Origin of the sequence: Noviherbaspirillum sp. (genome assembly GCF_035254685.1) — a bacterium.
GTDB lineage: Bacteria > Pseudomonadota > Gammaproteobacteria > Burkholderiales > Burkholderiaceae_D > Noviherbaspirillum.
In genome coordinates this window covers 224,876-282,546 of sequence record NZ_DATFAI010000041.1, presented here as the reverse complement: position 1 = coordinate 282,546, position 57,671 = coordinate 224,876, and the positions used below count along the sequence as shown (strand labels likewise).

Genomic DNA, 57,671 nt, shown 5'->3' with positions numbered 1-57,671 from the left:
CGTTCGAGCTGATGGACCTGATCGGCCACGACGTCAATTTCGCCGTGACGCAGTCGGTGTTCCAGGCCTACTTCAACGACCCACGCTTTACGCCTTCGCTGGTGCAGCAGGAGCTGGTCAATGGCGGATACCTCGGCCGCAAGTCGGGGCGCGGCTTCTATCGCTACGGTGAGGGCGTCGTGCCGCCCGCACCGCAGACGGAAGAGGCGTTCGACAAGCCGCAGCAGGTCACCATCACCGGTTCGGGTTTCGTTGCCGAGGCGATCGCATCGCGCGCAGCGGCAGCAGGCGTGGCGGTATCGCGCGCCCATGCTTCGCAGGAAGACGATGCATTGCTGGAATGCGGCGGTGCGGTGCTCTATCTCACCGACGGCCGCAGTGCAACGCAGCGCGCCGCCGATAACGGCATCGCGAATACCGTGCTGCTCGACCTCGCACTCGATTTCAGCAAGGCCACGCGCGCGGCGCTCTGCCCCGCCGACCAGTGTGCTCCGCAGGCGTATCAGGCGGTGGCCGGCCTCCTGCAGGCCTGCGGCTTCAAGGTGTCGCGGCTCGGCGACGTACCCGGCATGGCCGTGATGCGCACGGTGGCGATGCTCGCGAACGAGGCAGCGGATGCGGTGAACCAGGGCGTGTGCGACGCCAACGCCGCCGACACCGCGATGCTCAAGGGCGTGAATTATCCGCGCGGTCCGTTGGCCTGGGCCGACGCAATCGGATTGCATTACCTGATGCGCGTGCTGGGCAACCTCGGCACGAGCTACGGCGAAGACCGCTACCGCATTTCGCCGCTGATCCAGCGCAAGGTGTGGAACGGCGGCAGGTTTCATGACGATGCCTGACACATTCGAGCAGCTTTGCAGGGTGGTTAGAGCGCAGCGAGACTATCCGGTGGACCTGTGTCGCTGGAACAACCGATTCATCACACGAGAGAGAACGACATGACTGAAGCCTTCATTTGCGACGCCATCCGCACGCCGTTCGGCCGCTACGGCGGCAGCCTGGCCCAGGTGCGCGCCGACGACCTGGCCGCCATTCCGATCAGGGCGCTTATGGAACGCAACCCCGGCGTAGACTGGGCAGCGCTGGACGACGTGGCCTACGGCTGCGCCAACCAGGCGGGCGAGGACAACCGCAACGTCGGCCGCATGGCGGTGCTGCTGGCCGGCTTGCCCGAGACCGTGTCGGCGAACACCATCAACCGCCTTTGCGGCTCCAGCCTGGATGCGGTTGGCAGCGCGGCGCGTGCCATCAAGTCCGGCGAGGTTGGCCTGATGATCGCCGGCGGCGTGGAGAGCATGACGCGTGCGCCTTTCGTCATGGGCAAGGCCGACAGCGCCTTCTCGCGCGGCGCGAAGATCGAGGACACCACTATCGGCTGGCGCTTCGTCAATCCGCTGATGAAAGCGAAATATGGCATCGACTCGATGCCGGAGACAGCGGAGAACGTCGCGCGCGAATTCGGCATCGCGCGCGCCGACCAGGATGGTGTCGCCTTGCGCAGCCAGCAACGCTGGGCTGCAGCCAATGCCGCCGGCTTCTTCCAGCGCGAGATCGTGCCGGTCACCATCCCGCAGAAGAAGGGCGACCCGAAGATCTTCGCGGCCGATGAGCATCCGCGCCCCGAAACCACACTGGAAGCGCTGGCCAGGCTCAAGGGCGTGGTCACGCCCGACGGCAGCGTCACCGCCGGCAATGCCTCCGGCGTGAATGACGGTTCCTGCGCGCTGCTGCTCGCCTCGGAAGCCGCTGCGCACCGCCACGGCCTGACGCCGCGCGCCCGCATCCTCGGCATGGCGACTGCCGGCGTTGCACCGCGCATCATGGGCTTCGGCCCGTCGCCGGCATCGAAAAAGGTACTGGCACTGACCGGCCTGCGCATCGACCAGATGGACGTCATCGAGCTCAATGAGGCCTTCGCCGCACAGGCGCTCGCCGTCACGCGCGATCTCGGCCTGCCGGATGACGCTGCCCAGGTGAATCCGAACGGCGGCGCCATCGCCATCGGCCATCCGCTGGGCGCGTCCGGTGCCCGCCTGGTCACCACGGCGCTCAACCAGCTGGAGCAGGCGCACGGACGTTATGCGCTCTGCACCATGTGCATCGGCGTAGGGCAGGGCATCGCGCTTGTCATTGAACGGGTGTGAGTCGGCACCAAACTGAGATGTGAACGAGTAGCGCCCCGCTGCACCGCTGTTCCCGGGGCAGCCGGATTTTGTATCCGGTGCATCCAGGCCATGCACGGCTCCACGCGGGCCTGATCTGCATCATCCCGCCGCGCATCCGTGCTGGCGCGGCGCAAAAGCGGCCCTACAATGCCGGAAGGGATACCGCACAAGGCGTCACGCATGATGCCGGAACTCACCTGGATTCTCTTACTGCTGCTGGCCTGCATGCCGTGCCTTGCCTTGACGGCATGGCGCCGGCGCGCGCCTGTCCGAGGCGAAGGCCGGCGAATCATGGCACCCGGCAAGACAATGAGCGTGATCGCCGCATTGCTGGCCTCCTTCTTTCCCGGCACACGGCCGGGCACCAGCGAATGGTCCGTGCCATGGATGCAGGCCGCGCAGGCCGCGCAATCCACCACTGGCCCGGTGGACGCGGTGATCCGCTACCACGAATTCTCTTCCGTCTCGCGCAGCGGTGTGTTCGGGCGTGCGCCGGGCGTTGATTGGGGTGCACCGCCGCCGGCGTTCAAGTCCTATCCCGATGCGTCGCATGTGACACTTGCCCATGTATCCCTCGACGGCCGCACGCTCGGCACCGCACTGCGCACGCCTGCGCCGCGAACAAAGCGCCTGCGGCTCGACGAACTGGGCGAGATGCTTTACCTCGCCGCTGGCGTCACGGAGCGCCACGGCGGCCATGCGCTGCGCTCATCGCCGTCGGCCGGCGGACTGTTTCCTTCCGAGCTCTATGTGGTAGTACGCGCCATCGATGGATTGCCTGCCGGTCTGTATCACTACGACGCCGAACACCACCGCGTCGATGCGCTCGGCGCCGTGCCCGCTACCTTCGGCGCTCCCGATGCGGACGGCGCCGATGCAGTCGTGCTCGTCAGCGCGATGTTCCGCCGCACTGGCTACAAGTATCGCGACCGCACCTATCGACTTACCGTGGCGGACGCCGGGCACTTGCTGGAAAATCTGCGCGTGGCCGCCCATGCGCTCGGTATGCAGGCAACACCGCTTGCGCAATTCGACGAAGCGCGCGCGGCAAAGGCAATCGGCGTGGATGGCGTCGAGGAAGGCGTGCTCGCAGTCATGGACCTGCGCCGTGCGACAGGCGATGCGACGCCGCCAGGACGGCCCTCGCGCGAACACTTCGCCGCCGCACAAGCGCCCGAGAACACATCGATCGGCGTGACCGGTGTGGTGCAGCGTGCGACTTCCCTGCACCTCGTGCCGGAGGATGTGCCATCCGGTGCCATTCCCTTGCCGCCGTCGGAAGCGGCGTCGCGCGATGCACAGGACACCATCGTCCATCGGCGCAGCATGCGGCGCTATTCCACTGAACCGGTGCCGCTGGCCGCCTTGTCATCGATGCTGGCCGACATGGCCCTGCCGCCCCAACTATCGAATGCGATCCGCATCCACCTTGTCATCAACCGCGTTGCAGGACTGCGTCCGGGCGTCTATCGCTACGTGACGGGGCACAGGCTGGTGCGCGTGCGTGACGGCGATGTCGCCGCAACAGCACAGTCGGCCGCTCTCTCGCAGGACGTGATTGGCGCCGCCGCTGTGGTGCTGGTGCTGTCCGTCGACCGCGAACGCATGCTGGAGCAGGGTGCGCGCGGCTACCGTCACGCCTATCTCGAAGCGGGCATGATGAGCGAACGCTGGCTGCTCGGCGCGGTGGCGCGCGGACTGGCAGCCTGCCCGGTCGGCGCCTTCTACGACGACGAAGCAGCCGCACTCATCGGCGCCGACACCCACCACGAATGGGTGCTGCACTTCGCCGCGCTAGGCATCGCAGCTCGCTAGCGCAGAGGCGCTGATTGCTGGCGTTATTTTTTGTCCACGGAAAACACGGAAAGCACGGAAGCATTCGTGAAACCTTTCGTGTTTTTCGTGGACAGATTAGCGGTGCTTGTACTTCACAATTCTCAGTCAAGAGAGTCCACGAAAAACACGAAATATTTTTCCGTGTATACCGTGTTTTCCGTGGACAAAATCATTTCTCCCACTCCACGAACAGATTACTGTGTCATGACCGCAGCCGTGCCGCGTGCAGTCTGCACGGTCTGCACCCCTTGCACCATGTGCGGAAGGGCCGGCGCTCCCGGACGGTGCGGGTTGATGAACAGTTCGTCGAGGTTGCTGTCGGAGGATTTGCTGAGCAGGGACGCGCCGCCGCCGTCGATGCGACCGGCCAGCCAGGCATCGGCCACTTCGCGGCCGAGCGCTTTCATGTGCTGCAGGAAGGAGAGCGCGGTGTTGCTCTTGCTCGCGACGCCGTAGCCCGCCATCTCCGCATGCGGCGGAATGTAGTGCATGAAAATTTCTTCCTTGCCGTGCAGCTTCCCGCCGGGCTGTTTCGCGAGCGCCTGCGCCGGTACCTGCCGCAACAGTTCGTTCACTTCATGGATGCGCTTGATCTCCGCAATCAGCGAGGCATTGAAGGTGATCTCGTTCATGCGGTCAATGATTTCCCACGCGGTGTCGGGCGGCACCTCCGATTCCTGCATCACTATCGGATTGACGCCGACGATCACCAGGTCGCGCGTCGCCTGCTTGTGATGCGTGATCAGCGGCGCCAGTGCGGGATCTGCGACATAGCCGCCGTCCCAGTAATACTCGCCGTCGATCAGTACCGCGCGGTCCACCACCGGCAGGCAGGCCGAGGCAAGCAGGTGGGGAATGCCGATTTCCTCTTTCGTGAAGGACTTCGGCTGGCTGGTGCGCACATTGGTCGCACACACATACAGCGCTGGTCCGATCGGGCTGTGGTTGAGCACTTCCAGGTCGATGCTGTCGCCGATCGCCATCGCCACCGGGTTCTGGCGCGGGCCGAACAGGGACTGATAGGGCGAGATCACGAGCGATAGCGCGTTGAGCGTAACCGGCACCGGCAGACCGTCGATGTTCCAGGAGGTGTGCAGCGGGTTGGCGGTGAAGCGGTAGGGATTCCAGAACAGGTTGCCGAGCGCGGCCACGTCGGTCCAGAACTTGTCGAGCAATTCTCTCGTCTTCGCGCGTCGTGCCGCTACATCGAGTGGATGGCCCTGTGCATCGCGTTCCATGCTCAGACCGTAGGCCAGCACGGCGGCGATCATCGCGCCGCCGCTGGTACCGCTCACCGCAACGATGTCGAGCCGCTCTTCCTGCAACAGGCGATCCACCACGCCCCACACATAAGCGGTGTGCGCACCGCCGCCCTGCAATGCCAGCATGATCCTGTTGTTCCGCCCACGCTTGTTGTCGTTCGCCATATCGGGAGCCTTTCGGGTTACTACGGAAATGCGTCGCAGGTCGTGCAGGGGCGGCGCGGGATGCAGACAATGTAATGATGTGGACGCGCCGGCGCAAATCCGGATGCAAGTTTCCCGACATGCATCAAAGGTGCGGCTTTTCGCTTCTTGAAGTGCAATGGAACAAGGTGTTTGTGGGAAGTACGGGCGGCACGGAATGCCGCTCATTGAAACTGCGTCAACACAGCAGCCGGCTGTGCTTCGGCAATTGCGCGGCGAGGTAATCATGCTGGTCGGCTAGCACGTTCCTGCCGCTGAGCAGGTAGTGTTCGGCGCGGCATGGCACATAAGGCACATACAGCAGCGGCCGGAAATGCTCGACCAGCTTGTCGCCCTTTTCCTGGTTGCAGCGACGGCATGCGGTCACGCAGTTCATCCAGGTGTCCTTGCCGCCGCGCACCCGGGGCAGGATATGGTCGCGCGACAGTTCCCTGTAGCCGAAGTGGTTGCCGCAATAGGCGCAGGTGTAGCGATCGCGCTTGAACAAGAGATAATTCTGGTTGCCGAGCGGGAGTTCCCTGCGCAGCTTGCGCGTCATGTGCTCGCTGCCGACGATGGCAATGATCGGCTTGACGGTGATCCTCGATTGCAGTCCCGAGCGCTGGTACCCGCCGCGGAACACCATGCTGATTCCGCCCAGCTCCCATGCCACCTTGCCGGTTGCATAATAGATCACGGCATCCTGCGCGGCTATCCAGCCGAACGGGTTTCCCGCGATATCGAGTGCCAGGACATGGGCAATCATTGCATCACCTGTGTTGCATCGTCTGAACACCGGTTGTGTGCCGGATGCAGCCGCGAACCGCAAACCGGACCGCGAGGCCACAGACAGATCATAGAACTAAATGTTGACGCCGTGAATGATTCACGGCCAATTCACGGCCATTCCGCGTCCGTGCGCCGCATTATGTGCTGGCCGCGCAACGACGGACCCTGGTGGAACTTCCCTTCTTCGGCAAGGGCGAAGCGCACTGGCTGGGCATGCCCATCGGCGCAGCAGGCCCGTCCGCTTCAACATGTATGGACGGCTCCATCAGATATGACCCCGGATCGGGCAATTAATTGCCGCGACGCCGCCATTGATGCGACGCAGGCGATCGTTATTTTTTCGCCCTACAATTGCTCCGTCGCATGATCACGACAGGGAGCGAGGACATGAACGATTTTCCGCAGGATATTTACACCGAACCGTCAAACATCGATGTCGACACGCTGGCCAATCTCGGCCCCCTGCGTCCGATGGCGGGTGTCTGGCGCGGCGCGCGCGGGCTGGACGTGAAACCGAAGGCCGATGGTCCGCGCAAGCAGGCCTATGTCGAGCGCATGGAGCTGCAGCCGATCGATCCGGTGACCAACGGGCCGCAGCTGTTTTACGGGCTCCGTTATTACATCCACATCACCAAGCCCGACAATGTAAAGACGTATCACGAACAGGTCGGCTACTGGCTGTGGGAGCCGGCTACCGGCACCGTCATCCACACGCTGGCCATCCCGCGCGGACAGATCGCGATGGCGATGGGCAGCGTGAGCGTGGACGCGAGGGAATTCGAGCTGGTCGCGCGCAAGGAGTCGGAGAACTACGGCATCCGCTCCAATCCCTTCCTCGACTATGCCTTCAACACCGTCGAATTCCGCATCCGCGTCAGCATCCACGACGACGGCAGTTGGTCCTACGAGGAAGACACCATCATGCTGATCCGCGGGAAGGACGAACCCTTCCACCACACCGACCGCAACACGCTGGTCCGGAGCGGCGAGCCCACGCCGAACCCGCTGGTGCGCTGAGGTGTAGCCGATTCGCTTACGTGCAGCCGGCCCGGCGAGGCTGCCCCTACTTCCTGTTGCCGCCCGCGGGTACGTTATCTTCCGGCCGTCCGTTGGTGTAGGTCGCCGCCTGCCTGCGCTCGCCCGGCGCGGGCCTGCCCTCCAGCGGCGGCAGGTCCTTCGCCTTCGACAGGTCGATGCCCGCAGCCTGGGCCACGCGCCGCCCGTAGTCATGGTCGCAATGCCACAGGTGCCATACCATGCGCAGCTGGATCGGCTCCGGGCATTGCTTCAGGTCGCCGCCGATGTTGGCGATCAGGTCTTCGCGCTCCCAGTCCTCGAAGCTGCGGTAGCGCTCGCCGGCCTGTCGGTAATCGTCGGCGGTGCGCGAAGTCTGATAGCGCCCGAGGTGGCCTTCCACCCACTGGTGGTATTCCTTCTCCGGCTTCGGCGCTTCGCGCAGCCCGCCCAGCGAGCTCGGCTCGTAGTTGATGTGCCGGTTCGCGCCGCTGTCGTCGACGTAATGCGCCATCTGTCCGTCGCGCTGGTTGGTGTGCGCGCGGGCCTTTTCCTGCGGTGCATTGACCGGCAACTGGAGGTAGTTGGGGCCGACGCGGTAGCGCTGCGTGTCCGAATACGACAGCGTGCGCCCCTGCAGCATCTTGTCATCTGAAAAATCGATGCCGTCCACCAGCACGCCGGTGCCGAACGCCGCCTGCTCCGTCTCCGCGAACACATTGTCCGGATTGCGGTCGAGCACCATGCGCCCCACCGGCAGCAGCGGGAATTTTTCTTCCGGCCAGAGCTTGGTGTCGTCGAGCGGATCGAAGTCCAGCTCGTCATGCGCGTCGTCCGTCATCAGCTGCACGCAGAATTCCCACTCCGGAAACTCGCTGCGCTCGATGGCGTCGTGCAGGTCCTTCGTTGCATGGCCCGTATCCTGCGCCTGGATGGCCGCCGCCTGCGCGGAAGTCAGGTTGCGCACACCCTGCTTCGGCCGCCAGTGGAACTTGACGAGGTGCGCCACACCTTCATCATTAACCAGCTTGTAGGTATTGACGCCGGCCCCTTCCATCTCGCGGTAGTTGGCCGGAATGCCCCACGGGCTTTTCACCCAGGTCAGCATGTGCAGGGCCTCGGGCGACTGCGAGATGAAATCGTAGAAGCGCCATGCCTCCTGGCGATTGGTCACGGGATCCGGCTTGAAGGCATGGATCATGTCGGGAAACTTGATCGCATCACGGATGAAGAACACCTTCAGGTTGTTGCCGACCAGGTCCCAGTTTCCGTCCACCGTCTTGAACTTGACCGCGAAGCCGCGCGGGTCGCGTGCCGTTTCCGGCGAATCCTTGCCGCCGATCACAGTGGAAAAGCGCACGAACACCGGCGTGCGCACGCCCGTTTCGTTGAGCACTTTTGCCCGTGTGTACTTCGATGCGGCTTCGTTGCCGATCTTGCCGTAGGCTTCGAACCAGCCGTGCGCGCCGGTCCCGCGCGCATGCACCACGCGCTCGGGAATCCGCTCGCGGTCGAAGTGCGTGATCTTTTCGATGAACTGATAGTTCTCCAATGTCGCCGGTCCGCGCTCTCCGACCGAGCGCAGCGACTGGTTGTCGCTGACCGGGTGGCCTTGGCGGGTAGTAAGGGCGGGGCGTTCGTCGCTCATGGCGTTCCTTTCGTGTGCGGGGAGGAAGTCAGATTGACAATGCGCCCTGCATTTCTATCCCGGTATCAGCAGCGTTGCAGGAAGGAACGTGGATGAGGGGCAGGTCTTGCGCTGTCTCAACGGATCGTTGTACGACGTCGGGTACCGTAGGGCGGCAGCGCTCGCTGCCATCGATCCACCTCGCAAGGAACAATGCCATGGCCGACCTGCCATTCCTGAGACGGATTGCCGCTCTCGCCGCTATCACCACCGCGCTGCTGCTCGCCGCCTGTTCGCCCTCGGGCAAGGAGCAGGCAGCGCCGGCAGCTCCGCCCCCGGCGGTACAGGCACCCGCACCTGCGCCGACCGCCCCGGCACGCGGCATCGAGTTGCCCAGCTTCGTCAAGCTCGTCAAGCAGGCCGGCCCGACGGTGGTGAACATCGGCGCGATCCAGAAAGGCAAGGCTTCGGGGCTGCGCCGAGGCGATCCGCTGTACGAATTCTTCCGCCGCTTCGGCGGTGTTCCCGATACCGGCGAAAGCCCGACGCTCAGCCTCGGTTCCGGTTTCATCATCAGCCAGGACGGCTACATCCTGACCAATGCGCATGTCATCGACCAGGCCGATGAAGTGATCGTCAAGCTCACCGACAAGCGCGAGTTCAAGGCCAAGGTGATCGGCGCCGACGTCTACACCGATGTGGCGCTCATCAAGATCAATGCGAACGCATTGCCGGTAGTGAAGATCGGCGATCCGTCGAAGGTCGATCCGGGCGAATGGGTGGCCGCCATCGGCGCTCCCTTCGGCTTCGAGAACAGCGTGACCGTCGGTGTTGTCAGCGCGAAAGGGCGGCTGCTTCCGAACGGCAGCTTCGTGCCTTTCATCCAGACCGACGTCGCCGTCAATCCCGGCAACTCGGGCGGCCCGCTGTTCAGCACGAACGGTGAAGTCATCGGCATCAATTCGCAGATCTACAGCGAGACCGGCGGTTACATGGGCATCTCCTTCGCCATTCCGATCGACATCGCGGTGGGCATCGCCAAGCAGTTGCGCGAAACCGGCAAGGTGGTGCGCGGCTACCTCGGCGTGCAGTTGCAGGAGCTGACGCAGGACATTGCCTCGTCGCTCGGACTGAAGGACACGAACGGCGCGCTGATCTCGGCCGTGCAGCGCGGTGGTCCGGCGGACAAGGCAGGCATCAAGCCGGGCGACGTCGTCGTGGCGTTCAACGGACAGCCGGTGCAGACTACTGCCGACTTCGCACGCCTGGTCGGTGAGACCAAGCCGGGCACGAGCGTCAGCATGGACGTGCTGCGAGGCGGCAAGAAGGAAACGGTGAAGGTCACACCGGGCGTGCTCAAGGGATAGGGCGATGGCGTCCTGATCCGGTCAGGCCGGCTCCTCCCCGGCGCCGGCGGGCGGGAGATGGTCGAAGCAGCCGCAGCCGGCTTCCGTTGCGATGATCCGGTGCAGATCGGCGAAGCGCGCCATCGCCTTGTCGACGAACAGCGGATCGGGCGGCGCCTGCGACAGCAGCATGCCGATGGCTTGCGCATCCGCATCGCCAAGTCGCGTGACCGCCAGCGGGAACAGCGCCAGTTCTTCCACCACCATGTTGTGCCGCAGGCGTTCCGCATACAGGCGGATCTCGATCGGCAGTTGCACCCACGACACCGTCTCCTCGCGCGCCGCCGATTCCAGGTCGCGCATCAGGTCCTGCCCCTGTTGCGCCAGCACCCGGTGCTGCCGCTCGATTTCCTCGCTCAGGCCGTTGTCGAGCGCGCCCTTGTTGCGCAAGGCCTCGACGATGCGGTCCTCCACCGGATGGTGGTGAACATCGGGAAACTGCGTCAGGTAAGACAGCACATCCACCAGCAGCTGGATTTCAGCCTGATCGGGCGGCAGTTCGGACAGCGAAGGTCGGAACCGCGACAGCAATCCGGCCAGTTTGTCGAGATTGCGGTGTTCCAGCTCAAGTTGTGTGACAAGCGCTTTCATGCGTGGCACCTTCAGGCAGCGGTCAGCACCGCTGGCCGCATAATGGCTTTCTGACTGGAACACCATTTGACCCCATATCAGCGGCGCGGTTCATGCTTTCGGTGTACCCTTTCGAAATGGAAAGAATGTCATCGACAACAACAAAGGAGCAAGCAATGGCAGGCCAATTCGAGATCAGCAACATGGCACTGTTCTGCGACTTCGAGAACATCGCCCTCGGCGTGCGCGACGCACGTTACGCGCACTTCGACATCCGCCGCGTGCTCGAGCGCCTGCTGCTGAAAGGCAGCATCGTCGTCAAGAAAGCCTACTGCGACTGGGACCGCTACAAGGACTTCAAGGCACCCATGCACGAAGCCGCGTTCGAGCTGATCGAAATCCCGCACGTGCGCCAGTCCGGCAAGAACTCCGCCGACATCCGCATGGTGGTCGACGCGCTCGATCTCTGCTACACCAAGTCGCATGTTGACTGCTTCGTCATCATCAGCGGCGACTCCGATTTCTCTCCGCTGGTCTCCAAACTCCGCGAGAACAACAAGTACGTGATCGGCATCGGCGTGAAGGACTCCACGTCTGACCTGCTCGCCGCCAACTGCGACGAATTCATTTTCTACGACGACCTCGTGCGCGAGCAGAAACCCAAGCGCAAGCCCGCCGAAAAGAAAGCGCCGGCGAAGAAGGCCGGGAATGGCGCCGCCAAAGCACCTGCACCAAAGAGCGAAGAAGACAAGCGCCAGGACGTGCTCGACTTCGCCGTCGAAACGGTGGAAGCCCTTGTGGCCGAGCGCGGCGATGACAAGATCTGGGGCTCGATGGTCAAGCAGACCATGAAGCGGCGGCGGCCCGGCTTCAACGAATCGGCCTACGGCTATCGCTCCTTCAAGGAGCTGATCGAGGACGCGCAGCGGCATGGGATGCTGCAGGTGGTGCGCGATGAGAAGACGGGGCAGTACACGGTGAGGCTCGGGGCAGGAGAGGAGTGAGGGCAGAGCTGGCCGGCGGATACGGGTCGCCGATGCGCGGAATCTGGTAGGCTGGGATGCATCCCAGCACACTTCAATCAGCTTTAGGATAGCCGGGATTGCATCCCAGCCTACCGGGCTCATTGAAATTCCCCGTTGTGTGAAGAGGTATTGAACGGGGACAGGCGATAGCGGGCGGCGGCGCGAACGTATTGAAGGAAATTGCCCTCACGGCCCTGGCATCGACGGGGAGCCGCAAAATGGTAGCGCCTTCCCCCGTGCGCGCCGCAGGAGAAGGCGGGGCCAAACCAGGCGCTTAGATCACGCCCTGGGAGAGCATTGCGTCGGCGACCTTGACGAAGCCGGCGATGTTGGCACCATCCACATAGCTCATCCGGCCATCCGCGCGCTTGCCGTATTCGAGACAGGCGGCATGGATGCCCTGCATGATCTGCAGCAGGCGCGCATCCACTTCCTCGCGCGGCCAGGACATGCGCACGGCATTCTGGCTCATTTCCAGTCCGGACGTGGCCACGCCGCCGGCATTACTGGCCTTGCCCGGGGCATACAGCACGCCAGCCGCTTCGAACGCCTTCGCCGCTTCGATGGTGGAGGGCATGTTGGCGCCTTCGGCGACGCACTGCACACCGTTCGCAATGAGCGTGGCGGCGTCCTTTTCATCGAGTTCATTCTGCGTTGCGCAGGGCAGAGCGATATCGACCGGGACGTGCCATGGGCGCACGCCGGCTTCGAAGCGCGTACCGGTGCGTTCGGCATAGTCGCTGACGCGGCCATAAAGGTGGTTCTTCACTTCCATCAGGACGGCGAGCTTTTCGGGGGTGAAGCCGTCTTCGTCGATGATCGTGCCGCTGGAGTCGGACACGGTGATCACCTTTGCGCCCAGCGCCATTGCCTTCTCGACCGCGTATTGCGCGACATTGCCCGAGCCCGACACGCTTACGCGCATTCCGTCAAAGGAACGGCCGCGCGTCTTGAGCATTTCGTCCGCGAAGTACACGGTGCCGTAGCCGGTCGCCTCCGGCCGGATCAGCGAGCCGCCAAAGCTCAATCCCTTGCCGGTGAAGACGCAGTCCGCGCGGTTGCTCAGCTTCTTCATCATTCCCGCCATGAAGCCGACTTCGCGGCCGCCCACGCCGATGTCGCCGGCAGGAACGTCGGTGTCCGAGCCGACATGACGGAACAGTTCGCTGACAAAGGCCTGGCAGAAACGCATTACTTCAGCAGGGCTCTTGCCCTTCGGATCGAAGTCGGAGCCGCCCTTGCCACCGCCCATCGGCAGGGTGGTGAGCGCGTTCTTGAAAGTCTGCTCGAACGCCAGGAACTTCAAGACTGACAAGGTCACCGACGGATGGAAACGGATGCCGCCCTTGTAGGGGCCGATCGCCATGCTGTGCTGGATGCGGTAGCCGCGGTTGACTTGCACCTGGCCGTGGTCATCGACCCAGGACACGCGGAACATGACAACGCGTTCGGGTTCGACGAGGCGGTCAAGCAGGCCTTGCTCGGCGTAGCGCGGATGCTTCTCGATGTAGGGCCACAGGCTTTCCATCACTTCCGTGACGGCTTGCAGAAATTCGGATTGGCCGGGATTGCGATCGGCCACATGTTGCACGAACTGGTGGACAGATTGGTATTTCATGGCGGCTTCGACAGGGGTGGTGAATAATTCCGGGACGCACCATTTTCGCACAGAAAACGGGATGAATTGGTGCGCGCCAGATCAAAGTGGTGCATGGCCGGGCGGGAGTTGCACCTTGTTTGTGCATAATACGGCTGCGTTGGCAGCCGTTGGCGGGAAGAGGAGAGAGGGGGGCCGCGGCAAACCGGATTTTGCCGGCGACCACATGGCTGGCTTCCGGCCGTGCGGGCTCTTCTCGAGCGTTGGGGCTTCAGTTCATGCCCGGCTTGTCAATGACAGTCCGGCACATCCTGATCCAGGTACACCTCGAACGCGATGTTTTGCACCGCTTTCTTCGTCAGCTGGTCGAGGTAGCCGCTGGCCATCCAGTCCTGCACGACTTGCGTGAGGAAGGTGGTGGTGTTGGTGTCGACCTTCGGCACGATCAGCGCAAGCGGCGCGCGCTGTGTCGAGTTGAGCGTGGCGGAAAACTTTTTCCACTCCGGCAGCTTGATCAGCTCTTCCAGGATGGTGTTGTCGTGCACGGCGGCATCGCATGCGCCGGTGCGCAGCGCGATGAGCGCGTCGGCTGGCGCCTTGAAAACCATTTCGACGGCGCCGTATTTCGCCGCCGGCATGCCGACGTAATGGCCGCTCTCCGACAGGCACACCTTGCGACCCTTCAGGTCGTCCCAGGACTTGATGGTGGTATCGCTGCGCATGATGGCCATCGGACCCGCGGCATAGCCGGTGGGGATGATGGTGGCCGAGCGCGGCAGGCGTGCCCTTTCCGTCAGCATCATGAGGGCGATGTCCGCCTTGGTTTCCACGCGCACCGTGGTGAGCGGGAGATTCAGGCGATGCGCGATGTCTTCCGCGAGCGCGGTATCGATGACCTCCGGCGTACGGAACTTGGTGCCGGCCTTGTATGCCGGGACGACGTAGCTGACGCCGGCAATGAGTTTCTTGCGGCGTTTGGCATGGTCGAGCGCCGGTGCGGCGAGGATGCCGGCGCACACTGCCACCAGCACAATCCCGAGCGCCGCCTTCTTCAGGCCCTTGCGCGTACCTGAAGAGGCGATCGTGCCGTGTCGGCGGAGGTGCGGATCAGACATACTGGTAGCGCAACACGCGATGCTTCAGTCTTTCGAGCAGGAGTTGGTCGATCAGCGGCGCGAGGATCGCGATCGCCAGGATATTGGTCATCACGCCGACCATGTCGGCGGTCTCACCTGCGTAGGACAGCGAGCGGCCCAAACCTTTCCCGAAGCCGACCAGCATCTCGCAGGAAATCAGCGCGCGCCAGGCATTGCCGAAGGCGAGCTGCGCGCCGGTGATGAGTTCCGGCATGACGGCCGGCAGATAGACGCGCTTGAGCATTTCCCAGCGCGATGCGCCCATCACGCGCGCGGCGGAGACGTGCACGTGCTGCACGCTCTCCGTCGCATTCATCACCGACAGTGCGGCGGGGAAGAAGGCAGCGACAGCGACCACGACGATGATCGGCGTGTTGCCGAAGCCCATGAGAATCAGGAACAGGGGTACCCAGGCGATCGAAGGAATTGATTGCAGGATGATGATCGCGGACTTGAGCACTTCCCGGAAGAAAAACAGGACCGCACCGATCAGGCCGAAGCCGACGCCGAGCAGCATGGCGATACCGTAGCCGACGGCGAGGCGCCCGAGGCTGCCCCCGAGCGCGGCGCGGAAATTGTCGGTCTGGATGTCCTGCCACAGGCGGGCAATGACGGTGGGCACGTCCGGCATCAGGAAAGCGGGAAGCGACCAGGCGGCGATCTGCCAGCCGAGGAGGATGAAGACAACCGCCAGTGCAAACGCGAGATACTTGCGGTGGCCGGAGATGCGGGTTCTGGTGCTCATATTCGTTCTGCTATAAATGCGATGGCCGGCGCGGGCCGGCCATCTTGTGCTCTTGTGCTTCGCCAAGTCTAGCAGAGGAAACGGATTCTTTCCCCCGCAACGGCGGCTGCCGCGGATCTTAGAGCTTCCGGTCTTTCTGCCAGCTCAGGTCGAGGATGTTCTTCACATCATACGGCTTGCCGTCGCGCGTCTTGAGCGATCCCTGCTCCTGCAGGATGCCGGCGATTTCCTGCATGCGCGCCTCGTCCTTCGCGGCGATCACCGGGCTGAATGTCTGGCTCTTGATGGCGTCCGTAATCACGGCTTCGCGCGGCACTTCGCCCTTCTTCAGGGTTTTGAGCGTCGGTTCGGAGATGAAATAGCCCGCGATCAGCTTGGCGGTATCGGACGGCTTCTTCTGCAGCATGGTGATGGCGTCGCGCTGTGCATCAAGCGACTTCCAGACGGCATCCTTGCGCTTCTTCAGCGTGTCGCCGGAGGTGATGACGACCATGCAGGGGAAAGGCCAGACTTCGCCGATCTCGTAGATCTGCTTCACCGGCGCGATCAGCTGCGCGATGGAAGCTTGCGGTTCGAACAGGAAGGCCGCATCGACGCGCTTGCCGACCAGCGATTGCACCGCCACCTGCGGGCTTACGCCCATGATGTTGACCTCATCCGGCTTCAGGTGCGCCTGCTTGAGCACCACGCCTTTCAGCACGGTGTCGGCGGTGCTGCCTTCGGCCTGCGACGCGAGCGTCTTGCCTTTCAGGTCGGCGACGGTCTTGATGCCGGAATCGTCACGCGCGATGAGGGCATGGTAGCCCTGCTGCGCGCCGCCCACCACTTTCAGGTCCGCGCCCTTGGAGGCCCAGGCCAGCGCATTGGTGAAGCCGAGCACGCCGGAGTCGAGCTGGCCGCCGACGATGGCCTTGATCAGGTCGGTGCCGGACTTGAATTCGACCAGTTCCACATCGAGGCCGTGCTTCTTGTAGAGGCCTGCTTCCTGCGCGACGATGGCTTGCGCGTCGTCCATCACGCGCAGGTAACCGACCTTGAATTTTTCATTGGCGAGGGCGTGGCCGTTGAACGCAACCACTGCCAGCGCCGCGACGAGAAATTTCGACAACTTCATATTCCTGCTCCTTCCAGTAATGCTGTGTTTTCTTCGTGCTCGGCATGGATGCCGAGCAATCCCAAAATCTCGCGGCGCACCGGCGCGAAATCCGACAGGTCGTGCGTCTTTTCATAGTGCGCGAGGTTGAATTCCTTCAGCACCGTCGCGGGCCGCTTGCTGAACACGAGGATGCGGTCGGCGAGGAACAGGGCCTCATCGACATCGTGCGTCACCAGCAGCACGGTCGGGCGCGCTTCGCGGATCAGGTCGCGCAGCGCATCCTGCAGCGTCATGCGCGTGAGGGCGTCGAGGGCGCCGAAAGGCTCGTCGAGCAGCAGCACCTTCGGATGCGTGATGAAGGCGCGCGCCAGCGCCGCGCGCTGCCGCATGCCGCCGGAAACCTGGTGCGGGTAGTAATCCTCGAAGCCCTTCAGATTGACCTTCTCCAGCCACGCGGCGGCCTGCGCGCGTGCCTGCTTCTTGTCCACCTTCTGCAGTTCGAGCGCCATCGCGACGTTCTGCGCCAGCGTCATCCACGGATAAAGCGCGTTTTCCTGGAACATCAGCATGCGTTCCGGATTCGGCCCCTGTACCGGCTTGCCGTCGACAAGGAGCTGGCCAGCGCTCGGCTTTTCCAGGCCGGCGGCGATGTGCAGCAGGGTCGACTTGCCGCAGCCGGACGGGCCGACGAGGGCAATCAGTTCGCCTTCCTCGACCTCGCGGCTGAAGGTTTTGATGACCTGCAGGTCGCCGAAACGCTTCTCGATATTGTTAAACGCTAGGTTCATTCAAATCATTTCTTGCCGCCGGGACGGCGCACGATGGAAACGCTGGGAGTCGTTGCGGATGTGCGTACATTGGAAATGTTCGCGCGATTCTTAATTACTTTTCGCAATATCGAACTTTAATGATGGATGTTGGCAAGGACAACAATTTTTCCGAACTATGCTTATTCGGAAATCGCATAAGAGCCTGACGCATCGCAAAGCCGTCCGCACCGGATTGGCAAGCATGAGTGAAGTGTTGATGAAACGGTAATGGCAATTACCATTTCGTTAACATCACGCGCTGGGTAGCGGCTCAATGCCTTTTTGACAGCAGCGTGGCCGAATAGATGCGCGATGGAGGAAGGCATGGTGTATGAACTGTATTACTGGCCGGAGATCCAGGGGCGCGGTGAGTTCATCCGCCTCGCGCTGGAAGAAGCGGGCGCTGACTACGTCGATGTGGCGCGCCGTTCCGAGCGCAGCGGCATGGGCACGGCGGCAATGTTCCGCTTCATGGACGACGAGGCTGTGCCGTGTCCGCCATTCGCGCCGCCCTTCCTGAAAGCCGGCGACCAGATCATCGCGCAGACCGCGAACATCCTGCTGTTCCTCGGCCCGCGCCTCGGGCTAGTGCCGGAGGATGAAGGCGGGCGGCTCTGGGTACATCAGCTGCAGCTCACGATCGCGGACATGCTGGTCGAAGTGCACGACACGCATCATCCGATCGCCGCAAGTCTTTACTACGATGAGCAAAAGCCGGAAGCCCTGCGCCGTGCCACCGAGTTCACGGTTTCGCGCCTCCCGAAGTTCCTTGGCTATTTTGAAAGTGTGCTGGCGCGCAATCCTGCGGGGAATGGCTGGATGGTGGGCGACGCATTGACTTACGCCGACTTGTCGATGTTTCAAATGATGGCCGGCCTGCGCTACGCCTTTCCGCGCAACATGCAGCGCATCGAACCGGGCTATCCCTTGCTCGTCGCCTTGCATGACCGCGTCGCCGAGCGCAAGCGGATCAAGGCCTATCTGAAATCAAAACGAAGGATTCCGTTCAACAACGACGGCATTTTCCGACAGTACAAGGAACTGGACGCATAGGCAGACTGCTCACCGGAGCGTCGGCGTTATGGCGGCATGTGCGGAGTATCCACGGAAGATACCAATTCGTTGTTGAAGTTCGTGTCGCTTGCGAGCATTTATTACGCTTCGGTCGCCACATAAAAACCCTTGTCCACGGAAAACACGGAAAACACGAAAGATATTTTTAGTTTTTTTTCCGTGTTTTCGGTGTTTTCCGTGGACAAGGGTTTTTGCAACAGCTGCGCAGCCGCCTAAGCTCGCAAATACAAGAGCATCCTGATTTTTCGTGTCATCCGTACGCGGGAATCCTTTTAGTGGATGAGCAACTCCACTGTACCCAGGCGATCTACTCGCGCGCGGTGCGCTTGCGGCGCTCGATCGGAGATGAAGGAAGTTCCACCGGCGGCACCGGCGTTCCATTGGCCTGGACGAACGCTTCCAGCGCGCTGAACAGCGCGTTGATGGTCGGCTTGCCGAAGGTTTTTTCGATTTCCTCGTATTGCGCATCGATCAGCGGTGCGATTTCGCTGATCAGGCGGTCACCCTTCGGCGCCAGGCGCACCATCACCCGACGCTGGTCCTCCGGCAGTCGCGCGCGGCGCACCAGTCCCATGTCCTCCATGCGCGCCAGCACGCCTGCCATGCTGGGGCTCTGGATCTGGCACAGGTCGCACAACTCGCGCGGTTCGAGCTGGCCGTGTTCATCCAGCACGCGCAGGATGCGCCACTGCTGCTCCGTCACGCCGAAGTGGTTGAGGATAGGCCGGAAATGCGACATCAGGCTCTCGCGCGCTTTCAGGAAAAGCTGCGGCAGGTTGCGATAGGTAATGCGATGCTTCATCGGTCCTCCGGGAGGCGCTTTTGCAACGAGGGTCAGGAAAATGCATTATACCCATTGACTCGCTAATATATTAGTGATTTAATCGCTCACATATTAGTAAACTGCTCGCGGAACACCTGCGAATACCTCCGATATTCGTACCGGCACGGCCACATCTCCCCCATGGCAAGACCACGCCAGCGCATGGAACCCCCATGCGGCGGGAGCCGCATACCTCGAACGACGCGACGGTTTCATCGACCACGACCGATTTCACAAAGGAGACTATCTTGCTGAACCCGATCCGACTGACCCGTTACGATGAACGTATCCGCATGCCCGCGTTGCGGGAGAAGGTGACCTCTGCCGCGGAAGCCGCCGTGTGGGTGAAGGACGGCATGACCGTCGGCATGAGCGGCTTTACCCGTGCCGGCGACGCCAAGGTGGTGCCGTTCGCGCTCGCCGAGCGCGCGCGCCACGAGAAGTTGCAGATCACGCTGATGACCGGCGCATCGCTCGGCAATGACGTCGACCGTACGCTCACCGAAGCCGGTGTGCTCGCGCGCCGCATCCCGTTCCAGTCCGATCCGGTGCTGCGCAACGCGATCAATCGCGGAGAGGTCATGTACGTCGACCACCATCTTTCCGAAACCGTCGAACTGCTGCGCACGAAGCAGATCGCGCCGATCGACGTGGCCATCATCGAAGCCGCGGCGATCACCGAGACCGGCGCCATCATTCCGACCACCTCGGTCGGCAACAGCGCCAGCTTCGCCATCCTGGCCGACAAGGTGATCGTGGAAATCAACCTGACGCAACCGGCCGAACTCGAAGGCCTGCACGACGTCTTCATTCCGAAGCGCCGCCCCGAGCGCGAACCGATCCCGATCATGGGGGTGGAAGACCGCGTCGGCACCACGGCAATCGAAATTCCGCCGGAGAAGATCGTCGCCATCGTCATTACCGAAAAGCTCGACAGCTCTTCCACCATCCTGCCGCCGGACGGCGAGACGGCCGCCATCGCACGGCACCTGGTCGAGTTCTTCAAGAAGGAAGTCAAGCTGGGACGCCTGACCGAAAGCCTGCTGCCGCTGCAGGCCGGCATCGGCACCATCGCGAACGCCGTCATGTCGGGATTCATCGACAGCCCCTTCGAGCATCTGCGCATGTATTCGGAAGTGCTGCAGGATTCGACCTTCGAACTGTTCGACGCCGGCAAGCTGGATTTCGCCTCCGGTTCCTCGATCACTCTGTCGCCGGAGAAAAGCGCCTCCGTGTTCGCCGACATCGAGCGCTACAAGGACCGTCTCGTGCTGCGCCCGCAGGAGGTGAGCAATCATCCGGAAGTGATCCGCCGCCTCGGCATCATCGCACTCAACACTGCGCTGGAGGCCGACATTTACGGCAACGTGAATTCCACGCACGTGCAGGGCACGCACATGATGAACGGCATCGGCGGTTCGGGCGATTTCGCGCGCAATGCCTACCTGTCGATCTTCGCAACGAAGTCGATTGCGAAGGGCGGCAAGATCTCAAGCATCGTGCCGATGGTCTCGCATGTAGACCACACCGAGCACGACGTCGACATCCTCGTCACCGAAGTCGGGCTGGCCGACCTGCGCGGACTGGCGCCGCGTGAACGCGCGCAGGTCGTCATTCAGAACTGCGTGCCGTCGCCTTACAAGGAAATGCTCGAAGAGTATGTGGCCGAGGCCAATGCGCGCGGCGGCCATACGCCGCACGTGCTGGAGAAGGCATTCTCCTGGCATGAACGCTATCGCGAAACCGGTTCGATGCTGCCGAACAGGCACGCCAGCGACAGGTAAGCAAGACTAGGGTACTGCCTGCGGCGCGGGCAGTACGGCTTCCACTTCCGATGTCGCCGCAACTACCTGCGGCGTGCCCTTGCCGCGTAGCGCATAACGGTTCAGCCCTGCCATATGGCTGCGGCAAAAATACTCCGGCCAGTTGATCAGGCCCGGATCCACCGGGAACATTGCGCGTTCTTCGCTGGCGAAACGCTGCGCCAGCGCCAGCAGGCGCGTGTGGTGGAAGCGGTAGCGCGGCTGCGTATAGAACGAGAAGGTCACCGCGAGCGTCTGCGTGGTGCGCAGTTTCTCCATCGCACGCGATTCGCCGGCCATTCCCAGCACGCGGCGTGCACCCGTCCACAGCTTGAGCCCGGCCTGCATCGCGCTCATCGCGAAGCGGAAGGTCGCATGGTTCACGACGCGGAAATCATGCGTCGGCTCCGTGAGGAACAGGCGGTCATACTGCTGCCAGTTGCGCTTGCATTCGTCCTGCAGGAGTTTGATCACTTCGCCGATCCGCACCGGATTGCCCAGTCCGCTGCTGCACTGGTAGATACGATGTTGCGCCGGGTCCATCAGCGCCTCGGCGGCGGCCAGGATGATGCCGTTGGCGACCAGATCTGCAGGGATGATGTCAATCACGCCATCCGGTTTCGCCGGAAAAAAATCGGTCTTGCCGCGCGCGTAGGCGAGGATGATCGCGTCGGCCACCTTCACTCCCTCGACCCAGCCCGGTGCCGGTTCCTGCAGCGTGCTTTCGATGATCGCGGGGCGCACGATGCTCAATGCACGTCCCTGCATCCCGCGCATCGCAAGCTGTTCTCCCATCCATTTGGTGAAGGTGTAAGTGTCGTTCCAGCCATAGCGGTTCGCCTCGCGGATGCCAAGTTCGGTCAGGCGGCGCTCGCGCAGCTTGGGCTCCGTCACGCTCGCCTTCACTTTCTCGATCTTCTGTTGCAGCTTGCCGATCAGCGCTTCCATGTCGTAGTAGCCGTCGCGATGACGTGTGATCGACGCACCGGCCGGATGCACAATCTGCTCGCGCATCTCGCCGCGGTGGTAGCCATTCACGTAGCAGGTTGAAATCTGCACCAGCGGCACGTCGGCGGCGCGCGCCAGCGCGGTGAGGTGATGCAGGCTCAATGCATTGATCGCCAGCGCCTGGTCGAGCGGCTCACGGAAATCCACGCTGGCGGCGGCGTTGATCACCACGTCCACGCGCGACGCCAGCTCAACGAACCTGAGTGCCGGCAGGCCGAAATTCGGCTCGGTCACTTCACCGGTGATGCATTCGATCCGTTCGTTGAAAAAGCGTTCGAGATGATCCGGCGTCTCCGCGCGCAGCCTGTCGAACACCGACGACGTGGCGATCTCCCGCTCGAAGCGTTCGCGCGCGCTGTCACTGCCTCGTCCGCGCCGGATCAGCAGGACCACGCATCCGATGTCGGGCACGGACCGGATCAGTTTCTCGAGAACGACCTTGGCCAGAAAACCGGTGGTGCCGGTCAACAGGACCCGCTTGCCGGACAATGCCTTTACGCTCAGGATGCGGTCGCTTCGTTTCATGCTTTCATCTCTCAGTCTCGGCGGAATGGTGCAACCCGTTCCCGCCACACGGTTGCGGTCAGATGATGCGGGTCAGCCGGAACATGGCGAACATGGCGAGGCCCGGCATGGCATTGCGATGGCAGCAATAGGTCTTCTCGACCACGCCCTGGAAGCGCGACTTGGCGAATTCCAGCCCCTTGAAGTTGTACAGGAAGTCCATGCGCTCGCGGATGACGGACATCGTGCGGCGCAGCAGCTTCGATTCCTGCGGCTCGACGCCGTCGGCCAGCATCAGCGGCACCAGGCCAAGGTCGAGGTAGGGCACGCCCTCCGCCTTGAAGACCTCCATCGCGTGCACCATCAGCGCGTACCACAAGCCCTGCTTGAAATTGGCAGAGGAGCGCGAAATGTTCGGCACGTAGCTGATCAGCTTGCCGTTCTGGTAGATCGGGTCGAAGAACACGAAGCCGACCGCTTCGCCGTGGTGGTACGCATAGAAATAGCGCGTGCCTTCACGGTAGTCAATCAGCATCGGCCGAATCAGGAAACGGATCTCGTTGTTCTTGCAACGGCGCGTGCGGATCCAGGCTTCAGAGATGCGCTTTGCCTCGGGATTGAAGCCAGCCTCGCGGATCTCGATGCCCTGGTTGCGCGCCTGGTTGATCGCGGTGCGAATGACCTGCTTCTTCGAGCCGCGCAAGGACCAGTTCGTCAGGTCGACCTTCGATTCACTGCCGAACTGCGTGCCGTAATAGCCGTAGCGCCGATGCAGATGGTCGACCACCGGCTTGCTCACCTGCACGAACATCGCCTTCGGATATCGCGCAAGGAAACGGTCCAGCAGATGCGCGCGATGCTGGGGTGCGCACACCGGGTCGGCCAGGGCGAAGCGCATGCCCATGTGGTGTGCATAAGCCACATAGCCCATGCCGGGCACGTCGAAATACGATATGTCGGGCTGCATCGTCGAGAACGCCATCGAATGCGAGCCGAACTGTTTCAGACACGCGATGCGGCGCGCCATGTCGAGCTGCGCCACGCTCGTGGAAATGGGCCTATCCAGCGCAAAAGCCTGATCAGACAAAGGGACCTCCATAGTTATGGGCTGGTGAGCGAGCGACGGGTCTTTCTTCAGTGTGTGCATGGGAGCCTGCCAGAACACCGAAACGCCGGCACGGCATGACGCGGGCAACACGCTGCCATGCCCGGTGCCCGGGGCGATCAGGGAAGCGTGGCCGGCTGCCGGCCGGAATCAGACTGGCTTCTTGCCGAGGACGGACCAGTAGCAATTCAGCAGCAACAACCGGAAGTGCCTTTGCTCGCGGATGTGCAGCCCGAGTCGCTTCATCCACTCCGGATAGTTGTAGATCTTGTGGACCGCATTGCCGGCGAAGGCCCAGAAGAACAGGACGGCGCCATACCAGTAGGCGACCTTCACTGCGCGCGAGAGAAAATTGCCGGTCGGGTAGGAGAAGTCGCCGACCACCACGTCGGCGCCCGGCTTGCCGAGCTTGATCAGGTGCTCCAGCACGCGCACCATCATCGCTTCGTCAAAGACGTTCAGGAAGAAGTTCGCGACCACCATGTCGTACTGCTCATGCTCCGCGACCTTCATGATGTCGCTGTGCACCTGGCGGATCTTGACGGTGATGCCTTCCTTGTCCAGGTTGCGCTGGAAGTTCTTCAGCATCGTTTCCGACAGGTCGACCACGGTCACCTCGGCACCGAGCTTGGCCGCGTGCACCGCATCCATGCCGTGGCCGACGCCGGCGAACAGCACCTTGTCGCCCGGCTTCAGGTGATCCAGCATCGCGACCTTGCAATGATGAATCGACTTGCCGCTGTAGAACGCGCTCAACCAATCGTAAATAGGACCAACCAGCTTGTATTTGTCTTTCATCGCTTCATCCTCAGGTCTTTTCAACCTTGTCGTTGGCGCCGGCGGAACCTGCCGCCGGCGTGTCTCCTCGCTCCATGGGAGCGGTGCCCGCTCTGCATTCCTTCTGCCGCACGCTCCGTTTCGATTCACGCGCAGCGAACGGAGAGGCAGCACTAGAGCGTTAAGAGTAAGCCAAGACAAAAAATAAACATCGCGTTTCACCTTGGCTTCGCAAGCCAAATTGATGACCTTGAAAGTCACGAGGCAGGGAGTTTTCCTGGGGGAATTTTTGTGCTTGCGACGACGCGAGACGAGAGGCGGAGTGGCTCTGTCGGGATGCTTGCGGGAGATCAAGCGAAGGGCTGGCGCAGGCCGGGAATGGATGGGACGGCACACGCGCCGTCCCATCCATGTTCAACGGACTATCAACGTGATGGATACATCCGGATCCATGCATTGCCCACGATGCCGCCGCCGCTGACCGGCGGTTGATTGTTCACGGTCACTGGCTTGCCGACGAGGTTCTGCCAGTCGCTGCCGAAGGGCCGTTGGATCTGCATCGAGGACAGGGTGAGATTCATGGTGAAGTGCCCCGCGATGTTTTCCAGCCCGGCGAGCTTGGTCCCGGCCTGCGAGAAGCCGGTTTCCAGGTCAAGGAAGAGGAACACGCTGGTGGTGTCACCATGACTGTCGGGTACCTGGGTCACCGGCAGCAGCCGCACCGTGCCGGTCGGTGCGGGAATGTCTGCGCGTACCTCGGTACCGGCGGCGGTGCGCCCATACACATGGATCTGCGCGCCGTCCTGGACCTTCACGGAAACCAGCTCGCCGGTATCGCTGGTGGACATCTCTACCTTGTCGATGACGAAGCGCATGATCTCCGCTGCCTCGCCGGTGCCGATGCCGGGTGAATCGCTGCGTTCGGTGAGGTCGATGGCGATCCGTCCCACCGCCTTCTGGTTCGCCACGACCTGGCCGGAAACCGTGGGCTGGGCGAACTTGCCGATACGGATGCCGAATGCGGCGATCGGTGCGGCGGGCGCGGCAGCGGGCGGCTGGATGCCGCAGGTTCCGTCGATCTCGACATGGCATCCCGCGCTGACGACGTCGATGTTCAGCGGCGGCGGCTGTGTGCTACCGGATGCGACATCCACGATCCCCGAATCCGTTTCGAATTCGGTGAGGGTGACGGGAAGATAGATCACCCTGTTCCTTCTGATGTAGAGGATCTGGTCGGCAACCACATCGAAAAAGCCTTTCAGCGACTGATCCGTAACGGTCGAAGTGTCGGACGGATTGCCCGCCGGCGGCGGGTTGGTCGTGCCCGTGTTCGGCGCGGGCGCGGGTGTGGGTGCAGGTGCAGGTGTGGGGGCTGGTGTGGTGCCGGCTGGCGTTGTGCTGGACGGTGGCGTGCTTGGGGCAGGAGTGCTTGAGGGCGCCGTGCCGGAACTCGATGCGCCGGCCGCCGTTGGTGTGGTGGACGGCGTGCTGCCGGAGGAGGGCAGCGTGCCGGCACCGCTGCCCGGTGAACCGCCGCCGCCGCCACAGGCAACGAGCAACGCCGATGCAGCAAAGAGAAACGGAACAATCTTTTTCTCGTACATGTCAGGCCTTCCTTCCTTGTCGGGTGAAAAACTTCAGGGCATCCTGGAAACCGGCTGCAGCAACAAACCACGGGCGCGCGCACTCCTGCCGCCTCTGGCATGTCATTCGGGTGTTACCTCCTTAGTCAGGTGAGTGGGCCGTGGGCAGATGGCGGAATCAATTCATTGCACGCGGCGGACAATGAACGGGCCGCACGGCCCAGCAGGTGGCGAGCGGTCGGCCCCGGCTTCGCGGTTCGCGCATGAACTGCGGCGGCATGACGTCATGCTGCGGAACATCGATCGCTTGCATAGGCATGTGTCTCCAATTCTTCTTCTGGCGCCTGTGAATGCAGGTTGGGTGCAATCAGCCAGCGGACAGGCTTGATGCGGCGCCGGATGAGAAGCTGTTCATCCGCGCGCATCATTGATGACATCTTTGTTCATGGACGCGCCAAGCTCTATGCGAAGGCGCTACTTTTTTGCGTGCCATCAAATGGCGTGGCGCGACGGTTACGCAGGAGCGTCGCAGCCGTGCGACACACGAAACAGGAAGTCGAAGCCCGCTGCCTGCGCTGCGGCGTGCGCGGGTCAACAATGATGCAAACGTTTGAGAAGGGACGTGTGGAAGGAGAGCGTTGATTGAGAAAGCTCATGCAGCCGAACGAGACTGCGGTGGCGGATACGGTCTTCTCATCCGCAGGCGTGAATCGATGCCGGCCATGTCAAGCGCGACTGTTTATTCCATGTCGCGCGGGCAAGTGTGCCAGGCACGGCATGCCTCCAGGCAGCTGGTGGTCCGCCACATCCCGGTTTGCGGTTGCTGCCGGACACTCGCCCGCGATTGCTGCGTTGCCCATCCTCGCGATAGCAACACTATCGCTCCGGTGGGTGCCTTGCACTCGCCGCCGATTGCCTCGGCATCAACCACAAACCGGGATGTGACGGACCACTAATCTTCGCCGCGCGCCTTTGCCTTCAGCTCAGTATATTTCCGCGCCGATCCATACGACTGATCAACGGGATAGCGTTGTGCATTCTTCGCGATCTTCTCCTGCGCTGCCTGCAGCAGGTCGATACCGCTTTCCTCGGCAACCAGCAGCAGGTACAGAAGCACGTCCGCGCATTCGTCCTTCAGCGCCTGGCGAAATTGCTCGTCGCTGTTCAGCGACGCCAGCTCCTCATCGGTCTTCCATTGCGTCAGTTCCAGCAGTTCGGCCGCTTCGAGGTTGAGCGAGATGATGAGGTTCTTCAGGGTGTGGAACTGTTTCCAGTTCCTGTCATCACGAAAGCGGATCAGCAGCTTGCGGACTGTGTCGAGGGTAGTCATGGCGTGCGCGTCTGAGATGTCGACAAAAGGAGCATGCGGAAGAGAACACGAAAGAGCGGGGACATGCGAACAAGTATAGTCCCCGCTCACTTCTCCGACGCATATGAGTGCGACGCCATGAGTGCGGTGAATTCTCCCGCCGGCACCGGCTTGCTGAACAGGTAGCCCTGCATCTCGTCGCAGGCGTGCGCGCGCAGGAAGTCTTCCTGCTCCGGCGTCTCGACGCCTTCCGCCACCACGGTGAGCTGCAGCGTCTTGCCCATTGCGATGATGGCCTCGGTCAGCGCCTTGTCTTCGACGTTGGTGGCGAGGTCGCGAATGAAGGAACGGTCGACCTTGAGCGTATCGATGGGGAAATTCTTCAGCTGGCCGAGCGATGAATAGCCGGTGCCGAAGTCGTCGATCGCCAGGCGCACGCCCATCGCCTTGATCTTGCCGAGCAGCTTCAGCGCATGCTCGGCATTCTGGATCACGGTGCCTTCGGTGATCTCCAGTTCGAGCAGATGCGGCGCCATGCCGGTCTCCTTGAGAATCGCGGCGATGTCCTGCACCAGGCGTTCATCGATGAACTGGCGGGCCGAGAGATTGACCGCCATGCAGATCGGCGGCAGGCCCATGCGCTGCCATGCGACATTTTGCGCACAGGCGGTCTTGAGCACCCATTTGCCGATCTGCACGATCAGGCCGGTATCTTCCGCAATCGGAATGAAGCGCGCCGGCGACACCGGGCCGAGCTCCGGATTGTCCCATCGCAGCAAGGCTTCAACACCGGTGATGCGGCCCTGGCTGAGTTCGCGCTTGGCCTGGTAATGCAGGGTGAACTCCTTGCGTTCCAGTGCGCGGCGCAGATTGGTTTCCAGTGCGAGGCGTTCCAGCGACTGCGCGCGGATGTCGCTTGAGTAGAACTGGTAGTTGTTCTTGCCTTCGTCCTTCGCGTAGTACATTGCGATGTCGGCATTCTTCATCAACGCCTGCTCGTCCTCGCCGTCCTGCGGGAACACCGCAATGCCGATGCTCGCGGTGACATGGCAATCGCGCCCGGCGAGCGCAATCGGCTTCGTCGCCGCGGCCAGAAGCTTGCGCGCCACGGTCGCCACCTGGCTGGACTGTTGCATGTCCTGGATCAGCACCACGAATTCATCGCCGCCGAGGCGGGCAACCACATCGCTTGCGCGCAGCGCCTTCTTGAAGCGCTTGCTGATTTCCTTGAGCAACTGGTCGCCGACCTCATGGCCGAGTGAATCGTTGATGAACTTGAAGCGGTCGAGATCGATGAACAGCACCGCGCACTGCCGGTCGTAGCGGTACGCGGAAGCGACGGCGGTGGAAACCAGGTGGCTGAACATCACGCGGTTCGGCAGCCCGGTCAGGCTGTCGTGCGTGGCCAGATGCTGGATGCGTTCCTCCGCGATCTTCTGTTCGGTGATCTCGCGCGACACGCCGCGATAGCCGAGGAAGCTGCCGCTGCCGTCAAAGACGGGCTCGCCGCTGACACTGATGTAGTACGGCCGGCCGTCGGCGAGCGTGCGGTGCATGATGATGTCGCGGAAGGGCTGGTGCGCGGAAAGCAGGTCGCGGTGCGTCTGCCATCCGCCCAGGCCTTCGATCTCGAGCTCGGTCTCCCAGGGGCGCTTGCCGAGGAAGGATTGCTGCGTCGATCCGGCCCGCGCGTGCCGGCTTTCCATGCGCGCGTAGCGGAATTCCGCATCCTGCTCCCAGTACCAGTCGGAAGAAAGATTGGTCAGCGCGCGAAAGCGCGCCTCGCTCTCGCGCAACGCATGCTCCATGCGGCGGCGCTCGGTGACGTCGCGCAGGATGCCGCGGAACCCGAGGGCGGTGCCGTCGAGGTTGCGCACCAGCTGCACCGAACCTTCGCCGGTGACGATGCTGCCGTCCTTGCAGATCATTTGCCAGTCGAAGCTGTGTGCGGGCACGCCGGTGCGGTAGACCTCGTTGAAGGTGGCGAAGACGCTGGCGGCGGCATCCGGCGGCTGGAAGCAGCGGTTGTTCTGCCCGATCAGTTCCTCGGCGGTGTACTTCAGCATCCGGCAGAATGCGCCGTTGCACTGGACCACATTGCCTTTCAGGTCGACTTCGTAATAGGCTTCCTCGATGGTTTCCAGGATGCTGCGATATTTCGCCTCGCTTTCGCGCAGTGCCTGTTCGGTCTGGCGGCGAGTGGTGACATCGCGCAGCATGCCGCGGAATCCCGTGGCTTCGTTGCACAGGTCGCGCACCAGGTGCACCGAGCCTTCTGCAACCACGATGCTGCCGTCCTTGCGGCGCATGATCCAGTCGAAATTCCGGGCCGGCACACCGGTGCGGTAGACCTGATTGAAGGCAGCGTAGACGTTCGCGGCGACCTCGGTCGGCTGCAGCTCGCGGTTGTTGCGGCCGACCAGTTCCGCCGCCGTGTAGCCGAGCATGCGACAGAACGCGCCGTTGAACTGGACAACATTGCCCTTCAGGTCGACTTCGTAATACGCGTCCTCGATCGACTCCAGAATGTCGCGGTATTTTTCTTCATTGGCGCGCAGCGCTTCGATCGCGCTGTCGCGCTGATCGCGCGCCTCGTTTCCTGCGCGGTTACTCACGGTATCTCCTCCGTTGTAATTTTTTGTATAGCGACGCGGGCGGGGCGCCCGTCACGTTTCCGCCCGAGCGTCTGGCGCTTCTTATCTGGAACCGGGGGAAGATATTACGCTGATTTCAGGGATATTGTTATAGGGAAATATTCTTGAGGGGATTAACCGTGTGCGCTCTTCGCAACAAGGTAAAAATTGCCTGTTTGGCATTACTCCGATGCGATTGGAATGGTAATTCAGTTGCTGAGGCGCAACCATACCGATACCATGGATATCAACTGTATCCACAAGGCACTTCGACATGCATCACCGGCTCACGGCGTTCTTCCCGCGCGGCGGAACGAATCACCGCTTGCGCGCCGCCACGGCGCTCGCCCTCGCAACCCTTGTCAGCATGCTTGCCGCCGCATCCTTGCCGGCCTGGCTGGTGGTCGTACTCGCCCTCGGCCTGGGTGCGCTGGGCTTTTTCGCCGTCACGAAACCCGGGATGCAGACCGACGAGGCGCTGCGCGAACCCGAACGCATGTTCCGCAATTTCGTCGAGCAGTCGCTGGTCGGCCTGTATGTCGTCCAGGATGGCAAGATGGTCTATGCCAACAGCAAGTCCGCCGAATTGCTTGGTTACGGCTCTCCGGAAGAGCTGGTCGGCACGCCGGTCGCGCTCCTCACGCATCCCGACGACCTGTCCATGCTTCAGGAGAACCACCGCCGCCGCCTGTCCGGCGAAGCGCAAAGCCTGCGCTACAGCTATCGCGCGCTGCGTCGTGACGGCGGCGTGATCTGGGTCGACGTGCACGGGAGCACTTGCGACTACGAGGGACGGCCGGCGATCATGGGCGTTGCGCTCGATGTCAGCCGGCAGGTCGAATTCGAATACCAGTCGCGCCTGGCCAACCGCGTGTTCGACTCCGCCAGCGAAGGCATCGTCATCACCGACGCCGAATGCCGCATCGAGGCAGTCAACCCGGCCTTCACCCGCATCACCGGCTACAGCGCCGCCGAAGCCACCGGCAAGTTTTCGCGCATGATGACTGGCCACGGCGCCGAGCTGAACCACGACATGCTGGAGCACCTCGCGCGCGACGGCCACTGGCAGGGCGAAATGCTCGACCGCCGCAAGAGCGGCAACTGGTATCCCGCCTGGCTGTCGATCTCCACCGTGCGCGATGCGGACAAGGACATCACCAATTACGTCGGTGTGTTCACCGACAACACCAGCCGCAAGGAAGTCGAAACGCGCCTGCAATTCCTGGCCAGCCGCGACAGTCTGACCGGCATGCTGAACCGCAACGGCATGATGACGCATTTCGCGCAGCAGGTCGAAGCCGCACGCGCCGCCGACCGCCAGATCTCCGTGCTGTTCATCGACCTCGACCGCTTCAAGACGGTCAATGACACGCTCGGCCACCTGGCCGGCGACCAGCTGCTGGTCAGCGCTGCCGACCGCCTGCTGCGTCAACTCCGTGAAGGCGACGTCGCGGCACGCCTCGGCGGCGATGAATTCACCGTGTTGCTGGAGGAACCGCCCTCGTCCACGATGGCCGGCGAACTGGCGGAACGCGTCATCGCCAGCATGGCGCAACCCTTCATGATCGACGGCCAGGAAATGTTCGTCACAGCCAGCATCGGCATCGCCTGCTATCCGGCCGATGGCCATGACGCGGACACTCTGCTGAAGAACGCCGACGTCGCGATGTACCGCGCCAAGCAGCGCGGCCGCAACACCTACCAGTTCTTCACCGCCGACATGAACACGCGCGCCTTCGAGCAGCTTCTGCTGGAGAACAGCCTGCGCCACGCGCTCGAACGCGGCGAATTCGAGCTGCATTACCAGCCGCAGATCGATGCCGCAACCGGCAGCATCGCCGGCGTGGAAGCACTGATCCGCTGGCGCCATCCCGAGCTGGGTCTGGTGCTGCCCGGCACCTTCATTTCACTGGCCGAACAGAACGGCCTGATCGTGCCGATCGGCGCCTGGGCCCTGCAGGAAGCCTGCCGCCAGGGCAAGGCATGGCTGGACACCGGATTCCGCTTCGGCCATGTCGCAGTCAATCTCTCCGCCAAGCAGTTCTCCTCCGGCGACCTGCTCGACACCATCCGCGGCGCGCTCGACCGTAGTGGTTTGCCTGCATCGATGCTGGAGCTGGAGATCACCGAAAGCACCATCATGCACAATCCGTCGGAAGCGCTGCTGCTGCTCGAGCGCATCCGCGACATGGGCGTTGCGCTTTCCATCGACGACTTCGGCACCGGCTATTCCTCGCTGGCCAGCCTCAAGCAATACCCGCTCGACAGCCTCAAGATCGACCGCAGCTTCGTCAAAGGCATACCCGGCGACGCCGACGACATTGCGATCACCGAAGCCATCATCGCCATCGCACGCAAAATGCGCCTCAAGGTCGTGGCCGAAGGCGTGGAAACCGCCGAACAATCCGACTTCCTGCGCAAGGCCGGCTGCGACATGGCCCAAGGCTACCTGCTCGGCCGGCCAATGTCCGCCGCCGACCTCGTACGTCAGTTTCCGTCTTCCTGAGTTCGCTTCAGGGTCTGTCCACGGAAAACACAGAAAACACGTAAGGATTCGGTCAAAAACCTTGCGTGTTTTTTGTGGTGCGCCGGCTGTCGTTCGCGGATAAGCTGAAGTGAGAGATCACCGGTCGGCAAAGTCGTTTGTCCACGGAAAACACAGAAAGCACGGAAAGGATTCGGTCAAGAACCTTACGTGTTTTTTCTGGGGCGCCGACTGCCGTCGGTGGACAAGCTGAAGTGAGAAATCACCGGTCAGCAAAATCATTTGTCCACGAAAGACACTCGGCGTGCCCCACGAAAGACACGAAAAAAATCTTTTGTGTTTTTTGTGTTTTTCGTGGACAAGCTGAAACGGTAGCTCATCCTCCAGCCTCGGAAAGATCCACGGAAAACACAGAAAGAATTAGATCAAGAACATTCCGTGTTTTTCGTGTTTTCCGTGGACCCAAGCTTTTTTTTAAACACAAAAAAGCCCGCAAACCTCTCGGCTGCGGGCGTAAATCCAACTCTTGGAGGGAGTGGAGGAGACTCTTTTGCTGGAAGCTGCATGGTGGCGGCTTCCGGTTCATTCGCTGCTGTCAGCCGCCGAAGTGGACCGCTTGCGCCTTGCGTGCTTCCTGGATCGCTTCCTTGCGCACTTCGTCGCGGGTGCGGGTCGAGGCAACGTTGGTGAACTGGACGTATTCCTGGTTGCCGCTGGCGGCGGTCTGGCCGGCCGCGTAGGCTTGTTCCAGTTCGGCGCGCACTTCGGTGCGGGATTTGCCCGGCAGCGCAGCGGCCTTGAATTCGACGTATTCGGTGTTCTTTGCCTGCTGTTCGGCCGGCGTTGCGTTCTTCATTTCGGCGATCACTTCCGCGCGCGTCTTGGTCGAAGCGTGGTTGCTGAAATCGACGTAGGGATAGGTTTGGTCAGCGAGAGCCGAGCCGGCGGCGGTCAGTACGGCGATAGCGGCGATCAGTTGTTTGGCATTCATTTTGTTTCTCCACAGGGTGTTTGATGACTCCGGGCTCGGCGGTCTGGCTATATGTGCCGTCGGGTCCTGCCGTCGAGAGTCGCACTGCGTTTTCTGTTGTGTGCTCATCGATGACTGCAGTGTATCGACTGGAGACTGTTTGAAAAACAGGAAATGATGCAATGCAGAATTGCGGAATCAGGAATAATCCGCAGAGAGGAGGCGGTCTGCGAGCGAACGGATTTATTCCGCGTCTTGCCCGGCCCTGGCCCGGTGCTGGTAGGCGACCTTGATGACGGTCTTGCGGATGGTGTTGAGTACCGTCGCCGACTTGAAGGGCTTGACGATGAATCCGTGCACGCCGCGTTCCACCGCACCCTGCACCGCCGCCGGGTCGAAGCTGCCCGACACCATGAACAGCAGCGTCTTCGGCAGGCCGGCGCGCACCGTGTCCAGCCGTTCGAAACCTTCGGCATCCGCCTGGCCGATATCGATGCACACCATCTGCGGCTTCAGCTTGATCATGGCCGCGAGGCCCGCCGAGCTGGTGCTGGCGTCGCCCACCACATCAAAGCCGCCGTCAACCAGGACAGATGTCAGCAGGTTGCGCGAAATGGCATTGGCATCGATAACGACCACTTTGAGCATGGATGGCGGTTTCCTTGTTCTTGAGCCGAAGCGGGATGCTCCGGTGTCTCCAATTCCCGGTTTCCCGTAGTTGAATTCCTGTTATTGCCTTGCGGACACGATGCAATAGTGTCACGCTTCCGCGCCTTCCGCAATCGGCTTTGAATGCACAAGCGGGTGTGGATTTCCTCAAACTCCGGAAAAAAACAGATTGGCGCCCGTGGCCGGCGCAGTATCATGAAACTGCTGGTTCGCAATCGTACTTCAGGAGGCAAGCATGTACCGCAAAATACTGGTCGCCTATAACGGCACGCCGGAAAGCCGTCTCGCACTGCAGGAATGCATACTCATGGCCCCCGGACCCATGGCGCAGGTGCATCTGCTCGCCGTCGTGGCGCCGTCGCCCATCGTGCTGGCAGGCGAGTTCGTCGCTGCCGTGCCTACGCTGGATGAAGAGCAGGCCGAAAGGGAGGCGATGGAACAGGTGCTGCAGGCCGGACGCAAGCTCCTCGCCGATGCGGGACTCAACGTCCTTACCCACCTGGAAGCCGGCGAACCGGTGAATGTGATCGCCGACCTGGTGAACAAGCACGGCATCGAACTGGTGATCGTTGGGCATTCCCGCCAGAAGCCCTTCGCCATGCGCTGGTGGCGCGGCTCGATGGACGCCGTGCTGGTGGACAAGATCCGCTGCAGCGTGCTGGTAGCGGCAGATCCCAAGCCGGGCGTCTGAACTTTACAGGAAGCGGTCCAGTAGCTTCCGGCTGGCCTTGTCCAGCGCCTGCACGTCGCGGATCAGGAACTGCACGCCATGACTGTCCGCGATCAGCAGCGTGTCCTGCGCGATGCGTCGGATGTCTTCTTCGCCTTTCAGTACGAAGCTCGCCTCGCCGCGGTCAGTCTCGACCTCCCAGGTACTCGGCACCGCGAAGGTCGATACATGCCGGATGCTTTTGATCACCGGCAGGAATTCCCGGTTTTTCAATTCTTCTTCGAGCAGCGCGCGCGCCGGCGCGGGCAGTTCGTTCAGGCTGTCGATCCATGCCAACTCGTGGCCGTCCGCATCGACCAGCGCGATGCCGGAATCGGGCGCGGCGATCGGGAAGGCGCGCACCGGCACCACGCCTTCATGCACGCCCTCGGACGAGGTGAAGACCAGCTTGCCGAAGGCGTTGCGGCTCAGTTCAAACTTGTTCATGCGGCATCTTCCCGTAGGTCTGCGAGCGCCTCGGTCTCGGCCTGGCGCTGCTGCGCCTGGTAGAGGCGGTAGTACGCGCCTTCGCGCGCCAGCAATTCCTCATGCTGGCCGACCTCGACCACTTGCCCCTTGTCGAGCACTACGAGGCGATCGGCCTGGCGCAGCGTGGACAGGCGGTGCGCGATGGCGATCGTGGTGCGTCCGCGCACCAGGTTGTCGAGCGCCTTCTGGATTTCCTTCTCGGTCGAGGTGTCGACCGACGACGTGGCTTCATCGAGGATCAGCAGTTGCGGATCGATCAGCAGCGCACGCGCAATCGAGATGCGCTGGCGCTCGCCGCCGGAAAGCGTCTGGCCGCGCTCGCCGACCAGCGAGTCGTAGCCGTGCGGCAGGCGCAGGATAAACTCGTGCGCATTGGCCGCGCGCGCCGCCGCGATGATCTCCTCGCGCGTTGCGCCCGGCTTGCCGTAGGCGATGTTGTCGGCGATCGTGCCGAAGAACAGGAAGGGCTCCTGCAGTACCAGGCCGATATGGCGGCGGTATTCGGTGATCGGCAGCGAGCGGATATCCACGCCGTCGACCAGGATCGCGCCGTCCGACACGTCATAGAAGCGGCAGATCAGGTTCACCAGCGTGCTCTTGCCCGAACCGCTGTGGCCGACCAGGCCGATCATCTCGCCCGGCTTGATCGACAGGTCGACGCCGCGCAGCACCGCGCGGTTGCCATAACGGAAACCGATGTTGCGGATGTCGATGCGGCCTTCGATGCGCTCCAGGTGCACCGGGTTCTGCGACTCCGGCACGGAGGACACATGGTCGAGGATGTCGAAGATGCGCTTGGCGCCGGCGGCGGCCTTTTGCGTGACCGACACGATGCGGCTCATCGAATCGAGACGCGTGTAAAAGCGGCCGATGTAGGCGAGGAAGGCGGTCAGCACGCCGACGGTGATGTCGCCCTTCGACACCTGCCAGATGCCCACGCCCCACACGATCAGCAGGCCGATCTCGGTGAGGAAAGTGACTGTCGGTGAAAACAGCGACCAGACCTTGTTGACGCGGTCGTTGATCAGCAGGTTGTGCCGGTTCGCTTCACGGAAGCGCGCCGCTTCGCGCTTTTCCTGCGCGAAGGCCTTCACCACGCGGATGCCGGGAATGGTGTCCGCCAGCACATTGGTCACTTCGCCCCATACCCGGTCGATCTTCTCGAAGCCGTGGCGCAGCTTGTCGCGCACCACGTGGATCATCCAGGCGATGAAGGGCAGAGGCAGCAAGGTCACCAGCGCCAGCCACGGATTGATCGATACCAGGATCACCGCCGTCATGCCGATCATCAGCACATCGGTCGCGAAGTCCAGCAGGTGCAGCGAGAGGAACACGCAGATGCGGTCGGATTCCGAGCCGATGCGCGCCATCAGGTCGCCGGTGCGCCGGCCGCCGAAATATTCCAGCGACAGCCGCAACAGGTGCTCGTAGGTGGCGGTGCGCAGATCCGCGCCGATGCGCTCCGACACCAGCGCGAGGATATACGTGCGCGCCCAGCCGAGCCCCCACGCGACCAGTGCTGCGCCGAACATGCCCGCCAGGTACATGCCGACGAGCATGATGTCGATTTGCTGGCCGTTCTGGTAAGGAATCAGTACCTTGTCCATCAGCGGCATGGACAGGTAGGGCGCGACTAGCGTCGCGGCGGTGGATGCCAGCGTCAGCAGAAAGCCGGCGAGCAACTGGCCCTTGTAGGGCCTGGCGAAGCGCCACAGGCGGAACAGCGTCCAGGTCGAGGGCGGCGTGTGGATCTCGCGCGTACAGATCGGGCATTCTTCCTGCCCCGGCGGCAGCGGCGCCTTGCAGCTCGGGCAGACGGCCTGCTCCGGTTCTTCGACCGGCGTGCCGGTCAGCGCCGCATCGCGCTGCTGCTCGAAATGGTCGATCAGGCGCAGCGCTTCGGGATTGTGGCCGAGCGTGTAGCGCCAGACTGCGAGCCGTCTTGTCTCGTCCTGCAGTTCCAGCGTGCCGACGCCGGCGTGGTCGTGGTGTGCCAGCGCGAGATGCGGTCCATACGCACTATACGACCACTCCTTCCAGTCGCTGTCGCTGGCAGCCCTGGCAAGCAGGCGACGGTTGGTGACGACCACGACGCCCGGCGCGAAGCGCAGCCCGCCATCGAGGTCGAGCTCGACGCTTGCGACGGCGGTCTCGTCGGCGCGCAGGCAGGTTTCAAGCTCGTGTTGCCAGCGTGCAGGCACGGCATGTTTGGCGGGCAACGCGGTGGAGGATTCTGTGTTCATGAAAAGCCTGAGTATGCAAACAAGCGGGCAAACAGCAGTGTATTGTTTGCAGAATATAAAGTATTTCCGTTGCGCACTCACATGGATGCGCGTCGATGTGGCGCTAAGTATACCGAGAGGCGATAATGTTGTTCTCGGCTATTTAGTTCCATCCGCGATAATTTTTCCGGCGTCCAGTAAACTATTGCCCACGGAAAGCGTTTAGAACGCATGACAGGCCGACAAAGAGACACAGCCGTTACCCACAAAAGGCCTTTACCTTCAGCCTCAGTATTCAATGAACAAGAAAACCATTGAGATCATCAATGTGATGTCTCTGCGCGGACCGAACATCTGGACTTATCGTCCGGTCATCGAGGCGTGGGTCGATATCGGTGATCTGGAAGATTCACCATCCAACACGATTTCCGGTTTCTATGAGCGCTTGACCAACTGGTTGCCCGGCCTGGTCGAGCACCGCTGCGGCATCGGCGAGCGCGGCGGTTTCCTGCAGCGCTTGCGCGAAGGCACTTGGCCGGCGCACATCATGGAACACGTGATGATCGAGCTGCAGAACCTGGCCGGCGTGCAGACCGGATTCGGCAAGGCGCGCTCGACCTCGAAGCGCGGCGTGTACAAGGTGACCGTGCGCGCGCGCTACGAACAGGTCAGCCGCGTCGCGCTGCAGGCTGCGCGCGACCTGGTCATGGCCGCGATCGAGGATCGTGAGTTCGATGTGGCCGCTACGGTCGAGAACATGCGCGACCTGGCCGAAGCGGTTGCGCTCGGGCCCAGTACGGCCAACATCGTCGACGCCGCGACCGATCGCAGCATTCCGCACATTCGCCTGAACGACGGCAACCTGGTGCAGTTCGGCTATGGCAAGCGCTCGCGCCGCATCTGGACTGCGGAAACCGATCAGACCAGCGCGATCGCCGAAGGCATCTCCAGCGAAAAAGACCTGACCAAGACTTTGTTGAGCTCCTGCGGCGTGCCGGTGCCGGAAGGCCGCATCGTGCGCGATCCGCAAGATGCCTGGGAAGCCGCGGAGGACATCGGCCTGCCCGTCGTGGTCAAGCCGTCTGACGCCAACCACGGCCGCGGCGTGTCGATGGACCTGAATACGCAGCAGGAAGTGGAGGCCGCCTTCAGGATGGCCGACGAGGAAGGCAGCGACGTGATGGTCGAGCGTTTCGTGCGCGGCGATGAGCACCGGCTGCTGATCGTCGGCGGCAAGCTCGTCGCCGCCACCAAGGGCGAGATCGCCACCGTGACGGGCGACGGCGCCTCAACCGTCACCGAACTGATCAACACGCAGATCAACACCGACCCGCGCCGCGGCGAGCACGAGGATTTCCCGCTCAGCCTGATCACCTACGAGGAAGACCCGACCGTGCTGCTGGTGCTGGAACGCCAGGGCTACACGCCGGACTCGGTGCCGCCCGCCGGTAAGACCGTGCTGATCCAGAGCCGCGGCAACCTTGCCTTCGACTGCACCGACGACGTGCACCCGGAAGTCGCCGCCGCTGCGTCGCTCGCTGCGCGCATCGTCGGCCTGGACATCGCCGGCGTCGACCTGGTGGCCGAGGACATTTCCCGCCCGCTGAAAGAGCAGGGCGGCGCCATCGTCGAGGTCAATGCCGGCCCCGGCCTGCTGATGCACATCAAGCCCGCCAGCGGAAAACCGCGCCCGGTCGGCCAGGCCATCATCAATCACCTGTTCCCGCAGGATGACAACGGTCGCATCCCGATCGTCGGCGTGACCGGCAGCCATGGCAAGACCATGGTGGCGCAACTGGTGGCTGGCATGCTCAGGCTGCGCGGCGCGAATGTCGGGCTGGCCTGCAGTGACGGCCTGTTTCTGCGCGAGCGGCAGATGGACAAGCACGATTGCGCCAACTGGGCCGCCGCGCGACGCGTGCTCATGAACCGCGTGGTCGAGGCGGCGGTGCTGGAAAACAGCTATCGCACGATCCTCACCGAAGGCATTGCCTATGACCGTTGCCGGGTCGGCGTGGTCACCAATCTCGATCCGGAGGGAAGCCTGCCGGACTTGTACATCGAAGACGCCGACCAGATGGCCAATGTCGCCCGCACGCAGGTTGATATCGTGCTGCCCGAGGGCGTCGCGGTATTGAATGCCGCCGATGCGCGCGTGGCCGACATGGCACGCCTGTGCGATGGCAGCGTGATCTTCTTCAGCGTGTCGCCGGACGCAGCGCCGCTGGCGGCGCATCGTGACAACGGCGGGCGCGCGGTATTCGTGCGCGACGGCCAGATCATGCTGGCGACCGGCAAGGAGGAAACATCGCTCGTCAAGCTCGACCGGCTGGTAGCAGCGGGTATCGACAAGCATCCCCACGTGCTGGAAAACATCCTGGCGGCGGTTGGCGCCGGCTGGGCGCTCGATATCGACGCGGACTTCCTCCTGGCGGCGGTCGAAAGCTTCGGCTATGGCAGCGCGGCATAAGAAGGCGTGAAGAACAAACGGCCCGCGCTCGACGGGCCCATGTAACAGGCATGGCTGCCGCGCCCGGGCGGCCACGCGCACAAGGAACATACTGATGGAAATTTCGCGTATCCGCGCCCTGCGCGGCCCCAATCTCTGGAGTCGGCACACGTCGATCGAAGCCATTGTCTCGTGCACCGAGACCGAGCGGAACATCGCCGGCCTGCCGCAGTTCGAGGCGCGCCTGCGGATGCGTTTTCCTGAAATCAAATTCGTCGAGCCGGTCAGGGACGGCGTTCCCGTATCGATGGCGCATGCGCTGGAAGCCGCCGCGCTCAACCTGCAGGCGCAGGCCGGCTGTCCGGTGACGTTCTCTCGCGCCGTGGAAACCGTGCAGCCCGGTACTTACCAGGTGGTGGTCGAGTACACCGAAGAACCCGTCGGCCGGCTGGCATTCGAGATGGCGGAGCAACTGTGCCGCAGCGCGCTGGACGACACGCCCTTCGATCTGAAGGAGGCACTGTCGCGCCTGCGTGAACTGGACGAGGACATCCGTCTCGGCCCGAGCACCGGCGCCATCGTGCAGGCCGCCGTTGCACGCGGCATTCCCTACCGTCGCCTGACCGAAGGCAGCATGGTCCAGTTCGGCTGGGGCAGCCGGCAGCGCCGCATCCAGGCCGCCGAAACGAGCCGCACCAGCGCGATTGCCGAATCGATTGCGCAGGACAAGGAACTGACCAAGATGCTGCTCAACGCCGCCGGCGTGCCTGTGCCGAACGGCCGCGCGGTGACCGATGCCGAGGATGCGTGGACGGCCGCGCAGGAAATCGGCGGCCCGGTCGTGGTCAAGCCGCGCGACGGCAATCAGGGCAAGGGCGTCGCCGTCAACGTCAGGACGCGCGAGGAAGTGCTGGTCGCATTCGATGCCGCCTATGCGATCAGCTCTGACGTGCTGGTCGAGCGCTACATCACCGGACATGATTTCCGCATGCTGGTGATCGGCAGCCAGCTCGTCGCCGCCGCGCGGCGCGCGCCGCCGCAAGTGATCGGCGATGGCGAGCACACGATCAGTCAACTGATCGAAGAGGTCAACAAGGACCCGCGCCGCAGCGAAGGCCACGCAACCTCGCTCACCAAGATCCGCCTCGACGACATCGCGCGCGCCACGCTGGCGAAACAGGGATACACCGAAAAGAGCGTTCCGCCCAAGGGTGCGCAGGTGGTCCTGCGCAACAACGCCAACCTCAGCACCGGCGGCTCCGCCACCGACGTGACCGATGACGTGCATCCCGACGTCGCCGCGCGCGCCGTGGAAGCCGCGCAGATGGTCGGCCTCGACATCTGCGGCGTGGACGTGGTCTGCGAAAGCGTGCTCAAGCCGCTGGAAGAGCAGGGCGGCGGCATCGTCGAAGTCAATGCCGCGCCCGGCCTGCGCATGCACCTGCAGCCCTCGTTCGGCAAGGGGCGTGCAGTGGGCGAAGCCATCATTTCCTCGATGTTCGGGGAGGGCGACGATGGGCGCATCCCGGTGGTCGCGGTGGCCGGCACCAATGGCAAGACCACCACGGTCAAGCTGACCGCGCACATCCTCACCGTCAACAAGTATCGCGTCGGCATGACCGGCACCGATGGCGTTTACGTCGGCAGCGAGCGCATCGACACCGGTGACTGCAGCGGCCCGCGCAGCGCGCGCAACGTGCTCCTGCATCCCGACGTGGATGCGGCCGTCTTCGAGACCGCGCGCGGCGGCGTGTTGCGCGAAGGCCTCGGATTCGACCGTTGCAACGTCGCGGTCGTCACCAACATCGGCGAAGGCGACCACCTTGGCCTGAATTTCATCACCACGGTGGAAGACCTTGCCGTCGTCAAGCGCGTGATCGTGCAGAACGTCGCGCCCAGCGGCGTGGCGGTGCTCAATGCCGCTGACCCGATGGTCGCGACCATGGCCGCTGTCTGCCCCGGCAGCGTCACCTTCTTCGCGAAGGATGTGCAGCATCCGGTGATGACGGCGCATCGCGCGCAGGGCGGGCGCGTGGTTTACGTCGACGGCAACGAGATCGTGGCGGCGGAAGGCAAGAATGCGGTGCGCATCCCGCTGGCGGATATTCCGCTCACGCGCAACGGCAGCATCGGCTTCCAGGTCGAGAATGCGATGGCGGCGATCGGCGCGGCATGGGGGCTTGGCATCGACTGGAACACGGTGCGCGCCGGCCTGAAGACCTTCATCAGCGATGCGCAGAGCGCACCAGGGCGCTTCAACCTGTTCTCCTACAAGGGTGCGACGCTGATCGCGGATTACGGGCACAATCCGGACGCGATGCAGGCGCTGGTGAAGGCCGTGGAAACCATGCCGGCCAAGCGCCGTAGCGTCGTCATCAGCGGCGCGGGTGACCGTCGTGATGAGGATATCCGCCGCCAGACCGAAATCCTTGGCGATGCCTTCGACAGCATCGTCCTGTACGAGGATCAGTGCCAGCGCGGGCGGGCGGATGGCGAAGTGATTGCGTTGCTGCGCGAAGGGTTGGCGCATGCGCGGCGCGCGAAGTCGGTCAAGGAGATCAAGGGGGAATTCGCGGCGATCGATGCGGCGCTGGCGGATTTGTCGGAAGGGGATCTTTGTTTGATCCTGATTGATCAGGTGGAAGAGGCGCTGGCCTATATTGGAGCGCGGGCGACGCAGTGATGCGCACTTGTCATTCCCGCGAAGGCCTTGGCGGCGCTGCGGGAATTCAGGGGGATGTTGTTGATTCTCTCTTCGGTGATTCAGTGCCTTGTGCTCTCCGTGGAGACTAGCCGGGGGCGGCCCGGCAGCCGCTCACTTTTCTTGTCTCGCCAAGAAAAGTAAGCAAAAGAAGGCGACCGCACCTCGCTGCCCCTTCGGGGTTCCCGGCAAATCGGACGCCGAAGCGGGAAGCGAAACAAACTCGCCTTCGGCTCAGACAGGTTTCGCTTCTTTATCCGCTTCGCCGCCCGATTTGCCGGCAGCTCACAGCGGGAACGGCAACAGCCTCTATGTGCTATCCCATATCCATCAAATGGGTGCGGCAAATCATCCATGCACAAACAATCTCAAGGACATCAGTCCAATCCCCAGCGCAATCGACGTGAGCGCCAGCCGCTGCAGCCGGTCGGTCTTGGCCTTCCGTGCACGGACTCGCTGGAGGAAGTGGCGGTTTTTGCGGCGACGCATCGGCACTCCGTTGGTGTGGGTGGAGCGTCATTGTGCCGGTGGCGTGTGCGGCGGAATCTGATTTTTCGCAAGGATGATGTCTTTGCGACAAGTTTTTCACGCATGCTGCATTGAAACGCAGGGTGAGGGGCACTACTCCGGCCGCAGGCGGATCAGCTCTCCCTTCTCTTCGTCAGTCAGCACGTAAATCAGGCCATCGCGCCCGACGCGCACGTCGCGGATGCGCTGCTTCCTGTCCTGCAGCAGCTTTTCTTCCTTCACCACCTTGTTGCCCCGCAGTTCGATGCGGTCGAGATAGCGGAATTTCAGCGAGCCGACGAACAGGCTGCCTTTCCATGCCTTGCCGTATTTGTCGTTGAGCAGGAAGGCCATGCCCGATGGCGCGATCGATGGCGTCCAGTAGTGCAGCGGCTGCTCCATGCCTTCCTTCGCAGTGATGCCTTCGCCGATCTTTCCGCCGCCGTAGTTTTCACCGTAGGTGATGACCGGCCAGCCATAGTTCTTGCCGGCTTCCGGGCGATTGATTTCATCACCGCCTTGCGGGCCGTGCTCGTCGATCCAGAGCTTGCCGTCGGGGCCGAGCGTCATGCCTTGCGGATTGCGATGGCCGTAGCTCCAGATTTCCGGTCGTGCGGATTTCCTGTTGACGAAAGGATTGTCAGGCGGGATGGAACCGTCCTTGTGAATGCGGATGATCTTGCCAAGGTCGCTGTCGAGCTTCTGCGCGTCGTCCATGTGCGTGAAGCGATCGCCTACGCTCAGGAACAAGGTGCCGTCGCCATTGTCGACGACGCGACAGCCAAGATTCAGGTTGCCCTTGACCTGGGGCTTCGCGCTGAATAGGACCTTCACCTGTTCGAGCCGCTTCGCATCCTCCGGCAAATGCGCTGTTGCCAGTGCGATGGTGCTGGTTCCGGATGAGGAGCCCGGCTCGACGTAGCAGAAATAGATGGCGCGGTTATGCGCGAAATCGCGGTCGGTAATGAGGTCGAGCAATCCGCCTTGCCCGCCGACCTCGACCTTGGGCACGCCTGCCAGTGGCGGCTCCAGCTTGCCGTCGGCCTGCACGACGCGCATACGGCCCGGCCGTTCCGTCACGAGCATCCTGTCATTGCCGATGAAGGCGATGGCCCAGGGATGCTCAAGCTCGCGCGTGAGTACCTCGGGCCGGATGCTCACGGACTGTGCTGCCGCCGCAACCGTGCACAACGCGAGCAGGAGCAGGCCGTGCGCTTTCATCGCCTATTCCAGCGGCGCTGCCGATGCGGTTTCATCCTTCACCGTGCCGCGCGGCGCGCCGCGTTGCGCCAGCTCCGCCTGCGCCGCCAGCATTTCGCTGCCCAGGCTTGCGCGCTGGTCCGCGTCGAGCAGCTTGCACACCGCGGGAAACAGATGCTCCTCCTCTTCATGGTGATGATGCTCGGCCTGCTCCTTCAATACCTTGAACTTCGCCTCGAATGCCTTCTCCTCGGGATCGAGTTCGAGCAGGTCTTTCAGGAGCCGCTTGAGCGACAGATGCTCTTCCAGCGCTTCCAGCAGGTCGTCTTCGGTGCGTGCACGATGCACGGCGGGGTAGAACACCTCCTCTTCCGATTTGATATGCACGGTCAGCAGGTCGGCTGCCTTGATGAACAGCGCTTTTTTCGCGACGCCGGTTTCCGCGTTACGAACGAGTGCGAGCAGGTGTTCCATCTCGCGATGTTGCGCGACGAGCACCGCCACGGCGTCGGTTTCCTTGTCGATCATTGATGCGCTCCAGATATGTTATTCAAACAAGTTAGAGGCAGGGTGGCAGAACTGGTTCAGCAACAAGGGATTGCTCAATAGGACACGCCTCAAGGACATGCTCCAACGAAAAAATCCTGCTCCGCTTAAAATTGCCGGATTGCCTTGCCATGAAAAAACGATGAACAGCCGCAAACCGCTCGACTCACTTGCCATTGGATTGATGCTGGCGCTGTGCGTGATATGGGGCCTGCAGCAGGTCGCGGTGAAGCTGGCGGCGCCTTTCATGGGGGCGGTCATGCAGATCGGGGTACGCTCGCTCGCGGCGGCCTGCCTGGTGCGCGTGATGGTCTGGTGGCGCGGCGAAAGGCTTGACCTGCGCGACGGCACATTCCTTCCCGGCATCGCGGCGGGCGTGCTGTTCGCGCTGGAATTCCTGTCGGTTGCGCTCGGCCTGCAATACACCACCGCGTCGCACATGTCGGTGTTCCTGTACACCGCGCCGATTTTCACGGTGCTCGGCCTGCACTGGAGCATTGCCGGCGAACGGCTCGGCAGGCTGCAATGGGTCGGCGCGCTGGCCGCGTTCGCCGGCATCGCGCTTGCATTTTCCAACGGCTTCACCGCGCATTCGCGCAACTGGTCCGACATGCTGTTCGGCGATGCGCTCGGCGTGCTCGGCGGGATCTTCTGGGCCGCGACCACCGTGCTCATCCGCCGCTCCTCGCTCTCGGAAGCGCCGCCTGCCACCACACTCCTGTATCAGTTGAGCAGTTGCGGCGTGATTCTGACGGCGATTGCGATGCTGAACGGACAGGCCGGCAACATCGTGCTGAATCCGGTCGTCTGGGGCAGCCTGTTCTTCCAGTCGGTGATCGTCGCGTTCTTGAGTTTCCTGATCTGGTTCTGGATGCTGCGCCGCTACCTCGCATCGCGGCTCGCGGTATTTTCCTTCCTGACACCGATGTTCGGCGTCGGGTTCGGCGTATTGCTGTTGCACGATCCGCTCGACCTGCGATTTGCCGCCGGCGCCGTGCTCGTGATGGCCGGCGTTGTCATGGTGAACATGCGGAAATAAATTCTGCCGGGGCGGCACTTTTTATCGCGACGATTGCCCAAACATGGGTTCAGGCGGGCCGCACGACGCGGTACGCCAAGTCGCATGTTGAGGAGCCTGTCATGTTTCGCCTGGGTCGTTTCATCCGCGCGGTAGGGCGCGATATCCTTGTGCTGTGGTATGCCTGCCGCAATCCGGCAACGCCCTTGCTGGTGAAAATCGCCGCGCTGCTGATCGCCTTGTACGTCATCAGCCCGATCGATCTCGTGCCCGACTGGTTCGTACTGCTCGGTTGGACCGACGACATCACGTTGCTCGCGCTCGGCATTCCCGCGCTGCTGCGCTTTCTGCCGGAGCATGTGCTGCATGAGGCGCGCAGTGCGGCAGACGGATTGCTGCCGCGTTCACGGTCCTGATCAGGACGCGCCGAGCAGCGTATATTTCCCCGCATTCTCCACCAGCCAGCGATGCGACAGGTCACTTCCGAGCTGGTTCGGGTGGAAGTCCTCGCGAAAATATTCGCGCCAGGCGTGGAACGTCTGACGCAGCACGCCGCGCTTGCCGAACAGATAGCCAGCGCCGCTCTTCCAGGTGCCCCATTTCCATAGCGTGCCGTCGCGGCGCAGATTGTTGATGGTTTGCCGCAGCGTCTCGCCGAGGAAGATCATGGTCACGCGCCGCATCCATTTCACCCGCCATGCATGCGTGCCGCCCAGCGCCTGGTACAGGTCGAAGGCGGTGCACTTGTGTTCCGACTCTTCCGCGCTGTGCCACAGCCACATCGTCTTCAGGCGCGCATCGCAGCCGTCGAGCAGGTCGTGGTTCGCCAGCATCCATTCCGCAAAGATCGCGGTGAAGTGTTCGTTGGCCGCCGTGATCGCCAGCCAATGGCGCGGATCGACGCCTTCCAGCAGCTTCAGGCGCTTCTGTGCGCGCGGCCCCCAGGCGTTGACCAGCCCCTGCTTTTCCAGCTGAGCGTTGAACAGGCCATGGATGCGGCGATGCGTGGCTTCCTGTCCGACGAAGCCCTGCACCTCGGCGCGGTACTGCGCTTGCCGCTCGGGTGGCAAGGCCTTGAGACCGTTGCGCACCGAATCGATGAAGAACTGCTCGCCGACCGGAAAGCTCATCGACAGCGCATTGAAGAAAGCAGTACGAAACGCATCGCCGCCGCACCAGTGGCGCTCGAAGGGCGATTCCAGATCGATCAGCAGGCGGCGGACAACAAGGTCGGTCATGGCGGTGCTCCTGTCAGTTCATCCCGTCAGAACAACGTGGTACTGCATGGTACCAAGCATGGTGGGATGTTCTTGTGGTACTGTCAAGTACCAATTGATGATACTTCCGACATGACGCAAGCATTGCAGGACAGCGAGGTTGCAGCAAACCATCGCCAGCGTTTGCTGGAGGGCATGGCGCATGCTGTTGCCTCCAGGGGATATGCGGACACCACCATCGCCGACATCGTGCGCGAGGCAGCGGTGTCGCGTCGGACCTTCTACGAACACTTCAACACCAAGGCAGACTGCCTGCTCGCGCTCTACGAGGCGGCGAGCCGCAGCGCGCTCGCGGTGCTGCGCGGCGCGATCGATCCCGCTCGCGACTGGCAGGAACAGGTGGAAAAGGCGATGGCCGCCTACTTCGGCTGCCTGGAGCAGAGCCCGATGCTGGTGCGGACGCTGTTCGTGGAAATTCTCGGACTGGGCGCGGAAGGCCTTGCGGTGCGGCGCCGCGCGAATGAAGATGTGGTGGCATTCATGCTGCAGATGATCAATGGAGGACACGGCATGCGTGGCATACATCGGCGCAGGACGCCGCTGTCGAGGGAGATGGCGATGGCCGTGGTGGGCGGCATCAATGAACTGGTGCTGCAAGCGATCGAGGACGAGCGCGTCGACCGGCTGCAGGAATTGACCGCGCCCGCGATCGCGCTGCTGCGCGCGGTCACGCGGGATGCGGGCTGACCGGCAACTACTGCAGATTCAACTTGGCATCGTCCACATCGAGGGCGATCACTTCATACGTGCCTTCCTTGTAGCCCAGTTCCTGCGCGGCCTCGCTGGCTTCGCGCGCGCTGCGGTAATGCCCCGCCTCTTCCTGTTCATCGGTGAGCGACACGTCGCCGGCAAACGGATACAGGTAGCCGTCATGGGTCTTCACGATATAGGTGTGCATGATTCTCCTCGTTTGCATCAGGTGCGAAAACCTCGTTGCACCTATTTTGACGCAATTCCGATTCTTTTTCCCATTGCCGAGGTCAAGACTTGCCGAGTCTGGAAATATCCCTCCCATGGATCTGCGGCACGCCCGGCAAGACGCGCAGGCAGCGATGCCATCGTCCATGCGCCGGGACCGGAAATTTCCTCCAGTTCTTCCCAGGTGACCGGCACTGCGACCGGCAGGCCGGGGCGGGCCCGCACGGAATAGGGCGACACGACGCTGGCCTGGCGGCGATTGCGCAAGGTATCGATAAAAATTTTTCCAATGCGATTCTTTTCGCCCATCTTTGCACTGAAATGTTGCGGCAGCGTGCGCGCCATGTGCGTCGCGATTGCCCGGGAAAAATGTGCCACCTCGCTCCATGTGTGACGACGTGCCAGCGGCACCGCAAGATGCAGGCCCTTCCCGCCGCTGGTCTTCACGAAACTGCGCAGCCCGAGTTCGTCCAGCAGTATCCTGGTCAGCCTCGCTGCTTCCAGCACTTTCGGCCACGGCAGGGCAGGATCGGGGTCGAGGTCGAATACCATGCAATCCGGATGATCGATGTCGTTAGCGCTGGCGTTGCAGACATGCAGTTCCACCATGCCCATCTGCGCTGCGCCGGTCAGTGCCTGTGCGTCCTCGATCGCCATCAGCGGGCCGTGTCCGGGATCGAGGGAAGGATCGAGCGTGCGGATGCCGGGGATCGCCATCCGGTTGAGGTGCTTCTGGAAGAAATGCTCGCCGCCCACGCCTTCCGGGCAGCGCAGCAGATAGACCGGCCGGTCGTGCAGGAAGGGCAGGATGTGCGGTGCCACTTGCTCGTAGTAGCGCACGAGGTCGAGCTTGGTCGCGCCGCTCGCGGCATCGATGACCCGCTCGGGATGCGTGACCTTGATGTCCTTGCCCGTCCTTGCTTTCGCGCCGGCGGCATGCGGCTTTCCTTGCGACGGCAGGCCGACTGCATGTTCGCGCCGCACGGCGCTTGCCGCCTTGTCCGCGCGCAGTCCGTGGAATGCCGCCTGCCGCAGCAGCCCGTCGTCCGTCCATTCGGCGAACGACACTTCCGCCACCAGCTGCGGCTCGATCCAGTGCGTTTCTCCGCGGCGTATGCCGGTCGGCATGCGCGCGAATGGGCTTTCCTTGCGCTCCAGTGCGCGCATCTGCCGGTGCATGGAATGCAACAGGGCGCGGTCGAATCCGGTGCCGACGCGCCCCGCATAGCGCAGCCTGCCCTCTTCGTAGACGCCGAGCAGCAAGGCGCCGAAAAACTTGCGCGTGCCTTGCGGTTCGGTATATCCGCCGATCACGAACTCCTGGCGCTGGCGGCATTTCAGCTTGATCCAGTCGGCATTGCGTGTGCCGGCGTAGGGCGAATCCGCGCGCTTGCCGATGATGCCTTCCATCGACAGGCGGCAGGCGCCTTCGAGCAGCTTCTGCGGCGGTTCCGCCAGCGCCGCGCTGTAGCGCAGGTGCGCATTGTCCGCCTGTTCCAGCAACTGTTCGAGCATGTTCCTCCGTTCCTTGAGCGGTGCCGGGCGCAGGTCCGCGCCATTCAGGAACGGCAGGTCGAACAGGTAGTAGATGAAGGACGCGTCGCTCTTCTCGCTGAAGGCATTCTGCAGCAGCTGGAAGGACGGCACGCCCTCCTTGTCGAGCACCACGATTTCGCCATCCAGCCATGCGCTCTGCAGGTCCAGCGCGCGTATCGCCTGCACTTGTGCGGGCAGTGTCGCGGTCCAGTCCTGGCCATCGCGCGTCAGCATCCGCACATCCTTCCCGTCGACCCTCGCGAGGATGCGGTAGCCGTCGAACTTGACCTCGTATTCCCATTCGCCCTCGCGCGGAATCTCGTTGACCAGTGTTGCCAGCTGCGGACTGAGCATGTCGAAGAGCGCGGCATTTTTCGTCTTTCGTGTTGCGGATGATTTCAGGTTCGCATCATGCGTCTTTCTCGCACGACCGAGAACGCTGTCCGGCATGTCAGCCGTCACGTCGAACTCTGCATGCGCGCGCGCTGCCTCGTCCCTTTCCTTGATCAGCAGCCACTGTTCCTTGCTGCCTCCAGGCAGGTGCGTGCGCACCAGCACCCATCGACCATGCAGCTTTTTTCCTTCCAGCCGGAACTCCAGCTTGCCGCGTTCGTAAGCGGCCAACGGATCGCCGAGCGGCTCCCAGTAGCCGATGTCCCATACATCGACATGGCCTGCGCCGTACTGTTGTTCCGGGATGTCGCCTTCGAAATCGATGTAATCGAGTGGATGGTCTTCAACCTGCACCGCAAGCCGCTTTTCCGAAGGATCGAGGCTGGGGCCTTTTGGCACCGCCCAGCTTTTCAGCGTACCGTCGAGTTCCAGGCGGAAGTCGTAGTGCAGCTTGCGCGCGTGATGCTTTTGCACCACGAAGCGCAGCTGCTCGCCCGGCGCGGCGACGGTGCCTTTCGGTTCCGGCGTGACGCGGAAGTTGCGCTTCGCGTGATAAGTGGAAAGCTTGCCGGGCATGGCCGATCAGTGCGCAGTTTTCGGCGTGCTTTTTGGTGTGCGCGTGCGGGCATGCGCCGCCTTGCGCGCCGCAGGCGGAACAGGCTTGGGCACGCCATGCCTGTGCGCGGAACCCTGCAGGCTGCGGCGCAGCAGCTCGGCAAGGTCTTCTTCGGTGGAATGCTCCTCCGGATACTCGGCCTTGGTTTCGGAGATTTCCTCCGCGCGCCCTTCCTCGACTTTCCGCTTGACCAGCGCCATGATGTCGTCGCGGAAGGTATCCTTGTACTGCGCTGGCTGCCAGTCCTCGCTCATGTTGTTGATTAGCTGTGTAGCCATCTGCAATTCCTTCGGCTTGAGCGCGACGCTCTTCTGACCTTCCTCGGGCAGGTCGAGATCATCCGGACTGCGCACTTCCGTCGCCCAGCGCAGCGTGTTCAGCACGAGCGCGTGCGGCGTGGCGATCAGTGCGGCGAGATGCTGCTTGTTATGCATCACGATCAGCGCGATGCCGATTTTCTTCGTCTTCAGCAAGGCTTCGCGCAGCAGCGCGTAGACCTTTTCCCCGCCCTTGCCTGGCGCGAGGTAATAGGGCGTCTCGAAGAACAGGAAGTTGACGTCCTCGGCGTCGGTGAAGCCGACGATGTCGATGGTGTGCGTCGACTTCACGTTGGCAGCCTGGATTTCCTCGTCCGACAGCACGACGTAGCGGTCTTCATACTTGACCGCCTTCACGATGTCCTCCTTCCCGACTTCCTCGCCGGTCTCCTTCACCACGCGCTTGTAGCCGACCGGCTGCAGGCTGCCGCGCCGCAGCCAGTCGAAATCGATCTCGTCCTGTTGCGATGCCGGATGCAACGACACCGGCGCATGCAGTAAGCCGAAACTGACAGCGCCTTTCCACATGACACGTGACATGGAACTTTCCTTGATCAAAAAGCAACTTAATTGTTCGACATTTGCGCGGGCGGCGAGTTCTGCACCTCCTTGTGTCGCAACGTTCCTGTTTTTACGAAGACAACATCATTTTTTATTCGCTTTTTCAAATTTGCGCCGGCAATTAGGATGGATGCCGTTGTGAATGGAACGGCCGCCTGTGGCTGCGCCTCACTCGCAAACCAACTCCAGGAGGAAACATGAAAAAGTTTTTGATCGGCCTGATGGTCGCGGTCATGGCCTTGTCGGCCTTCGTGTCCGAGGCGCAGGCCAAGCGCATGGGCGGCGGCGGCTCGTTCGGGCGGCAGTCGCAGAATGTCAGCCGGCAGTCGATGTCACCGGCACCGCAACAGGCGGCGCCTTCCGCCGCGAGGTCGGCAGCGCCTGCAGCAACACCGCAAGGCACGCCACCCAAGCCCGCCAGTCCGTGGAAGGGCATGCTCGGCGGCGCCTTGCTCGGCCTTGGGCTCGGCGCGCTGCTGTCGCACTTCGGCCTGGGCGGCGCGTTGGCCAGCATGATCAGCACGATGCTGATGATCGGCCTGCTGGCGGCAGTCGGCTTCTTCATCTACCGCATGGTCACCCGCAAGAACGGCAGCGCCCAGGCGAAGAGCGGCATGCAGCCGGCGTATGCCGGGGCATCGCGCGCATTCTCGACGCCTGAGATCGGTTCACGTGTCGAACCTGCAGGTCTGCAATCGTCCTCGCAGGGCGGCGGCAGTGAAGCGACCTGGAGCATTCCGGCCGACTTCGACAGCGCGGGATTCCTGCGCCATGCCAAAACTTATTTCATCCGCCTTCAGGCGGCATGGGACAAGGCCGATGTGAACGACCTGCGCGAATTCACGGCGCCCGAAGTGTTCGCCGAGATGAAGCAGCAGTTGCTGGAGCGCGGGCCGTCACCCAACCACACCGACGTGGTGTCGCTCGACGCGGAACTGCTCGGCATCGAGACGAGCGGCAACGAGCATCTCGCGAGCGTGAAGTTCAGCGGCATGATCCGCGAGGCAGAGAACGCGCCGGCTGAACCGTTCACCGAAGTCTGGAACCTGTCCAAGCCGATCGCGGGCGCCGGTGGCTGGGTGCTGGCGGGAATCCAGCAAGTGTCCTGATCAACATCGATTGATTCTCCCTTTGAGGCCCCGGCGCAAGTCGGGGTTTTTTTTTGCGCTTGCGCAATGGTGCAATGCCATTGAAGGACCACATTTCATCCCAAGATAAAACACCCGGCACTGAACGCGCCACGCTTCCGCCATTTCCTTTCCATTTCGCATGAAGCTGCACCGCTCCATTTCCATAGCTTTCGCGCTGCTCGCCGCGCTGCACCTCTACATCGGCTGGCGCATCCTGCCGGCATTGCCAATCGGTCATGCCTGGCGTGTGGTCGGCGGGATATTGCTGCTCGCGTCGCTGGTGCTGGTGCCGATGGGCTTGCTTGCACGCACCATCAAGCGCCAGCCGCTGGCAGATCGGCTCGCCTGGGCCGGGCTGCTGGCACTCGGACTGTTCTCCTCGCTGTTCGTGCTGACGTTCCTGCGCGATGCCGGGTTGCTGCTTGCCGCCATCTTCGGCGCGCAGGGCGACGCGCTGGTGCGCTGGAGCGCGATTGCCGTTCCTTCACTGGCGTTCGCCGTCACGCTGATCGGATTCCTCAATGCGCGGCGTCTTGCACCCGTGGTCGATGTCGAGATCCCGATCGCAAACCTGCCGGAGCCGCTGCACGGCTTCACCATCGCGCAGATTACCGATATCCACGTCGGCCCGACCATCAAGCACGGTTACCTCGATGCGATCGTGCAGGCCGTCAATCGCCTTGACGCCGACCTGATCGCGGTCACCGGCGACCTGGTGGATGGCAGCGTGCGGCATCTCGCGCCGCATACGCAGCCGCTGGCGAAACTGAGCGCGCGGCACGGCGCGTACTTCGTCACCGGCAACCATGAGTATTACTCCAACGCGCATGACTGGATCGAGGAAGTGCGGCGCCTCGGGTTGAAGGTGCTGATGAACGAACACGTGGTGCTCGACCACGACGGCGCACCGCTGCTCGTCGCAGGCGTGACTGATTACACCGCGCACCATTTCGATGAATCGCATCGCAGCGATCCGCATGCCGCGCTTGCCGGTGCGCCGCGCGACGTCGCGGCGAAGATCCTGCTGGCGCATCAGCCGCGTAGCGCCACGGCAGCGGCGGGAGCCGGCTTCGACCTGCAGTTGTCCGGCCACACGCATGGTGGCCAGTTCTTTCCGTGGAATTTCTTTGTGCCGATGCAGCAACCCTATACTGCAGGGCTGAACCGGCTCGGGAGGCTGTGGGTGTACACCAGCCGCGGCACAGGCTACTGGGGGCCGCCGAAGCGCTTCGGCGCACCGTCCGAGATCACGCGCGTGCGCCTGGTGCCGGTGATATGAGAGACCTCAAACGCAAGCTTCAGACACAGGTTTCAAACACAGGCCTCAAACGGTCACCACGAGCCGCGCATCCGCCAGCGCGGCCGTGCGGTGCATGGTGATGGCCTGGTAGTCGGGCGAGCGCAGCATCGCCATGAATGCATCGCGCGACGGGTATGCAACCAGCAGGACTTCATCCCATTTCTCATGGGGCGGTGCGACGAAGGCATGTTTCGCCTGCGCCTCCCAGATCACCCTTGCCCCTGCATTCGCCAAGTGCGGTTTGATATTCCTCTTGTACGCCGCATAGGCATCGCGCCCACTGCAGGGGGCAAGCGCCAGCTCCGCCGGATAGTCGGCGCGCTCGCGAAAACGCAGCAGGTTCAGCATGACCAGCGGCACGCCGGCGGGAACCTTGCTCATCAAATCCTTCACGCTGTCGGATGTCGGTTCTATCGATCGCATCATGGTCTTTTCCTCACAGGCGGGTTTCAGTCGCGGGGCATCATGCCAGCTTTCCAATGCTGGGTCGACTACGTGCATTCAAGAAATTTCTTCCGCAACAAACAGAAACAAAATGACAAGCTGCCGCGCCGAACCATGCGCATGTGCGCCGGGTCGAATGGGCGGTAAGACAAGCCATGCGCGCGGCATCCGCCGCTGCGGACCGGTCCACGGCAGCGCAGTGAAGTGTTTTACGGAAATTGTTTCAAGGAGAATGACGTGGGCATACTTGGCAGCATGCTGGGCAAGAAGGGGCCAGAGGTAACGTATCGCACGATCGATGGAGGACACCCGGCGCCATTTCCGGACATGACCGACGAACAGCTCTACAACTACGAAATGACATTCGACGTCCCGCACAAGACTTTCGACAAGCCACCTGTTTCACCCAAGACCGGCAAGACCGGCAAGACCGTGCCGCGCCCGGAACATGTCGATGGCGCAGCGGAGAAGACCGCGCAGAACGATGAACCGCCGGCCAGGCTGTTCGACGCGCCGCGTTATTCCGCGCGCGCCGCGGCCAGGGAGCAGCAGAAGATGCAGTCAGAGCAGCAAGAGCAGGAGCCGCCGGTCCTGCGCGCACCCCAGCCGCTTGATCTCACGCGCCCGGTGCGGCTGGTCACCAGCAAGCAGCCGGTGGAAATCATCACCACTCGCGCCCGGCATCCCATCTTCAAGGTGCATGGCTACATCGGCGATGACAACGTCGTGACCGTCTTTACGCTGGAAGGCCAGCTATCGGAAAACGGCCCGCACTTCCTGGAGAATGTTCCGGAGCAGCGCCAGCTGCACCTGAACATCTATCTCAATCCCGACCGTCGCAGCGCCGACAAATACCTGATCACGCAGCACACGACCGAGGAAGAGGCGAATGCGGCCGCGACACCGGGCCGCCTTGCCTGCATTCCGGTGCGCTTTGATCTAAACGGTTAGTGTTCGGTTAGTGTTTGCCTAAGGTCGACTGCCGGAACAGGTCCTTCACTTCGCGCGGCTGGGCGCGCCAGTATTGCGGCGGCGCGTCCACCTGCGCTCCCAGTTTGGCAGCTGCATGCCACGGCCAGCGCGGGTCGTACAGCATGCCGCGCGCCAGGGCCACCATGTCGGCACGGCCCGAAGTGATGATCTCGTTCGCCTGTTCGGCTTCGGTGATCAAGCCGACGGCAATCGTCGGCATGCCGGATTCCTTCCTGATGCGCTCCGCGAACGGCACCTGGTAGCCCGCTCCGAGAGCGATCTTCTGCAGCGGGGAGAGCCCGCCGCTCGACACATCGATGAAGTCGCAGCCGCGCTTCTTCAATTCCTGCGCCAGCACCACGGTCTGTTCGAGATCCCAGCCGCTTTCCACCCAGTCGGTTGCCGAGACGCGGATGCCGACCGGCTTGTCGGCCGAGAAGTTGGCGCGCACGACGTCGAAAATCTCCAGCGGAAAACGCAGCCGGTTTTGCAGCGAACCGCCGTATTCGTCCTCGCGGCGATTCGAGAGCGGTGACATGAACTGGTGCAGCAGATAGCCGTGCGCGCCATGCACCTCGATTGCATCGATGCCCAGGCGGTCCGCGCGCCGCGCCGCTTCGGCGAAGGCGTTACGGATACGCTGCAGGCCGGCGGCGTCGAGCGCGACCGGTGTTTCGTCATGCTCGGCAAAGGGCAGGGCCGAGGGAGCGAAGGTCTTCCAGCCGCCCGCCTGCGAGGAAATCGACAGGCCGCCTTCCCACGGCACGGCAGTCGATGCCTTGCGGCCCGCGTGCCCGAGCTGGATCGCAATCGGCATGGTGGAATGCTTGCGCACCGCGCGCAGCACGCCATCCAGCGCCTGCTCGTTGGCGTCGTTCCACAGGCCAAGGTCCTGCGGTGAAATGCGTCCTTCCGGCTCGACCGCGGTCGCTTCGATGATCAGCAGGCCGGCGCCTGACATGGCAAGCTGCCCGAGATGCATCAGGTGCCAGGGCGTGGCACTGCCCTGGTCGGCCGAGTACTGGCACATCGGCGCGATGGCGATACGGTTCTTCAGTGAAAGCTTGCCGAGGAAAATGGGGGAGAATAGCGTTGTCATTGGAATTTGTCTTGTTCAGGTCGGTTGGAGGTGGAAGTCGACATTGCCCGGACTGGCGTCAAGAGCCAGTGACATAATCTTCATCATGCGAGAGAAACTGAAAAAACGATCATGCCGGATCACAACAAGCTCCATTTAACCACTATTGCTTCTTACGTGCTGGCGGCCATCGCGCTGACGGTCGTGCTGGCCAAGGGCCTGCTGGCATCGCTGTTTGCCGGGTTGCTGGTCTATTCCCTGGTGCACCTGTTGTCGCCCGCGCTCGGCAAGAACATCAGCGACCAGCGCGCCCGGATGATAGCGGTCGCCATCCTCGGCACATTGATCGTCGTGCTGCTGTCGCTCGCGGTCTGGGGCGCGGTGCTGTTCTTCCAGAGCGATGTCGGCAACCTGCAGGTGCTGCTGCAGCGGCTGGCCGATATCGTCGAAGCGTCACGCGGCCAGATGCCGGCGTGGATCAGGGAACATATTCCCGCCAACGCCGAGGCGATCCGCGAGGCGATCACGAACTGGCTGCGCACCCATGCCGTGCAGGCGCAGGCTGTCGGCCAGCAGGCGGGGCGCACCATCGCGCACCTGCTGATCGGCATGATCATCGGCGCCATGGCAGCGTTGTACGACACCACCACAAAGCCGCAGTTCAAGCCGCTTGCCGCCGCACTGCACGCACGCGTGGTCAACCTGCATGATGCGTTCCGGCGCATCGTGTTCGCGCAGGTGCGCATCGCCGCCATCAATGCGGTGTTTACCGCGATCTACCTGCTGGTCGTGATCCCGCTGGCCGGCGTTCACCTGCCGCTTACCAAGAGCATGATCGCTATCACTTTCGTGGCGGGCCTGCTGCCGGTGGCCGGCAACCTGATTTCGAATTCAGTGATCGTGATCGTCAGCATGTCGCATTCGCTCGGCGTGGCGCTGGCATCGCTGGCGTTCCTGGTCGTGATCCACAAGCTCGAATATTTTCTCAACGCAAAAATCATCGGCTCGCACATCAACGCCAAGGCCTGGGAATTGCTTACCGCCATGCTGGCGATGGAAGCGCTGTTCGGCCTGCCCGGCGTGGTTGCCGCGCCGGTCTACTATGCCTACATGAAAAAGGAACTCACCGACGTGGGCCTGGTTTGAGTGTCTTCGCCTGAACAGGATGGAAACTTTCGGCATTTCCAGCTATCGCATGATGACGGACCCGCGTGTCCGCCCATGCAATTTAACTGGAGAAATGGTATGTCGAATCTCAAGAGAAGTTCTGGCGAAGATGAAAA

47 protein-coding genes and 1 pseudogene (2 of these 48 running past the window's edge) are annotated in these 57,671 nt (G+C 62.6%); 20 read left to right on the top strand and 28 right to left on the bottom strand.

Annotated features, from left to right (window positions below):
• The 3 genes from paaH to VJ698_RS18905 form a co-directional block, all read left to right on the top strand.
• On the top strand, window positions 1–842 hold the 3' portion of the coding sequence (paaH, locus tag VJ698_RS18915; protein WP_324104355.1) for a 3-hydroxyacyl-CoA dehydrogenase PaaH. The gene continues 697 nt to the left of window position 1, outside the view; only the last 842 of its 1,539 coding nucleotides appear in the window; the start codon falls outside the window, past its left edge; its stop codon occupies window positions 840–842.
• Between the two features lie 99 nt (window positions 843–941).
• Window positions 942–2,147, top strand: a complete 1,206-nt coding sequence (pcaF, locus tag VJ698_RS18910) for a 3-oxoadipyl-CoA thiolase (protein ID WP_324104354.1) — start codon at window positions 942–944, stop codon at window positions 2,145–2,147.
• A 201-nt stretch (window positions 2,148–2,348) separates the two neighbouring features.
• On the top strand, window positions 2,349–3,983 hold the full coding sequence (locus VJ698_RS18905) for a SagB family peptide dehydrogenase (protein WP_324104353.1): 1,635 nt from the start codon (window positions 2,349–2,351) through the stop codon (window positions 3,981–3,983).
• Window positions 3,984–4,198: 215 nt separating this feature from the next.
• Here the strand turns inward: VJ698_RS18905 and VJ698_RS18900 are convergent, their stop codons facing one another.
• Window positions 4,199–5,431 carry a patatin-like phospholipase family protein gene (locus VJ698_RS18900; RefSeq protein ID WP_324104352.1) on the bottom strand — a complete coding sequence of 411 codons (1,233 nt, stop codon included), beginning with the start codon at window positions 5,429–5,431 and terminating at the stop codon, window positions 4,199–4,201.
• A gap of 217 nt (window positions 5,432–5,648) precedes the next feature.
• Window positions 5,649–6,215, bottom strand: a complete 567-nt coding sequence (locus VJ698_RS18895) for an HNH endonuclease (RefSeq protein WP_324104351.1) — start codon at window positions 6,213–6,215, stop codon at window positions 5,649–5,651.
• Window positions 6,216–6,625: 410 nt separating this feature from the next.
• Here VJ698_RS18895 and VJ698_RS18890 point away from each other — a divergent pair, with 410 nt between their 5' ends.
• On the top strand, window positions 6,626–7,255 hold the full coding sequence (locus VJ698_RS18890) for an FABP family protein (RefSeq protein ID WP_324104350.1): 630 nt from the start codon (window positions 6,626–6,628) through the stop codon (window positions 7,253–7,255).
• A gap of 46 nt (window positions 7,256–7,301) precedes the next feature.
• Here VJ698_RS18890 and VJ698_RS18885 read toward each other — a convergent pair whose 3' ends face one another.
• Window positions 7,302–8,900, bottom strand: coding sequence for a catalase (locus tag VJ698_RS18885; RefSeq protein ID WP_324104349.1), 1,599 nt, complete (start codon window positions 8,898–8,900; stop codon window positions 7,302–7,304).
• Window positions 8,901–9,097: 197 nt separating this feature from the next.
• Here VJ698_RS18885 and VJ698_RS18880 point away from each other — a divergent pair, with 197 nt between their 5' ends.
• Window positions 9,098–10,246, top strand: a complete 1,149-nt coding sequence (locus VJ698_RS18880; protein ID WP_324104348.1) for a Do family serine endopeptidase — start codon at window positions 9,098–9,100, stop codon at window positions 10,244–10,246.
• 21 nt (window positions 10,247–10,267) lie between these two features.
• On the opposite strand, the gene VJ698_RS18875 is transcribed toward VJ698_RS18880, so the two are convergent.
• Window positions 10,268–10,876 (bottom strand): hemerythrin domain-containing protein, encoded by a 609-nt coding sequence (locus tag VJ698_RS18875; RefSeq protein WP_324104347.1) that lies wholly within the window; start codon window positions 10,874–10,876, stop codon window positions 10,268–10,270.
• Window positions 10,877–11,031: 155 nt separating this feature from the next.
• Between VJ698_RS18875 and VJ698_RS18870 the strand changes: the two are divergent.
• Window positions 11,032–11,838, top strand: a pseudogene (locus VJ698_RS18870) (NYN domain-containing protein); the annotation flags it as partial.
• 316 nt (window positions 11,839–12,154) lie between these two features.
• Here the strand turns inward: VJ698_RS18870 and gdhA are convergent.
• From gdhA to VJ698_RS18845, 5 genes are all read right to left on the bottom strand, one after another.
• Window positions 12,155–13,498 (bottom strand): NADP-specific glutamate dehydrogenase, encoded by a 1,344-nt coding sequence (gdhA, locus tag VJ698_RS18865; protein ID WP_324104346.1) that lies wholly within the window; start codon window positions 13,496–13,498, stop codon window positions 12,155–12,157.
• Between the two features lie 269 nt (window positions 13,499–13,767).
• Window positions 13,768–14,592 (bottom strand): transporter substrate-binding domain-containing protein, encoded by an 825-nt coding sequence (locus tag VJ698_RS18860; RefSeq protein WP_324104345.1) that lies wholly within the window; start codon window positions 14,590–14,592, stop codon window positions 13,768–13,770.
• Window positions 14,585–15,358, bottom strand: a complete 774-nt coding sequence (locus VJ698_RS18855) for an ABC transporter permease (RefSeq protein WP_324104344.1) — start codon at window positions 15,356–15,358, stop codon at window positions 14,585–14,587. The genes VJ698_RS18860 and VJ698_RS18855 overlap by 8 nt, the downstream gene beginning before the upstream one ends.
• A gap of 118 nt (window positions 15,359–15,476) precedes the next feature.
• Window positions 15,477–16,472, bottom strand: a complete 996-nt coding sequence (locus VJ698_RS18850; RefSeq protein WP_324104343.1) for an ABC transporter substrate-binding protein — start codon at window positions 16,470–16,472, stop codon at window positions 15,477–15,479.
• A complete protein-coding gene (locus tag VJ698_RS18845; protein WP_324104342.1) occupies window positions 16,469–17,242 on the bottom strand; it encodes an ABC transporter ATP-binding protein in 774 nt (257 codons plus the stop codon). Before VJ698_RS18845 ends, VJ698_RS18850 begins: the two co-directional genes overlap by 4 nt.
• A 345-nt stretch (window positions 17,243–17,587) precedes the next feature.
• On the opposite strand from VJ698_RS18845, the gene VJ698_RS18840 reads away from it, so the two are divergent.
• Window positions 17,588–18,316 (top strand): glutathione S-transferase, encoded by a 729-nt coding sequence (locus VJ698_RS18840; protein ID WP_324104341.1) that lies wholly within the window; start codon window positions 17,588–17,590, stop codon window positions 18,314–18,316.
• A gap of 328 nt (window positions 18,317–18,644) precedes the next feature.
• Here the strand turns inward: VJ698_RS18840 and hpaR are convergent, their stop codons facing one another.
• A complete protein-coding gene (gene hpaR / locus VJ698_RS18835; protein WP_324104340.1) occupies window positions 18,645–19,139 on the bottom strand; it encodes a homoprotocatechuate degradation operon regulator HpaR in 495 nt (164 codons plus the stop codon).
• 314 nt (window positions 19,140–19,453) lie between these two features.
• On the opposite strand from hpaR, the gene VJ698_RS18830 reads away from it, so the two are divergent.
• A complete protein-coding gene (locus VJ698_RS18830; protein WP_324104550.1) occupies window positions 19,454–20,944 on the top strand; it encodes an acetyl-CoA hydrolase/transferase family protein in 1,491 nt (496 codons plus the stop codon).
• A gap of 6 nt (window positions 20,945–20,950) precedes the next feature.
• Here VJ698_RS18830 and VJ698_RS18825 read toward each other — a convergent pair whose 3' ends face one another.
• The 6 genes from VJ698_RS18825 to VJ698_RS18800 form a co-directional block, all read right to left on the bottom strand.
• Window positions 20,951–22,495: a fatty acyl-CoA reductase gene (locus VJ698_RS18825; RefSeq protein WP_324104339.1), complete on the bottom strand. Its 1,545-nt coding sequence runs from the start codon at window positions 22,493–22,495 to the stop codon at window positions 20,951–20,953.
• 58 nt (window positions 22,496–22,553) lie between these two features.
• Window positions 22,554–23,561 (bottom strand): DUF2156 domain-containing protein, encoded by a 1,008-nt coding sequence (locus VJ698_RS18820; RefSeq protein WP_324104338.1) that lies wholly within the window; start codon window positions 23,559–23,561, stop codon window positions 22,554–22,556.
• Between the two features lie 168 nt (window positions 23,562–23,729).
• Window positions 23,730–24,377, bottom strand: coding sequence for a class I SAM-dependent methyltransferase (locus tag VJ698_RS18815; RefSeq protein ID WP_324104337.1), 648 nt, complete (start codon window positions 24,375–24,377; stop codon window positions 23,730–23,732).
• 404 nt (window positions 24,378–24,781) lie between these two features.
• On the bottom strand, window positions 24,782–25,960 hold the full coding sequence (locus tag VJ698_RS18810; RefSeq protein WP_324104336.1) for a hypothetical protein: 1,179 nt from the start codon (window positions 25,958–25,960) through the stop codon (window positions 24,782–24,784).
• A gap of 931 nt (window positions 25,961–26,891) precedes the next feature.
• Entirely contained in the window at window positions 26,892–27,269 is a 378-nt protein-coding gene (locus tag VJ698_RS18805) for a nucleotide pyrophosphohydrolase (protein WP_324104335.1), read from the bottom strand.
• An 86-nt stretch (window positions 27,270–27,355) separates the two neighbouring features.
• Entirely contained in the window at window positions 27,356–29,863 is a 2,508-nt protein-coding gene (locus tag VJ698_RS18800) for a sensor domain-containing protein (protein ID WP_324104334.1), read from the bottom strand.
• Window positions 29,864–30,155: 292 nt separating this feature from the next.
• On the opposite strand from VJ698_RS18800, the gene VJ698_RS18795 reads away from it, so the two are divergent.
• Complete coding sequence (locus VJ698_RS18795; protein WP_324104333.1) at window positions 30,156–32,387, top strand: putative bifunctional diguanylate cyclase/phosphodiesterase; 2,232 nt, start codon at window positions 30,156–30,158, stop codon at window positions 32,385–32,387.
• Between the two features lie 574 nt (window positions 32,388–32,961).
• Here the strand turns inward: VJ698_RS18795 and VJ698_RS18790 are convergent.
• Both VJ698_RS18790 and VJ698_RS18785 read right to left on the bottom strand, forming a co-directional pair.
• The gene (locus VJ698_RS18790) at window positions 32,962–33,357 is read right to left on the bottom strand and encodes a DUF4148 domain-containing protein (RefSeq protein WP_324104332.1); all 396 of its coding nucleotides are present in this window, start codon (window positions 33,355–33,357) and stop codon (window positions 32,962–32,964) included.
• A gap of 222 nt (window positions 33,358–33,579) precedes the next feature.
• Complete coding sequence (locus VJ698_RS18785) at window positions 33,580–33,984, bottom strand: ANTAR domain-containing response regulator (protein ID WP_324104331.1); 405 nt, start codon at window positions 33,982–33,984, stop codon at window positions 33,580–33,582.
• Between the two features lie 256 nt (window positions 33,985–34,240).
• On the opposite strand from VJ698_RS18785, the gene VJ698_RS18780 reads away from it, so the two are divergent.
• On the top strand, window positions 34,241–34,696 hold the full coding sequence (locus tag VJ698_RS18780; RefSeq protein WP_324104330.1) for a universal stress protein: 456 nt from the start codon (window positions 34,241–34,243) through the stop codon (window positions 34,694–34,696).
• A 3-nt stretch (window positions 34,697–34,699) separates the two neighbouring features.
• On the opposite strand, the gene VJ698_RS18775 is transcribed toward VJ698_RS18780, so the two are convergent.
• Window positions 34,700–35,161 (bottom strand): DUF1854 domain-containing protein, encoded by a 462-nt coding sequence (locus VJ698_RS18775; RefSeq protein ID WP_324104329.1) that lies wholly within the window; start codon window positions 35,159–35,161, stop codon window positions 34,700–34,702.
• Window positions 35,158–37,446, bottom strand: a complete 2,289-nt coding sequence (locus VJ698_RS18770) for an ABC transporter ATP-binding protein (RefSeq protein ID WP_324104328.1) — start codon at window positions 37,444–37,446, stop codon at window positions 35,158–35,160. Before VJ698_RS18770 ends, VJ698_RS18775 begins: the two co-directional genes overlap by 4 nt.
• 277 nt (window positions 37,447–37,723) lie before the next feature.
• Here VJ698_RS18770 and cphA (VJ698_RS18765) point away from each other — a divergent pair, with 277 nt between their 5' ends.
• Entirely contained in the window at window positions 37,724–39,895 is a 2,172-nt protein-coding gene (gene cphA / locus VJ698_RS18765) for a cyanophycin synthetase (protein WP_324104327.1), read from the top strand.
• Between the two features lie 94 nt (window positions 39,896–39,989).
• Window positions 39,990–42,557: a cyanophycin synthetase gene (gene cphA, locus VJ698_RS18760; protein ID WP_324104326.1), complete on the top strand. Its 2,568-nt coding sequence runs from the start codon at window positions 39,990–39,992 to the stop codon at window positions 42,555–42,557.
• A 639-nt stretch (window positions 42,558–43,196) separates the two neighbouring features.
• Here cphA (VJ698_RS18760) and VJ698_RS18755 read toward each other — a convergent pair.
• Complete coding sequence (locus VJ698_RS18755; RefSeq protein WP_324104325.1) at window positions 43,197–44,303, bottom strand: PQQ-dependent sugar dehydrogenase; 1,107 nt, start codon at window positions 44,301–44,303, stop codon at window positions 43,197–43,199.
• Between the two features lie 3 nt (window positions 44,304–44,306).
• Window positions 44,307–44,810 (bottom strand): hemerythrin domain-containing protein, encoded by a 504-nt coding sequence (locus VJ698_RS18750; RefSeq protein WP_324104324.1) that lies wholly within the window; start codon window positions 44,808–44,810, stop codon window positions 44,307–44,309.
• A gap of 160 nt (window positions 44,811–44,970) precedes the next feature.
• Between VJ698_RS18750 and VJ698_RS18745 the strand changes: the two genes are divergently transcribed.
• Window positions 44,971–45,867, top strand: a complete 897-nt coding sequence (locus VJ698_RS18745; RefSeq protein ID WP_324104323.1) for a DMT family transporter — start codon at window positions 44,971–44,973, stop codon at window positions 45,865–45,867.
• 101 nt (window positions 45,868–45,968) lie between these two features.
• Window positions 45,969–46,262, top strand: a complete 294-nt coding sequence (locus VJ698_RS18740; protein ID WP_324104322.1) for a YkvA family protein — start codon at window positions 45,969–45,971, stop codon at window positions 46,260–46,262.
• Here VJ698_RS18740 and VJ698_RS18735 read toward each other — a convergent pair whose 3' ends face one another.
• The gene (locus VJ698_RS18735) at window positions 46,263–47,084 is read right to left on the bottom strand and encodes a metal-dependent hydrolase (protein WP_324104321.1); all 822 of its coding nucleotides are present in this window, start codon (window positions 47,082–47,084) and stop codon (window positions 46,263–46,265) included. It lies immediately after the preceding gene.
• Between the two features lie 111 nt (window positions 47,085–47,195).
• On the opposite strand from VJ698_RS18735, the gene VJ698_RS18730 reads away from it, so the two are divergent.
• Window positions 47,196–47,810 carry a helix-turn-helix domain-containing protein gene (locus VJ698_RS18730; RefSeq protein WP_324104320.1) on the top strand — a complete coding sequence of 205 codons (615 nt, stop codon included), beginning with the start codon at window positions 47,196–47,198 and terminating at the stop codon, window positions 47,808–47,810.
• A 7-nt stretch (window positions 47,811–47,817) separates the two neighbouring features.
• Here VJ698_RS18730 and VJ698_RS18725 read toward each other — a convergent pair whose 3' ends face one another.
• From VJ698_RS18725 to VJ698_RS18715, 3 genes are read right to left on the bottom strand one after another with little or no spacing between them, the layout of a single operon-like run.
• Window positions 47,818–48,021 (bottom strand): hypothetical protein, encoded by a 204-nt coding sequence (locus VJ698_RS18725; protein ID WP_324104319.1) that lies wholly within the window; start codon window positions 48,019–48,021, stop codon window positions 47,818–47,820.
• 41 nt (window positions 48,022–48,062) lie between these two features.
• A complete protein-coding gene (ligD, locus tag VJ698_RS18720; RefSeq protein ID WP_324104318.1) occupies window positions 48,063–50,546 on the bottom strand; it encodes a DNA ligase D in 2,484 nt (827 codons plus the stop codon).
• A 6-nt stretch (window positions 50,547–50,552) separates the two neighbouring features.
• Window positions 50,553–51,443: a Ku protein gene (locus VJ698_RS18715; RefSeq protein WP_324104317.1), complete on the bottom strand. Its 891-nt coding sequence runs from the start codon at window positions 51,441–51,443 to the stop codon at window positions 50,553–50,555.
• A gap of 218 nt (window positions 51,444–51,661) precedes the next feature.
• On the opposite strand from VJ698_RS18715, the gene VJ698_RS18710 reads away from it, so the two are divergent.
• A complete protein-coding gene (locus VJ698_RS18710; RefSeq protein ID WP_324104316.1) occupies window positions 51,662–52,573 on the top strand; it encodes a Tim44-like domain-containing protein in 912 nt (303 codons plus the stop codon).
• A gap of 160 nt (window positions 52,574–52,733) precedes the next feature.
• Window positions 52,734–53,873 (top strand): metallophosphoesterase, encoded by a 1,140-nt coding sequence (locus VJ698_RS18705; protein ID WP_324104315.1) that lies wholly within the window; start codon window positions 52,734–52,736, stop codon window positions 53,871–53,873.
• 45 nt (window positions 53,874–53,918) lie between these two features.
• Here VJ698_RS18705 and VJ698_RS18700 read toward each other — a convergent pair whose 3' ends face one another.
• Window positions 53,919–54,320, bottom strand: a complete 402-nt coding sequence (locus VJ698_RS18700; protein ID WP_324104314.1) for a DUF1330 domain-containing protein — start codon at window positions 54,318–54,320, stop codon at window positions 53,919–53,921.
• A gap of 255 nt (window positions 54,321–54,575) precedes the next feature.
• Between VJ698_RS18700 and VJ698_RS18695 the strand changes: the two genes are divergently transcribed.
• Window positions 54,576–55,289, top strand: a complete 714-nt coding sequence (locus VJ698_RS18695; protein ID WP_324104313.1) for a hypothetical protein — start codon at window positions 54,576–54,578, stop codon at window positions 55,287–55,289.
• A 7-nt stretch (window positions 55,290–55,296) separates the two neighbouring features.
• Here the strand turns inward: VJ698_RS18695 and VJ698_RS18690 are convergent, their stop codons facing one another.
• Entirely contained in the window at window positions 55,297–56,409 is a 1,113-nt protein-coding gene (locus VJ698_RS18690) for an NADH:flavin oxidoreductase/NADH oxidase (protein ID WP_324104312.1), read from the bottom strand.
• Window positions 56,410–56,520: 111 nt separating this feature from the next.
• Between VJ698_RS18690 and VJ698_RS18685 the strand changes: the two genes are divergently transcribed.
• A complete protein-coding gene (locus VJ698_RS18685) occupies window positions 56,521–57,534 on the top strand; it encodes an AI-2E family transporter (RefSeq protein WP_324104311.1) in 1,014 nt (337 codons plus the stop codon).
• Window positions 57,535–57,633: 99 nt separating this feature from the next.
• Window positions 57,634–57,671: the beginning of a hypothetical protein gene (locus tag VJ698_RS18680; RefSeq protein ID WP_324104310.1), read on the top strand. Its footprint extends 253 nt past the window's final position; the window shows 38 of its 291 coding nt (coding positions 1–38); it begins with the start codon at window positions 57,634–57,636; its stop codon lies off the right edge, out of view.

Bases quoted from the DNA above. Each gene is read 5' to 3' on its own strand.
- pcaF (WP_324104354.1), top strand. From the start codon at position 942: ATGACTGAAGCCTTCATTTGCGACGCCATCCGCACGCCGTTCGGCCGC.
- VJ698_RS18905 (WP_324104353.1), top strand. From the start codon at position 2,349: ATGATGCCGGAACTCACCTGGATTCTCTTACTGCTGCTGGCCTGCATG.
- VJ698_RS18900 (WP_324104352.1), bottom strand. From the start codon at position 5,431: ATGGCGAACGACAACAAGCGTGGGCGGAACAACAGGATCATGCTGGCA.
- VJ698_RS18895 (WP_324104351.1), bottom strand. From the start codon at position 6,215: ATGATTGCCCATGTCCTGGCACTCGATATCGCGGGAAACCCGTTCGGC.
- VJ698_RS18890 (WP_324104350.1), top strand. From the start codon at position 6,626: ATGAACGATTTTCCGCAGGATATTTACACCGAACCGTCAAACATCGAT.
- VJ698_RS18885 (WP_324104349.1), bottom strand. From the start codon at position 8,900: ATGAGCGACGAACGCCCCGCCCTTACTACCCGCCAAGGCCACCCGGTC.
- VJ698_RS18880 (WP_324104348.1), top strand. From the start codon at position 9,098: ATGGCCGACCTGCCATTCCTGAGACGGATTGCCGCTCTCGCCGCTATC.
- VJ698_RS18875 (WP_324104347.1), bottom strand. From the start codon at position 10,876: ATGAAAGCGCTTGTCACACAACTTGAGCTGGAACACCGCAATCTCGAC.
- gdhA (WP_324104346.1), bottom strand. From the start codon at position 13,498: ATGAAATACCAATCTGTCCACCAGTTCGTGCAACATGTGGCCGATCGC.
- VJ698_RS18860 (WP_324104345.1), bottom strand. From the start codon at position 14,592: ATGTCTGATCCGCACCTCCGCCGACACGGCACGATCGCCTCTTCAGGT.
- VJ698_RS18855 (WP_324104344.1), bottom strand. From the start codon at position 15,358: ATGAGCACCAGAACCCGCATCTCCGGCCACCGCAAGTATCTCGCGTTT.
- VJ698_RS18850 (WP_324104343.1), bottom strand. From the start codon at position 16,472: ATGAAGTTGTCGAAATTTCTCGTCGCGGCGCTGGCAGTGGTTGCGTTC.
- VJ698_RS18845 (WP_324104342.1), bottom strand. From the start codon at position 17,242: ATGAACCTAGCGTTTAACAATATCGAGAAGCGTTTCGGCGACCTGCAG.
- VJ698_RS18840 (WP_324104341.1), top strand. From the start codon at position 17,588: ATGGTGTATGAACTGTATTACTGGCCGGAGATCCAGGGGCGCGGTGAG.
- hpaR (WP_324104340.1), bottom strand. From the start codon at position 19,139: ATGAAGCATCGCATTACCTATCGCAACCTGCCGCAGCTTTTCCTGAAA.
- VJ698_RS18830 (WP_324104550.1), top strand. From the start codon at position 19,454: ATGCCCGCGTTGCGGGAGAAGGTGACCTCTGCCGCGGAAGCCGCCGTG.
- VJ698_RS18825 (WP_324104339.1), bottom strand. From the start codon at position 22,495: ATGAAACGAAGCGACCGCATCCTGAGCGTAAAGGCATTGTCCGGCAAG.
- VJ698_RS18815 (WP_324104337.1), bottom strand. From the start codon at position 24,377: ATGAAAGACAAATACAAGCTGGTTGGTCCTATTTACGATTGGTTGAGC.
- VJ698_RS18810 (WP_324104336.1), bottom strand. From the start codon at position 25,960: ATGTACGAGAAAAAGATTGTTCCGTTTCTCTTTGCTGCATCGGCGTTG.
- VJ698_RS18805 (WP_324104335.1), bottom strand. From the start codon at position 27,269: ATGACTACCCTCGACACAGTCCGCAAGCTGCTGATCCGCTTTCGTGAT.
- VJ698_RS18795 (WP_324104333.1), top strand. From the start codon at position 30,156: ATGCATCACCGGCTCACGGCGTTCTTCCCGCGCGGCGGAACGAATCAC.
- VJ698_RS18790 (WP_324104332.1), bottom strand. From the start codon at position 33,357: ATGAATGCCAAACAACTGATCGCCGCTATCGCCGTACTGACCGCCGCC.
- VJ698_RS18785 (WP_324104331.1), bottom strand. From the start codon at position 33,984: ATGCTCAAAGTGGTCGTTATCGATGCCAATGCCATTTCGCGCAACCTG.
- VJ698_RS18780 (WP_324104330.1), top strand. From the start codon at position 34,241: ATGTACCGCAAAATACTGGTCGCCTATAACGGCACGCCGGAAAGCCGT.
- VJ698_RS18775 (WP_324104329.1), bottom strand. From the start codon at position 35,161: ATGAACAAGTTTGAACTGAGCCGCAACGCCTTCGGCAAGCTGGTCTTC.
- VJ698_RS18770 (WP_324104328.1), bottom strand. From the start codon at position 37,446: ATGAACACAGAATCCTCCACCGCGTTGCCCGCCAAACATGCCGTGCCT.
- cphA (WP_324104327.1), top strand. From the start codon at position 37,724: ATGAACAAGAAAACCATTGAGATCATCAATGTGATGTCTCTGCGCGGA.
- cphA (WP_324104326.1), top strand. From the start codon at position 39,990: ATGGAAATTTCGCGTATCCGCGCCCTGCGCGGCCCCAATCTCTGGAGT.
- VJ698_RS18755 (WP_324104325.1), bottom strand. From the start codon at position 44,303: ATGAAAGCGCACGGCCTGCTCCTGCTCGCGTTGTGCACGGTTGCGGCG.
- VJ698_RS18750 (WP_324104324.1), bottom strand. From the start codon at position 44,810: ATGATCGACAAGGAAACCGACGCCGTGGCGGTGCTCGTCGCGCAACAT.
- VJ698_RS18745 (WP_324104323.1), top strand. From the start codon at position 44,971: ATGAACAGCCGCAAACCGCTCGACTCACTTGCCATTGGATTGATGCTG.
- VJ698_RS18740 (WP_324104322.1), top strand. From the start codon at position 45,969: ATGTTTCGCCTGGGTCGTTTCATCCGCGCGGTAGGGCGCGATATCCTT.
- VJ698_RS18735 (WP_324104321.1), bottom strand. From the start codon at position 47,084: ATGACCGACCTTGTTGTCCGCCGCCTGCTGATCGATCTGGAATCGCCC.
- VJ698_RS18730 (WP_324104320.1), top strand. From the start codon at position 47,196: ATGACGCAAGCATTGCAGGACAGCGAGGTTGCAGCAAACCATCGCCAG.
- VJ698_RS18725 (WP_324104319.1), bottom strand. From the start codon at position 48,021: ATGCACACCTATATCGTGAAGACCCATGACGGCTACCTGTATCCGTTT.
- ligD (WP_324104318.1), bottom strand. From the start codon at position 50,546: ATGCCCGGCAAGCTTTCCACTTATCACGCGAAGCGCAACTTCCGCGTC.
- VJ698_RS18715 (WP_324104317.1), bottom strand. From the start codon at position 51,443: ATGTCACGTGTCATGTGGAAAGGCGCTGTCAGTTTCGGCTTACTGCAT.
- VJ698_RS18710 (WP_324104316.1), top strand. From the start codon at position 51,662: ATGAAAAAGTTTTTGATCGGCCTGATGGTCGCGGTCATGGCCTTGTCG.
- VJ698_RS18705 (WP_324104315.1), top strand. From the start codon at position 52,734: ATGAAGCTGCACCGCTCCATTTCCATAGCTTTCGCGCTGCTCGCCGCG.
- VJ698_RS18700 (WP_324104314.1), bottom strand. From the start codon at position 54,320: ATGATGCGATCGATAGAACCGACATCCGACAGCGTGAAGGATTTGATG.
- VJ698_RS18690 (WP_324104312.1), bottom strand. From the start codon at position 56,409: ATGACAACGCTATTCTCCCCCATTTTCCTCGGCAAGCTTTCACTGAAG.
- VJ698_RS18685 (WP_324104311.1), top strand. From the start codon at position 56,521: ATGCCGGATCACAACAAGCTCCATTTAACCACTATTGCTTCTTACGTG.